Source organism: Streptomyces sp. NPDC091377 (assembly GCF_044757045.1).
In the GTDB taxonomy this organism is placed as follows: domain Bacteria; phylum Actinomycetota; class Actinomycetes; order Streptomycetales; family Streptomycetaceae; genus Streptomyces.
Window position 1 is genome coordinate 115,343 of record NZ_JBIVUE010000018.1, and the last position, 56,493, is coordinate 171,835.

Here is a 56,493-nt window from a genome sequence, read left to right on the forward strand (position 1 = left end):
CGAGGACATCCTGGAGGAGATCGTCGGCGAGATCACCGACGAGTACGACCGTGAGCTGCCGCCCGTCGAGCCCCTCGGCGAGGGCCGGCACCGGGTCACCGCCCGGCTCGACATCGGCGACCTCGGCGAGCTGTACGGCCTTGAGTCGTACGACGACGAGGACGTGGAGACCGTCGGCGGCCTCCTCGCCAAGGCCCTCGGCCGGGTCCCCATCGCCGGGGCCAAGGCGAGGGTGGAACTCCCCGACGGCCGCTCACTGCGCCTGACGGCGGAGGCCGCGGCGGGCCGCCGCAACAAGATCGTGACCGTACTGGTCGAGCCGACGCCCACGACCGCCGCACCGCCCACCCAGAACGAATGACACCGCCCCCCACGAGCCGCCGACCGTCACGGGGCCTGCGCCGGGCGCATCACCGCGTGGTGCGCGGGGCGGACGGCCCCGTAGGACGGACGAGTCGGAGGACGGACGAGTCGGAGGATGGATGACCCCGCACCAGCTGCGTGCCTTCTGTCTGTCGTTCAACGCGGCCCGGGAGGACTTTCCGTTCGGGCCGGAGACCTCGGTCTTCCGGGTTCTCGGCAAGCTCTTCGCGCTGACCGCGCTGGACGGACGGCCGCTGACGGTCAACCTCAAGTGCGACCCCGAGGACGCCGTCCGGCTCCGTGCCGACCATCCCGGGCTGATCGTCCCCGGCTGGCACATGAACAAGCGGCACTGGAACACCGTGACCGTGGACGCCGACCTCCCGGACCGGCTGGTGCGTGAGCTGGTGGAGGACTCGTACGACCTGGTGGTGGCCGGTCTGCCGCGCGCGGAGCGGCTGCGCCTGGACCGTCCCTGACCGCGCGGACCTCCCGCGCCCGGGGCTTCGTATGCTTCGGGGCATGACCGACAGCAACGCGCTCGACGCCGAGGACCGCAAGATCGTCACCCTGGCCCGTTCCGCCCGCGCCCGCAACGGGGTGCCCGAGGGGGCCGCCGTACGGGACGAGACCGGCCGGACGTATGTCGCCGGGACGGTGACGCTGGAATCGCTGAGGCTCAGCGCGCTGCAGACCGCCGTGGCCATGGCGGTGGCCTCCGGCGCGCGGTCGCTGGAGGCGGCGGCCGTGGTGGGCGAGGGCGCGCACCCGGCCGAGGAGGACCTCGCCGCCGTACGGGATCTCGGCGGGGCGGGCACGCCGGTGTTCCTGGCGGGGCCGGACGGCGAGCTGCGGGGGTCGTTCGCGGCCGAGTAGGCGAGCCGGCCGGGCGAGCCTTCGGCGGGGCTTTATTTACCGCCGGTAACCTGGCCGGTTTTGCTCCTCGTCGCGGGTCCGCGGCTCCGGTATCAAGGAGACACCACGTTCCGACGGACCGTCAGATCCCACCCGTGAGGCGTGCCCGCACCCCCGCCCGCGACTGCGGTCCCCGAAGACGTCCTCGTACGTCTCCCGTCCATCCCCACATGGCATCTCCCCACGGGAAGGGAACCGGATTCTCATGCAGCGCACGCGGATATGCACAGGTGCGGCCCTCGCGGCAGGAGCCCTCGCGGTCACCGGCCTCGCCTACGCACCGACGGCCCTCGCCGTCACGCCCACCTCGGCCACCATCACCGCCAACTGCGGCAGCTTCGGCGGGGGCGCGGCCACCCTCACCGCGACCCAGAACGGCACCGCCGCCACCCTCACGGTCAACTCCTCCGCCATCACCGTCCCGATCGCCATCGGCGCGAACTCCATCACCTCCACCCTCACCATGGTGAAGGCGGGCGGCGGCACGGTCACCTTCACCGGCACCAGGAACCCGGCGATGAGCGCCGGTTCCCCGGTCACCGTGGGCCCGCTCAACGGCACCGTGGTCGCGGGCAACCGGCTGGAGGCGTTCGGCGGCTCGCTGAAGATGGTCGTCCTCGGCATCACCATCACCTGTACGGCGACCGGACCGCAGTCACCGGGCCCGTTCGTGTTCTGATCCCCCCGCCCGTCCTCCGATCCCTCCGGGCGCGGGCCGGAAGTCCGGTCCGCGCCCCTCACCGCCGCCGCCGTACGGCGGAGGCTTCTGGATCAGGGACAATGGGCCCCATGAGCGTTCGAACCCCGTCCTCCGAGCCGTCCGCGGCACCCCACCGCTCCGGTTTCGCCTGTTTCGTGGGCCGCCCCAACGCGGGCAAGTCCACCCTCACGAACGCTCTGGTCGGGCGGAAGGTGGCCATCACCGCGAACCAGCCCCAGACCACCCGGCACACCGTCCGCGGCATCGTGCACCGGCCCGAGGCCCAGCTGATCCTGGTGGACACCCCCGGCCTCCACAAGCCGCGCACCCTGCTCGGCGAGCGGCTCAACGACGTCGTACGGGCCACCTGGGCCGAGGTCGACGTCATCGGCTTCTGCCTGCCGGCCAACGAGAAGATCGGCCCCGGTGACCGGTTCATCGCCAAGGAGCTGGCCGGGATCCGCAGGACCCCCAAGGTCGCCGTGGTCACCAAGACCGACCTCGTGGACTCCAAGACCCTCGCCGAGCAGCTCATCGCCATCGACCAGCTCGGCAAGGAGCTGGGCTTCGAGTGGGCCGAGATCGTGCCGGTGTCGGCCGTCTCCGGCAAGCAGGTCTCCCTCCTGGCCGACCTGCTCGTCCCGCTGCTCCCCGAAGGGCCCCCGCTCTACCCGGACGGCGAGCTGACCGACGAGCCCGAGCAGGTGATGATCGCCGAGCTGATCCGCGAGGCCGCGCTGGAAGGGGTCCGCGACGAACTGCCGCACTCCATCGCCGTGGTCGTCGAGGAGATGCTCCCGCGCCCCGACCGCCCCGCCGACAAGCCGCTGCTCGACATCCACGCCAATGTCTACATCGAGCGGCCGAGCCAGAAGGGCATCATCATCGGCCCCAAGGGCAAGCGGCTGAAGGACGTCGGCATCAAGTCGCGCAAGCAGATCGAGGCGCTGCTCGGCACCCCCGTCTTCCTCGACCTGCATGTAAAGGTGGCGAAGGACTGGCAGCGCGACCCCAAGCAGCTCCGCAGGCTCGGCTTCTGACCCCGGTACGCGCCTCCGCACCCCCGTCGCCCCCCTCCGCCCCCTCCATCCTCCCCGTACGGTCCGCGTCCCCTCAGGCCGTCCGGGCCGGACCCGCTGACAGGTTCTGCGAACCCACCACCCGCAGAAGCCGCAGCTTCTCGTGCATCGGTGTGCCCGGCCGCGCCGAGTGGACGATGAGGAGCTGACGGTGCCGATGGCTCAGCATCACCTCGCACTCCAGCTCCAGCACCCCCACCACGGGATGCAGGAAGCGCTTGGTCGCCCGGTCGCGCAGAGCCACCTCGTGCTCGGCCCACAGTGAGGCGAACTCCTCGCTGGAGGCACGCAGTTCGGCCACCAGGGCGGCCGGCTCCGGATCGCCGGGGTGGGCGGCGGTGACCGCGCGCAGACTCGCCACATGGCCGCGGGCGTGGTCCGCCAGATCCTCCTCGGGGAAGAGCGCGCGGGCCGCCGGGTCCAGGAAGAAGAGCCGGGCCAGATTGCGCTCGCGCGGGGGCCGCGCCAGCACATCCCCGACCATCGCCTTGGCCAGGTCGTTCTGGGCCAGTACCCCGCCGTGGTCGTTGAGGATCTGCGCGGGCGCGTCGTCCAGCCGGTCCAGGATCATCAGCAGACCGGGACGGACGTGCGAGGACGCCGTCTCCCGGCGGCTGGGCTCCTCACCGGCCAGATGGAAGAGATGGTCGTGCTCCACCTCCGTCAGCCGCAGCGCCCGCGCCAGGGCGGTGAGGGTCTGGCGGGACGGGCGCGGGCCGCGCGACTGCTCAAGGCGCGTGTAGTAGTCCACCGACATCCCCGCCAGCGCCGCCACCTCCTCGCGCCGCAGGCCCGGCGTACGGCGCCGGGGGCCCGCGGTCAGGCCCACGGCGGCCGGGGTGATGCGGGCGCGGCCCCGGCGCAGGAAGTCCGCGAGTTCGTTTCGGTTCACCCCTCAAGAGTGCGGCACCGCCCCCGGCGTATCCAGGGACTCCCGGTCCCCCGATCGGCAGGTCTCTCCCGGCCCGCGCCCCCGGGTCCCAGGCTGGCGGTACGGCCGGGGAGATCCACCGGGGAACCCCCACCGGGGGCGCCCCGGCCCCGGGGAGAGAAGAGGGCGAATCATGCTGACGCTGATGACGGGTGTGACGGGAGAGGTCGGACGGCGGCTGCTGCCGAGGCTGCTGGCCTGGCGGGGGCCGGAGGACGAGGTGCGGATCCTGGTGCGGGACCCCGCCCGCGCCGCCGGCCTCACGGACCTCGGTGCCCAGGTCGCCGTGGGGGATCTGCTGGACGCGGACGCCCGGGGCAAGGCGGTGGCCGGGGCGGACGCGGTGGTGAATGTCGCCGCCGCCTTCCGCGGGGTGCCCGACGAGGAGGCGTGGGCGGTCAACCGGGACGCCGCCGTGGCGCTCGGCGAGGCCGCCCGGGACGCGGGCGTGGGACGGTTCGTCCAGGTCAGCACCGCGATCGTGTACGGGACCGGGCGGGGGCGTCCGCTGACCGAGCGGGACGAGAGCGTGCCCGGCGGCCAGCTGTGGGGCGCGTACGCCGAGTCCAAGCTCGACGCCGAGCGGCGCCTGCTCGCCCTGGACGGCATCCAGGTACGCGTCGGCCGGCTCCCCTTCGTCTACGGCGACGGCGACCCGCACCTCGCCCAGTCCCTGCGGTGGGCCGCGCACTGGGCGGGCACCCAGCGGCTCCAGATGGCCCACCATCTGGACGTCGCCCAGGGGATCGCCCGGCTGCTCTGGGCGCCCGGCGCCACCGGCGTCTACAACATCGCCGACGACACCCCCGTGACCGCCGTCGAACTGCACCAGCTCAACGGGGTCGAGCCCCCGGCGGACAGCCACACCCGCACCGACCCCGACCCCTGGTCCGGGATCATGTCGACGCAGCGGATCCGCCGTGAGCTGGGCTACCGGCCGTACTTCCCCAGCGTGTGGACCGCCCGCGACGCGGCGGCCCTGTAGAGACGGCCCTGTAGAGACGGCCGCGTAGAGCCACGCCCGTAGAGCCGCGCCCGGTCAGTCGCGCTGGGCCCGCAGCAGCTCCCGGAACCAGGTGTACGACGCCTTCGGCGTACGGGCCTGGGTCGAGTGGTCCACGTGCACCAGGCCGAAACGGCGGGCGTATCCCTCGGCCCACTCGAAGTTGTCGAGCAGGGTCCACACGAAGTAGCCGCGTACGTCGACGCCCGCCTCGACGGCCCGGTGCAGGGCGCGGACATGGCCGTCGAGGTAGGCGATCCGGTCCTGGTCGTCGATGCCCTCGTACGAGCAGCCGTTCTCGGTGATCAGCACCGGCGGGAGGCGGTCGCCGTAGCGGTCGCGCAGGGTCGTCAGCAGTTCGGTCAGCCCGTCGGGGAGCACCGGCCAGCCGAAGTCGGTGTGCGGGACGCCCGTGATCTCCCGTACGGAGAAGGGGAGTTCGGCGGGCATCCGGACCCCGCCGAAGTCGATCTCCGTGCCCTGTGGGGCGCCGACGCGGGTGGGGGCGTAGTAGTTGACGCCGTAGAAGTCGATCGGCTCGGAGACGGTCCTGAGGTCGGCGGACACGTCCCCGGGCATCGACTCGCCGAGCCCGGCCGGGTAGGCGCCGAGCAGTACGGGGTCGGCGAAGAGGCGGTTCAGGAGGACGTCGTAGAGGTCCGCCGCCTCCCGGTCCGCGGCGGAGCCGGACGCCGGGTGGACCGGGGTGTGGGAGTTGGTGACGCCGATGGCGCAGGGGCCGGACGCCCGCAGGGCCTGGACGGCCGCGCCGTGGGCGAGGAGCTGGTGGTGGGCGACGGGGAGGGCGTCGAAGAGGAGCCGGCGGCCGGGCGCGTGGACGCCCAGGGCGTGTCCGAGGAGAGTGTGCTCGGCGGGCTCGTTGAGGGTGATCCACCGTTTCACCCGGTCGCCGAGGCGGGCGGCGACCGTGGCGGCGTGGTCGGCGAACCGGGCCGCCGTGTCGCGCTCCAGCCAGTCCAGTCCGGCCGGCAGATCCCAGTGGAACAGGGTCGGCACGGGGTGGATGCCCGCCGCGCACACCTCGTCCACCAGCCGGTCGTAGAAGTCCAGGCCGCCGGGGGAGCCGACCCGCGGCCAGGAGATCGAGAAGCGGTAGGCGTCCACGCCGAGACCGGCGAGCAGGGCGACGTCCTCGCGGTAGCGGTGGTAGTGGTCGCAGGCCACGGCCGCGGTCGAGCCGTCCTTGATCCGGCCCGGCTCGGCGGTGAAGACGTCCCACACCGACGGCCCCCGCAGATCGGCGGCGCCCTCGATCTGCGCGGCGGAGGTGGCCACGCCCCACAGGAAGCCGTCGGGGAAGCGGGGGACGGGGCCCGCGTCGGCGGCCGGGACCGCGCCGGTCGCAGCCGCCACTGTCGCTGCCGCCGCTGCCGCTTCTGTCGTCGCTGCCGCTTCTGTCGCCGCTGTCGCCGTGCGTCGGTCGCTCGCCATGCGCGGATCATCCGTACCGGGGACGGCGGAAGTCAACGGCCGGGCACGGACGGGCCGTTACGCGCCTTCCTTCAGCACCCGGGACACCAGTGTGCGCTGGTCCTCCGTGAGCCGGGGGTCGGCGGCATGGACCGTTCTGCCGTCCACCGTGATCTCGTAGCTGAAGCCGTCCGGCACTCCCGCCGCGGGCGTGCCCCGGCCGGCGGCTACGGCCCGCTCGGCCAGGGCATGCCACTGCGCGGCATCGGGCCGCCCCGAGGTGTCCACCTCGGCGTGCCGCTCGATGCCCGCGAAACCACCCGTGCGTGTCACCTGAATCCGCATGGGGTCCTGTCTAGTACGGAACCGGCTCTCACGCAGCGACCTTGACCGTTTCCCACGCCTTCTGCACGGCCTGGAGTTCGGCGCCGTCGCCGAACCGGGCCCGCGCCGCCGCCACGGTCAGCCCGGCGAACTCCTTGAAGTCGGCGTCCTCGGCCAGTTCGCCGCCGGTGAGGACGTCGTACCAGATCCGGCCCGCGCGCTCCCAGGCGTGGCCGCCGAGGGTGGTGGCGGCGATGTAGAAGGCGTGGTTCGGGATGCCGGAGTTGATGTGCACGCCGCCGTTGTCCCGGCCGGTGCGCACATAGTCGTCCATCGTCGCCGGCTGCGGGTCCTTGCCGAGCACATCGTCGTCGTAGGCGGTGCCCGGGGCCTTCATCGAGCGCAGGGCCACACCGGTGACGCGCGGGGCGAGCAGCCCGGCGCCGATCAGCCAGTCCGCCTGGTCGGCGGTCTGACCGAGGGTGTACTGCTTGATGAGGGAGCCGAAGACATCCGAGAGCGACTCGTTGAGCGCGCCGGACTGGCTGAAGTACGCGAGGTTGGCCGTGTACTGGGTGACGCCGTGGGCGAGTTCGTGGCCGATGACGTCGATCGGGAGGGTGAAGTCGAGGAAGATCTCGCCGTCGCCGTCGCCGAACACCATCTGCTCGCCGTTCCAGAAGGCGTTGTTGTACTCCCGGTCGTAGTGGACCGTCGCGTCCAGCGGCAGTCCGTTGCCGTCGATCGAGTCCCGCCCGAACGCGGTGAGGAACAGCTCGAAGGTGGCGCCGAGGCCCGCGTACGCGCGGTTGACGGTGGCGTCCTGGCCCGGGTCCTGGCCCTCGGAGCGGACCTTCTTCCCGGGCAGGGTGGTCTTCTGCTGGGCGTCGTAGATCGTGCGGTGGGGTGCGCCGGCCTCGGCGGTGGCCGGGGTGGCGATGGAGGGGGCGCCGATGACGGTGGTCAGGCGGCGCTGGGTGCGTTCGAAGGCGTCGCGCTGGAGGGTCCGGCGGGCCGGGTCGGCGACCGCGGGCTCCGGTGCCTGGGCCAGCTGGTCCAGGACGTGCGGCGGGATGATCGTGCAGAAGATTGGCTCATGGGGCCTGGTGGTCTTCATGTGCGGCACCTTTGCAGTCCGTTGCGTGAGTGTCACTAGGCGTGATCAGGATGGGGGAAAATGTGGGTTCTGTTCGCCATCGGTGGTTGCGCTGTGTTAGGGGTGGAGGGTGGTCCGTGGCGGGTCGCGCGGTTCCCCGTGTCGCCCGCGCCCCGATGAGGGGAGTCGCGGTCCCGTATGTTGATACAGCTCCGCGTATGTCGGCCTTCCTCGGTTAGCATGCTGCGCATCATGCGTTTCGGGCTGCTTCTTCTTAGCTGCCGCGGCGAGGGCCTGTAAGCCAGGTCGACTCCCTCCCCGCGGAGCTCGGTGGTGCCGTCGGCCGGACTGTTCCGGACCTCTCAAGGAGCCCACGCATCATGGCCAATCGCCAGCAGCCCAGTTCGATGCCCGTCCACAAGTACGGCCGCTACGAGCAGGTCGACCTCGCCGACCGCAGCTGGCCCGACCGGCGGGTCACCACCGCCCCCCGCTGGCTCTCCACCGACCTGCGTGACGGCAACCAGGCCCTGATCGACCCGATGTCCCCGGTACGCAAGCGGGCGATGTTCGATCTGCTGGTCAAGATGGGCTACAAGGAGATCGAGGTCGGGTTCCCGGCCTCCGGTCAGACGGACTTCGAGTTCGTGCGCTCGATCATCGAGGACGAGTCCGCGATCCCCGAGGACGTCACCATCTCCGTACTGACCCAGGCCCGCGAGGACCTGATCGAGCGGACCGTCGAGTCCCTGAAGGGCGCCCACCGGGCCACCGTCCACCTGTACAACGCCACCGCCCCTGTCTTCCGCCGGGTCGTCTTCCGGGGCTCCCGGGACGACATCCGGCAGATCGCCGTGGACGGCACCCGGCTGGTGATGGAGTACGCCGAGAAGCTGCTGGGCCCGGAGACCGCGTTCGGCTACCAGTACTCGCCGGAGATCTTCACGGACACCGAGCTGGACTTCGCGCTGGAGGTCTGCGAGGGCGTCATGGACGTCTGGCAGCCCGGACCGGACCGCGAGATCATCCTGAACCTGCCGGCGACCGTCGAGCGCTCCACGCCGTCCACGCACGCGGACCGGTTCGAGTGGATGGGCCGGCACCTGAGCCGCCGCGCGCACGTCTGCCTCTCCGTCCACCCCCACAACGACCGGGGTACGGCCGTCGCGGCGGCCGAGCTGGCGCTGATGGCCGGCGCCGACCGGGTCGAGGGCTGTCTGTTCGGACAGGGCGAGCGCACCGGCAACGTCGACCTGGTCACCCTGGGCATGAACCTGTTCTCGCAGGGCGTCGACCCGCAGATCGACTTCTCCGACATCGACGAGATCCGTCGGACGTGGGAGTACTGCAACCAGATGGAGGTCCACCCCCGCCACCCCTACGTGGGCGACCTGGTCTACACGTCCTTCTCCGGCTCCCACCAGGACGCCATCAAGAAGGGCTTCGACGCCATGGAGGCCGACGCGGCGGCCCAGGGCAGGACGGTGGACGAGATCGAGTGGGCGGTGCCGTACCTGCCCATCGACCCCAAGGACGTCGGCCGCTCCTACGAGGCCGTGATCCGGGTGAACTCGCAGTCCGGCAAGGGCGGCCTCGCCTATGTGCTGAAGAACGAGCACAAGCTGGAGCTGCCGCGCCGGATGCAGATCGAGTTCTCGAAGATCATCCAGGCCAAGACGGACGCCGAGGGCGGCGAGGTCACACCCAAGGACATCTGGGCCGTCTTCCGGGACGAGTACCTGCCCAATCCGGACAACGCGTGGGGCCGTATCCAGGTCAGGACCGGCCAGACCACCACCGACAAGGACGGTGTCGACACCCTCACCGTGGAGGCCACCGTCGACGGCGCCGACACCGAGCTGACCGGTACCGGCAACGGACCGATCTCGGCCTTCTTCGACGCCCTCCAGTCCATCGGCGTGGACGTACGGCTGCTGGACTACCAGGAGCACACCATGAGCGAGGGCGCCTCCGCGCAGGCCGCCTCGTACATCGAGTGCGCGGTCGGCGACAAGGTGCTCTGGGGCATCGGCATCGACGCCAACACCACCCGGGCCTCCCTGAAGGCGGTCGCCTCGGCCGTCAACCGGGCGGCGCGCTGACCGCTCCGACCGGGGGTTTGAGGATCCCGTCCGCCATCACCGGCGGACGGGATCCCGTCGTTTACCGGCCATCTCACCCCCAGGTCACGGAAAGGTCTCGTCCTAGGTACTGACTCCGGCTCGCTGATGTGGCTAACATCACGCAGGCGCGGTGATGTTGCCGTGGCGTTACGGAGGTGCGACGTGCTGCCAGAACGGGGACGAGACGGTCGTGCCGCCATGCATGCGCGCATCCTCGGCACCCGCACGGCCTGGACCGCCGTCGGCGACGGGCAGTTCTTCTGCCCCGGCTGCGGCGGCGACCGCAACTACCAGCGGCTCACCGGACGCCGGCGCTTCACCCTGCTCGGGATGCCGGTGCTGCCGCGCGGCGAGACCGGGCCGACCATCGAATGCGCGGCGTGCCGACGGCACTTCGGCACGGAGGTGCTCGACCATCCCACCACCAACCGGTTCTCGGCGATGCTGCGGGACGCCGTGCACACCGTCGCCCTCGCCGTGCTCGCCGCCGGCGGGACCCGGGCGCGGACCTCGCTGTCCACCGCCGCCGGGACCGTACGGGCGGCCGGCTTCGAGGACTGCACGGAGGACCAGCTCAACGCGCTGGTCGAGGCGCTCGCCGCGGACACCGGGCGGGTGTACGGGCGGCCCTGCGGGCCCGGGCTGGCCATAGAGCTGCACGAGGCGCTCGATCCGCTGGCACCGCACCTCGCGCCGGCCGGGCGGGAGGCGATCCTGTTGCAGGGTGCGCGGATCGCCCTCGCGGACGGGCCGTACACCTCTGCCGAGCGGGAGGTTCTCGCGACGGTGGGCTCGGCGTTGACGCTTCGCTCGGATGATGTGGCTCGGGTGTTGGCTGCGGCGGGGGCGTGCTCCTGAGGGCTGTGCCGGGGGTTCCCGTGGGGTGCGGGTTTGGGTGCGGGTCGGGGGTTGGGTGCGGGTCGGTGGGGGCTTGTCGCGCAGTTCCCCGCGCCCCTGGGTGGGTGGGGGGTCCCGGTGGGGGGCGGGTGCGGGTAGTGGTCGCTTTTTTTGCGCAGTTCCCCGCGCCCCTGAAGGGGTGGGTGGGGGGTCTTGTTGGGGGTTGGGGGCGGGTCGTGGTCGCTTTTTGCGCGGTTCCTCGCGCCCCTGAGGGGGTGGGGTGTGGCCTACTCCTGGGGGAGTATTGGGGTGGGCGGGTCGCCCGGGGTAGTAGGGGGTAAGTCGGTCTTCTGCTGGATGAATCTGAGGGGTCCTCCCGGGAGTCTGGGGCGTGTTCAGACGTCCTACGTGGAGGGAGGCCCGTCGTCATGGGGGCCGTCAAGACAACGACACGGTGGCGGGCCGTGCCCTGGCTGGTGCTGGGGCTGTGGGTCGCCGTCATGGTGCTCGTCTCGCCGTTCGCCGCGAAACTCGGGGACGTGCAGCGCGACCGGGCCGTGGACTACCTGCCCAACAGCGCGGACTCGACCCAGGTCGCCAAGATCCAGGAGCGGCTGCCGGGCGGGGAGACCACCGAGATGGTCGTGGTCTACCACCGGGACGGCGGGCTGACCGGGGCCGACCAGGAGACCGCGGCCCGGCAGATCCAGCAGATCGCCGGGGAGCACACCCTCGTCGCCGAACCCGTCGGGGTGCCGTCGCGGGACGGCACCACACTGATGTACCCGGTCGCCAGCAATGAGCCGGGACTGGACGAGGACGCCCGCGACAAGCTCGTCAACGACGTGCGGTCCGTCGCGACCGGCGGCGACGGGCTCCGCGTGGAGGTCGGCGGCGAGGCCGGTCTCGCCACCGACGCCGGGGAGGTCTACAACTCGCTCGACGGGCCCCTTCTCTACACGACCGTCGCCGTGGTCGCCATCCTGCTGATCATCATCTACCGCAGCCCGTTCCTGTGGCTGGTGCCGCTCGCCGTGGCCGGTATCGCCGACTTCCTGTCGATGGGGGTCGCCTACGGGCTCAACCAGTGGTTCGGCACCTCCGTGACCGGCCAGAGCTCCGGGATCATGACCATCCTGGTGTTCGGCGCGGGCACTGACTACGCGCTGCTCCTCGTCTCCCGCTACCGCGAGGAGCTACGGCGGGTGGAGCGGCCGTACGACGCCATGGTGCGGGCGCTGCGCGGCTGCGGGCCCGCCGTGCTCGCGTCCTCCGGGACCGTCGCCGCCGGACTGCTGTGCCTGCTCGCCGCCGATCTCAACTCCAGCCGCGGCATGGGCCCGCTCGGCACGGTCGGCGTGCTGTGCGCGCTGATCGCCATGCTGACGCTGCTGCCCGCCCTGCTGGTGCTGCTCGGCCGGCGGGTGTTCTGGCCGCTGGTGCCCCGCCACGGCGTCGAACCCAAGGCCCGCAGGTCGCTCTTCGCGGCGATGGGCAGCTCCGCCGGCCGCCGGCCGCTCACCGTCCTCGCGAGCGGCGCCGTCCTGCTCGGCGCGCTGGCGCTGGGCACCCTGAACCTGCCCGGCGACCTCAAGCAGGAGGACTCCTTCACCGACAAGCCCGACGCGGTCGCCGCCCTGCAGACCCTCGGCGCCGCCTTCCCCGAGCAGGGCACCCGCCCCATCACCGTCATCACCCCCACCGACGGGGCCGACGCGGCCCTGGCCGAGGTACGCGGGACCGACGGGGTGGAGAACGCCGAGCGGGGCCGCAGCGGCGACGGCTGGACCGAACTCACCGTGCTGGCCGCGGCGCCGCCCCAGTCCGACGGCGAGACCCGCACCATCGAGGACCTGCGCGACCGCCTCGACGGCTCCTACGTCGGCGGGCCCAGCGCCGAGCAGATCGACCTCAAGGACACCAACGCCCGGGACCAGACGGTCGTCGTGCCGCTCGTGCTGATCTCCGTCCTGCTGATCCTGGTGGCGCTGCTGCGCAGCCTGGTCGCGCCGCTGCTGCTGGTCGCCGCCGTGGTCGCGGTGTGGGGGGCCTCGCTCGGCATCGGCGGACTGGTCTTCGGACCGCTGTTCGGCTTCGACGGCACGGATCCGGGGCTCGGACTGCTCTCCTTCGTCTTCCTCGTCGCACTCGGCGTGGACTACGGCATCTTCCTGATGCACCGGATGCGCCAGGAGTCGTTGAACGGCGCCGAACCCGAGGCCGCGGCCCTGATCGCGCTGCGCACCACCGGCGGGGTCATCGCGTCGGCCGGGCTGGTGCTCGCGGCGACCTTCGCGGTGCTCACCAGCATGCCGATGGTGCAACTCGTCGAACTCGGCTTCGTCATCGCGGTCGGGGTGCTGCTGGACACCTTCCTGGTGCGGACGTACCTGGTGACCAGCGCGAGCGTGGCCCTGCGCCGCGCGGTGTGGTGGCCGGGACCGCTCTCCCGCGCCCCCGAGGCCGCCCCGCCGACCGAGGAGGAGCCGGAGCCGGTGGCAGCCGCCACCCGCTGAACCACCCGGCACCCCCTCCCTGCCGGAGGGGGTGCCCCCTATCGGAGGATGAGCCCGTGCAGCCCACCACTCCAGCGGCCCGGCCCCGTGTCGGCGAGCGGGTCATGGCCGCGATCAACCGCGACCCCCTCGCCGCCCCGCACGCCCTGCGCAACGACGCCCTGCTCGCCGCCGGGACGGCCCTGCTGGCCTGCCTCCTCGCCCTCGTCAGCGACAACGGGCAACGGCCCGACGCCCTGGGCTGGACGCTGCTGCTGGCCGGACATGTGCCGGTGGTGTGGCGACGGCGGCGCCCGATCCTCGTCCTGCTCGTGGTCCTGGTCTGCATCACCCCGTACCACGCGGCCGACAACAGCCACATGGCGGCGGTCCCGCTGACCGTCGTCGTCCTGTACTCGGTCGCCACCACCGGCACCGTGCGGCGCACCCTGATCACCGGCACCACCGTCCTCGGCTTCGCGCTGATCCTCAACGCCCTCACCAACCCCGACGGGCTGCGGGAACTGGCGCGGATCTCCGGCTGGGTCATCGCCGTGCTGTTCGGCGGCATCGACGTGCGCTACTACCGCCAGTACTTCGCCGCGGTCGTCGAACGCGCCGAGCGCGCCGAACGCACCCGCGAGGAGGAGGCCCGCCGCCGGGTCGCTGAGGAACGGCTGCGTATCGCGCGCGACCTGCACGACCTGCTCGCCCACAGCATCACCCTGATCGGGGTGCAGACCTCCGTCGCCGCGCACGTCCTGAACGCCGACCCCGACCGGCTGGACCGGGCCGCCGTCGCCGCCGCCCTGGACGACATCGCCGAGACCTGCCGGTCCGCGCGCGGCGAACTGCGCACCACCCTGGAGGTGCTGCGCGCCCAGGACACCACCGAGCCGCGCGGCCCGCTGCCCGACCTGCGGGGCCTCGGGGACCTCGCGGACAGCGCGCGGCTGGCCGGGGCCGAGGTCGACCTGGCGGTCACCGCCGACGGGGTGCCGCCCGCCGTGGGCGCCGCCACCTACCGGATCGTGCAGGAGGCGCTCACCAACGCGGTCCGGCACGGCGGGCGCGACGGCCTCGCCGTGCGGATACGGGTCCACGGCGACGCCGGAGTGCTGCGGATCGCCGTCACCGACGACGGCGCGGGCAGCGGCACCGGGACCCCCGGCCACGGACTGGTCGGCATGCGGGAGCGGGCCCGCAGTGTGGGCGGTGCCCTGGAGGCCGGGCCGCTGCCCGGCGGGGGCTTCGGGGTGAGCGCCGTACTGCCGCTGGCCGCCGGTGAGCGGGACACCGTAGAGAGGACCGGGCAACCCCGGCGGGCCGAGAAGGCCGACCGGGCCGAGAAAGCCGACCGGGCCGAGCGGGAGGGGGCGCGATGACCGCGATCCGGGTGCTGCTCGCCGACGACCAGACCCTCGTACGGTCGGCGTTCGCGATGCTGGTGGAGTCCGCCCGGGACATGGAGGTGGTCGGACAGGCCGGCACCGGCCGCGAGGCGGTCGAACAGGCCCGCAGCGCCCGCGCCGACCTGGTCGTGATGGACATCCACATGCCCGACCTGGACGGGATCGAGGCCACCCGGCTGATCGCCGCGGACGACGACCTCGCCGGGGTGAAGGTGCTGGTGCTCACCACGTACGACACGGACGAGAACATCCTCGCCGCGCTGCGCGCCGGGGCGGCCGGGTTCCTCGTCAAGGACACCCGTCCCGCCGAACTCCTCGACGCCATCCGCACGGTCGCCGCCGGGGACGCGCTGCTGTCGCCCGGCCCGACCGCCCGCCTCATCGAACGCGTCCTGCGCACCCCCGACGTGCCCACGACGGGTGGCCCCGGGTGTCTGTCCGACCGTGAGCGCGAGGTCCTCACCCTGGTCGCCCGCGGCCTCAACAACACCGAGATCGGCGAGACCCTCGGGCTGAGCCCGCTCACCGCGAAGACCCACGTCAGCCGGATCATGGGCAAGCTCGCGGCCCGTGACCGGGCCCAACTGGTGATCGTGGCGTACGAGTCGGGGCTGGTACGGCCGGGGGACGGGTGAGGGCTCCCCCCGGCGGGGACGAATACGTGTTTGCGTTCGGGAGGGGCGTCCACGGGCCGGGTCCGACACATCCGGCGCACCGCCGGGACACGATGGTGGCGACGACATCCGACATCCCGTCAGGGAGAGTGATGAGACCACTGATCCGCAGTCTGCTCGCCACCGCCGCCCTCCTCACCCCCGCCGCCCTCCTCACCGTCCCGTCCGCGGGCGCCGTGACCGGCTGCGCCTCCTCCGTGCCCTACGTCTCCGGACAGGGCGGCTACGCCACCTACCGCATCCCCGCGACCGTCACGACCCGGGCCGGCACCGTGCTCGCCTTCGCCGAGGGGCGGCACGACGGGGCCGGGGACACCGGGAACATCGACGTCGTGGCCCGCCGCTCCGGCGACGGCGGCTGCACCTGGGGGCCGGTCACCGTGGTGGCCGCGGGCCGGGGCGACACCCGCGGCAACCCGGCCCCCGTGGTCGACCCGCGCACCGGGGCGGTCGTCCTGCTGACCTCGTACAACAGCGGCCGGGTCACCGAGGACCAGATCATGCGCGGGGAGGTCACGCCCGAGCAGAGCCGCCGGGTGTTCGTGCAGCGCAGCACCGACGACGGGCGCACCTTCGACGCCCCGCGCGACCTGACCGCCACCACCAAGCGGGCCGACTGGCGCTGGTACGCCACCGGCCCCGGGCACGCCGTCGCCCTCACCCACGGCCGGTACGCGGGCCGCCTCGTCGTCCCCGCCAACCACTCCGCCGCCCCGCCCCCCGGTTCCCCCGACACCGGCCGGGAAGCCCGCTGGTACGGCGCCCACGCCCTCTACAGCGACGACGGCGGCCGGACCTGGCGGATCGGGTTCGTGGACGACTCCTACGACGGTGTCGGCAACGCCAACGAGTCCAGTGCCGCCCAGCTCCCCGACGGCAGCCTCTACTTCGCCGCCCGCGACCAGCACGGCAGCGGCCCCGGCAACCGGCTCGACGCCCGCTCCCTGGACGGCGGGGCGAGCCTGGAACGCCCCTACGCGGTCCAGCCGACCCTGGACGAGGTGCCCGTGGTGCAGGCGAGCGTCCTCCAGCCGCCGGGCCGGGGCGCCTCGCTGCTGTTCTCCGGGCCGTCCGTGCCCACCGCCCGCCAGTCCATGGCCGTCTGGCGCAGCACGGACGGCGGACGCGCCTTCACCAAGGCGCTGACCCTGTCCACCCGCAAGGCCGCCTACTCCGACCTCGTGGCCCTCGGCAAGGACACGGTGGGGCTCCTCTACGAGACCGGGGGGGCGGGGGCGTACGAGACGATCGAGTTCCGCCGGATCGCGCTGAGCGACCTCGAAGGACCGTAGGACCGGATCCCGGGCCCTGGAGGAGAGGGCTCTAGAGCAGTCCGGCCGCCGCCAGGTACTTGCCGACCTGCTGGACCTCGTCCGCGGACAGCGGGATCTGGGGTGCGGCGGTGGCCGGGCAGTCGATGACGCCCCGCAGGTGCAGGGCGGCCTTGAAGGCGCCCAGGGCCGACGAGCTGTCGCCCATCCGGGCCGGGTCGCCGACGCCGGTCATGCCGAACAGGGCGCACAGCCGCTCCTGCTCGGCGCGGGCGCGCTCGGGGTCGTCGGCGCGGCACAGCCGGTAGAGGCGGACGTACCCGTGCGGGTCGACGTTGGCGAGGCCGGGCACCGCCCCGTCGGCGCCCAGCGCGAGCGCCGCGTCCATGACCACCTCGGAGCCGGTCAGCACGCTGAAGCCGGGCACCGCACGGGCGCCGAGGACCACCTCGCGGAAGCCGCCGAGGTCACCGCTGGAGTCCTTGAGACCGGCCAGGGTGCCGTCGGCGGCCAGGTCCAGGACCAGCCGGGGGGAGAGCTTGCTGTGCACCGAGCGGGGCAGGTCGTAGGCGACGACCGGGACCGGGCTGCGCTCGGCGAGCAGCCGGTAGTGGCGGGCGGTCTCGGCCGGATGGGTGCGGGTGTAGAAGGGGGCGGTCGCCACGACCGCGTCCGCGCCCGCCTCCGCCGCCGTGACGGCGTGGTCCAGCACGCGGGGCGTGGTCATGTCGATCACACCGGCCAGCACGGGCAGCGAGCCGCCGGCCCGGCCCGCCACCGTCTCCACCACCAGCCGCCGCTGCCGGTCCGTCAGATAGGCGGCCTCCGAGGTGGAGCCCAGCACGAACAGTCCGTGCACCCCGCCCTCCACCAGATGGTCGACCAGCCGCAGCAGCGAGGCCACATCCACCTCGCCGGCGGGCGTCAGGGGCGTGCAGACGGGCGGGACGACACCGGTGAGCGGGGCGGGCAGGGGCATCAGTTCTCCCGTGGGTGGGTCCGGCGGGCGAGGTCGCGGGTCGACTCGTCCTCGTCCACAGGATGGTGGCAGCGGAAGCGGTGACCGGGCGCCGACGCGGCCGAGAAACCCGGCATTTCGTCCGCGCACCGATCGTCGGCCTTCCAGCACCGGGTGCGGAACGGGCAACCGCTCGGCGGCCTCGTCGCCGACGGCACCGGGCCCACCAGCGGGATCGGATCGATCGGGTGGAGCAGTCCCGGCGTCGCCGAGAACAGGGCGCGGGTGTACGGGTGACGGGCGTGGTCGGTGACCCGGGCGGCCGGGGTCTCCTCCACGATCCGGCCCAGATACATGCTGATCACCCGGTCGCTCATCCGCCGGACCGTCTGGATGTCGTGCGAGACGAACACCAGCGCGAGCCCGAGGCGTTCCTTGAGGTCGAGCAGGAGATTGAGGATCTGGGCGCGTACGGAGACGTCCAGCGCGCTCGTCGGCTCGTCCGCCACGACCAGCGCGGGATCGAGGGCGAGGGCGCGGGCGATCGCCACCCGCTGGCGCTGCCCGCCGGAGAGCTGTCCCGGCAGGGCGTCGGCCAGCGCGGGCGGCAGCCCGACCAGCGCCATCAGCTCCCGCACCCGCTCCTCGCGCCCCATCCGGTCGCCCCGGCCGTGCACGTCCAGCGGGTCGCGCAGGATCTGACGGACGGCCAGCCGGCGGTTCAGAGCGGTCGACGGGTCCTGGAAGATCATGCCGACGTTCCCCCCGACGGCGGCCCGGCGGGCGCCCGGCGCCATCGTCCACAGATCGCCGCCGCGCACCTCCACCAGGCCCGAGGTCGGCCGTTCCACCCCCACCAGCACCTTCGCCAGCGTGGACTTGCCGCAGCCCGACTCGCCGACGACCCCCACCGTCTCCCCGGCGGCGACGGTCAGATCGGCCCCGGTGAGGGCGTACACCCGGTCCCGGGTGAAGACCCCGCCGCTGCGCGCCTTGTGCACCACATGGGCGTCCACGACCCGGACGAGCGGGGGCCGCGGCCCGGCCTCGTCGAGTCCGTCGGGCTTGAGCAGCGCGTTCACCCACCCACCCCGCTTCCCGGGCCGTCGGCCTGCTCCGGCTGGACGAGCGCGTTCACGCCGTCACCCCGCTTTCCGGATCGTGGGTGTCGAGAGGTCGTCGATCGTGAGTGTCGAGGAGTCGTCGATCGGGGGTGTCGAGGGGGCGTCGATCGTGAGTGTCGAGGGGGCGTCGATCGGGGGTATCGAGGGGGCGTCGGCCTTCCCGTACCGCACGGGGCCGTCATCCGACCGCCTCGCTCGGGGTGGTCACCGCATCGGTCGCCGGATGGTGACAGGCCGTCCGGTGGGTGTCCGGGCCGCTCAGGACCGGGGCCGTGGTGTGGCACAGGTCGGTGGCGAGGGGGCAGCGGTCGGCGAAGCGGCAGCCCGCGGGGAAGTCGGCGGGGGAGGGGACGACGCCCTTGATCTGCGTCATCCGCTCGGCCGCGCTCTCCAGGGACAGGACGCTGCCGAGCAGACCGCGCGTGTAGTGGTGGGCGGGGGCCTCCACGAGGTCGGCGGTGACCCCGCTCTCCACGATCTGACCGCCGTACATCACCACCACCCGGTCGGTGATGTCGGCGATCAGCGCCAGGTCGTGCGAGACCAGGATCAGCGCGAAGCCCAGCTCGGCCCGGAGCCGCAGCAGCAACTGCATCACCTGGGCCTGCACGGTGACGTCCAGCGCGGTGGTCGGCTCGTCGGCGATGATCAGCTTCGGGTCGCGGGAGAGCGCCATGGCGATCAGCACCCGCTGGCGCTGGCCGCCGGACAGCTCGTGCGGATAGCTGCGCAGGGTCCGCTCGGGGTCGAGGCCGACCAGGGTGAGCAGTTCGGCGGGAGGGCGGTGCCCACCCCGTCGTACGACCTGTTTGAGCTGGGCGCGGATGGTCATCGCCGGGTTCAGGGAGGACAGGGCGTCCTGGTAGACCATCGCCATCTCATGCCCGAGCAGCCGGCGCCGCACCCGCATCGGCCGGGCGAGCAGGTCGAGATGGTCGAAGCGGACCTGTCCGCGCACCCGGGCGTCCCGGGGCTGGAGCCCCATCACCGTCAGCGCGGTCAGCGACTTCCCGCACCCCGATTCGCCGACCAGCCCCAGCACCTCACCGGGCCGCACCTCGAAGCTGATGCCGTCCACGATGTCCACGCCCCGGTGCCGGCCCTCGAACCCGATGGCCAGGTTCTCCACCTCCAGCACCGGCCGGCCCCCGGGCAGCGGCCGGGCCCGGGAGCGCAGCCGCCGCGCCGCGTCCGTGAGGCCGGGCAGCGGCAGCACCTCCCCGGTGCCGGGCTCGGCGGCCTCCAGCCGGTCGTGGTGCTCCTCGTGGGGGCGGCCGTCGGCGCCCTTGCGGACCGGTACCTCGCGGGGCGCGGGCGCCGCCCACGCGTCGGAGACGCCCTCGGAGAGGATGTTCAGCGACAGCACGGTCACCAGCATCAGCAGCCCGGGGAAGACGGTCGCCCACCAGCCGCTGGTCAGCACCATGTTCTTGCCGTCCGCGATCACACTGCCCCACGACGGGTCCGGCGGTCTGACCCCCGCCCCGATGAAGGACAGCGACGCCTCGAACACGATCGCCTCGGCCACCTGCACCGTGCAGAACACCAGCACCGGCGCGGCGCAGTTGATCGCCACGTGCCGCCACACGATGTGCGGGGTGCGCGCCCCGATCACCCGCTCGGCCGTCACATAGTCCTCGCCGTACTGGTCGAGGATGTTGGCCCGGACGACCCGGGCCACCGGCGGGGTGAACAGGAACGCGATGGCGCAGATCAGTACGGTGATGCTGCCGCCGAACACGGCGATGAGGACCGCCGCGAGCGCGATCCCCGGGAACGCCATCACCACGTCCAGACAGCGCATCAGCGTCTCGTCCACCGCCTTGCGCGAGGTCGCCGCGACCGCCCCGGTCAACGCCCCCGCGAGCAGCGCCAGCAGGGTCGCCCCGAGCCCGATCGCCAGCGACCAGCGGGCCCCGTACATCAGCCGGCTCATGATGTCCCGGCCGAGGCTGTCCTGGCCCATCCAGTGGGCGGCGGAGGGCTGCCCGGTGCCGTCGACCGGCGGGAACTGCGCCAGCGGGTCGTACGGCGCCAGCAGCGGCGCGAACACCGCGACCAGCACCACCAGCGTCAGGAAGCAGACGGCCACCTTCGACAGCAGCGGCAGCCGCCGCCAGCCGCGCAGCCGGACACCGGGGCGGGAGAGCGCCTCCGTCAGCGCCCTACGGGTCATGATCATGAGGCCGAGTCCCTCAGTCGCGGGTTGACCAGCAGGTACAGGATGTCGATGACGAGATTGACGACGACGAACCCGATCGCCGTGGTGAGCACGACCCCCTGGACCACCGCCGGGTCGCCGTTCTTCACCGCGTCGATCATCAGCTTGCCCATGCCGGGCAGCGAGAAGATCGTCTCGATGACCACCGCCCCGCCCAGCAGATAACCCACCCGCAGCCCCAGCACCGTCAGCGGGTTCATCAGCGCGTTCCTGAGCACATTGCGCCCGACCACCACCCGGGGCGGCAGCCCGCTGCCGATCGCCGTACGGACGTAGTCCTTGTCCAGTTCCTCCACCACCGACGTCCGGACGATCCGGGTGAGCTGGGCGGCGACCGGCAGCGACAGCGCCAGCGCGGGCAGGGTCATCGTCCGCAGCCAGCCCGTCACCGAGTCCGCCGGGTTGATGTAGCCCCCGGCCGGGAACCAGCCCAGGCCCACCGCGAAGTACTGGATCATCAGCAGCGCCAGCCAGAAGCCCGGCGCGGCGACACCGGTGAGCGAGAGGATCCGGATGACCTGGTCCGGCAGCCGGTCCCGGTAGATCGCCGCGGTCACCCCGCCGACCAGCGACAGCACCACCGCGATGCCCAGCCCCAGAAAGGTGAGCTGGATGGTCAGCGGCAGCGCCGTCAGCACCTGGTCGGCGACCTCGCCGCGGGTCAGCGCGCTGGTGCCCAGGTCGCCGTGGAGCAGATCGCCCACGAAGTGCAGGTAGCGCATCGGCAGCGGATCGAGCAGCCCGTGCTCCTCGCGGAAGTCGTGCAACTGCTGGGGCGTCGGATTGGCGCCCTGGAAGAACGCGGACGCCGGATCGACGTCCGAGAAGCCCATCACCACGAACACGAACAGCACGATGCCGAGCATCAGCGGCACCAGCAGGGCGATCCGGCGGATCAGGATCCTGACGACGGCGACCACGCGCGACTCCCCTTCGTCAGACCCACTCGGCCTGGAGCAGATTGATCCCCGGATACGGCTGGGCCCTGACCCCGGTGAGCCGGCGCGGGTCCCAGGCGGTCATCAGCGCGTTGTGCACGACGGGATAGAGCACCGCCTGCTCGGCGACGATGTCGATGCAGTCCTGGACCATCGCCCTCTTGCGGGCCGGATCCGGCTCCCGGGTCGCCCGGTCCATGTCCCGGAACAGCCGCTGGGCCACCGGGTCGTCCGCCCACCGGGTGTAGCCCATCCAGAGGTTCTCGGGACCGTAGTTGTAATGCATGATCAGATCGGCGTCGAGACCGAACTGGTTGGGGTTCGAGGCGGCCACCACCACCTGGTAGTCCTGCTTCTGGTCCAGCTTGGTGAAGACGGCCGTGGTCTCCTGCGGGGCCAGGGTGGTCTCCACCCCGATCGCGTCCCACGAGGACTTGATGGTCGGCAGACAGTCCATGATCCAGCTCACGTTCACCGCCGTGATCTCGACCTTCAGCCCGCTCACCCCGGCCGCCTTCAGCAGCGCCCGCGCCTTGTCCGGGTCGTGGTCGTAGACGGTCCCGGCCCGCCGGTACGCCGGGTTCTCCTCGTTGAGGAACGAGGTCGCCGCCCGGCCGTGGCCCTTGAGCGCCACCTCCACGATGGTGCCGGTGTCGATGGCGTGGTGCAGCGCCTGCCGCACCCGTACGTCCCCGAACGGCTTGTGCCGGGTGTTGAACATCAGGAACAGGTTGTTCATCCCGGCCCCGCTGCCCACCGCCATCCCCCCGCTCTCCAGCCGGGGGACATTGGCGTACGGGATGTTGTCCGCGATCTGCACCCCCGCCCCGGCGCCGGAGATCATGGCGACCCGCGGGGCGGCGTCCAGGATGGTCAGCCAGTTCATCTTCCGGAACGCGGGCGGGCGCGGTCCGTTGTAGTCGGCGAACGCCTCGAAGGTGGTGTTGGACTTCGGATGGTGCGCCGACTGCCGGTACGGTCCCGAGCCGATCGCCACGCCCTTGATCGCGTCGTCCCAGCCGCCGGGCCGGGCGTACACGTGCCGCGGCATGACCTTCGCCAGCGTCAGCCGGGAAAGCCCGTCCGGGAACGGGAACTTCAGCACCAGTTCCACGGTCCGCGCGTCGAGCCGGCGGACCCGCTCCAGCCAGGACGCGAAGAACCCCTTGGCGAGGGTCGGGGTCCGCGGATCGAGGATCCGGTCGAAGACGAACACCACGTCGTCCGCGGTGACCGGCCGCCCGTCGTGGAACCGCGCCCCCGGCCGCAGGGTGAACCGCCACACGGTGGCGGCGGGGTCCGCGGGCACCCGGGTGGCGAGCGCCGGGTAGGGCCTGCGGGTGATCGGGTCGGTGTCGAGGAGCCCCTCGTAGATGTGGTTGTTCGCCGCCATGGAGAACGCCGACGCGGTCTGCGTCGGATCCCAGCTCCCGTCGTTGCCGTACCCGATCACCGCCGTCATGGTGCGGTCCGCGCCCGTGCCGCCGCCGGTGTAGATGGTCGACTCCGGCCCGCACGCCCCGAGCGACGCCGTCCCGGCCGCGGCGCCCAGCGCACCGGCGTACTTCAGGAACGACCTGCGGGGCGGGGCCGGAACGTCAGGGGTCACGTCGCGCACGGGTCCTCCGGAGGTGGGGGAGAGGGAGGCGTGAGAGGTGGGGGAGGGGTGAGATGGAGGAGATGGAGGAGATATGGGTGGATTCGGGAGCTTCGGGTATGAAAAAGCGGAGATATTACGTTCTACCTTGTGGACAGCGTGACCATAGGAAAGGGCGTGGGGGTGGTCAAGCGATCGCACACGAATGGCGTAGATGCCACAGGTCGTGCCCGTGATGGAGCGATTCCGGGTGCGAATGGTGGTGCGAAATGACGGGAGTTGACCCGGGGCGGGTCGGGACGGTGCGGGGAGGGGCAGGGCGGGCCAGGGAGGGGTGTGGCGGGGCGGGATGGTGGGTGGCGGAGGACCGGCTCTACGCCGACCCGCTCGATGTCACCGGGGACGGCGTGGAACCCCTGAACGCCACCGTCGGTGAGGCCGCCGGGCGGGGGCTGCGCATCCGGCTCCGGCCGACGCTGGGGGACCGGCCGCCCGTGGACATCGTGGAGCATCCCGCGGCTGCGGCGGGAGGGCGCCGGCGTGGAGGTGAGCGTCGGCTGCGAGTTCCGGCTGCTGTTCGTGCCGGGGATCGTGCCCGGTGACATCGCGGCCGAGGTGACATCGCGGTCGAGGTGACATGGCGGTCGAGGTGACAACGCGGTCGAGCGGATCCGGAACCTCATGAACGGCACCGTCGACCTCATCGCCCGCCGATATGCGGCGGCTCGTCGCAACGCCTTGCCCTCCTGGACGAACGCCGGTTCTTCACGGTTCCTCGAATTACCCCTCAACTGCTCGAAAACACCGCCGATTTGCTGATTCGCGCACGGGGGCGACTATCGGCCGTGAGTTTTCCGGCCGAGGTTTTCCCGGGGGTGTGGCGCGGGAACGGTCCCGACATCACCCCAGGAGCCCGCAGGGGCTCGTGGCCATGACCAACACCCCTGAATGGCGAGGCACTTGTACCCCGGCGGAACAAAACAGCCGGTGAGTCTACGGGTTGCCACGGGTCCGCGAGGCCAAAAGCTTCAGATACGGAAAAGCCGGGGAGTCACGGGGCAGCACAGTGTTCGGCGCGAGACGCCGAAGAGGTGGAGGGAACCTTGAAGGAATTGCGGGCCGCAGGCGAATACGCCGGGATTTCGCCGGTGACCGGGCGCCCCGGGGCGGTTCTGCGATGAGCACGCCGAAGCCGCCGATCGGCTCGTACGTCATCGACACCCGGACCGGCCGCCCCGGCGTGGTCATGGGACACGAGGGCCCGTACGTCCAACTGCGCCCCGTCGGCGGGGGCCGCGAGTGGGACTGCGTCCCGGAGTCACTCCACCACCTGGCCCCTACCGGGGAACCGGGTGCGGCGGGCTGTGCGGTGGCGTCGGCCGACGGGGCGGATCGTCCAGGGGAGCCGGTCGTACCGATGGGCGCCACGGTCGTACCGACGAGCCCCGCCGAGGAGGCGGTGGGTTCGGGGAGCCGGGTCGAGGGGCCGGTCGGTTCTGCACGGGGTGCGGAGGACCCGGTCGGTTCGGTGCGGGTCGCTGCCGCCGAGCGCTCGGGGCCTGTGGTGGGTGCCGTGGAGCCTGCGGTGGGTGCCGTGGAGCGTCCGGTGGGTACGGCGGGTGCCGCTGAGTGCCTGGCCCGTCCGGCGACCGTCCCCGAACGGACGGCCCGCCCGGCCCACCCGCTGGTCCCCCCGGCCGAACGCCCCGCTCACCCGTTGATCTCCCCGGCCGAACGCCCCACCCACTCGATAGTCCCCCCGGCCGTCGCCGAGCGGACCGTCCGGCCGGTCGGTCCCGGCGAGCGGCCGGGCTGTGCGGCGGGGACCCCGGAGCGGGTGGTGCGGGCGGCGGGCGTCCCCGAGGGGCCGCCCCGGGCGGCGGTCACCCCCGAGGCGGCGCGGGAGAACCCGCACGACCCGGTCCGTGACCGTCTGCGCGGGCGCGGGGATGTTCCTTGACGGGGCGGGTACGGACGCCGGGCGGGTGGGCGAGAATGGGGGCATGAGCCTCTTCCGCGACGACGGCGTCGTCCTGCGCACCCAGAAGCTCGGGGAAGCCGACCGGATCATCACCCTGCTCACGCGGGGGCACGGGCGGGTGCGGGCGGTGGCGCGCGGGGTGCGGCGCACCAAGTCGAAGTTCGGGGCCAGACTGGAGCCGTTCTCCCACGTCGACGTGCAGTTCTTCGCCCGGGGCAGTGAGCTGATCGGGCGCGGGCTGCCGCTGTGCACCCAGAGCGAGACCATCGCGGCGTACGGCGGCGGCATCGTCACCGACTACGCCCGCTACACCGCCGGCACCGCCATGCTGGAGACCGCCGAGCGGTTCACCGACCACGAGGGCGAGCCGGCCGTGCAGCAGTATCTGCTGCTGGTCGGCGCCCTGCGCACCCTCGCCCGCGGCGAGCACGCCCCGCACCTCGTCCTGGACGCCTTCCTGCTGCGCTCCCTCGCCGTCAACGGCTACGCTCCGAGCTTCGGCGACTGCGCGAAATGCGGGATGCCGGGTCCCAACCGGTTCTTCTCGGTCTCCTCCGGGGGCTCGGTCTGCGTGGACTGCCGGGTGCCGGGCAGCGTCGTACCCTCTCCCCAGAGCCTGACCCTGCTCGGGGCGCTGCTCACGGGGGACTGGGACACGGCGGACACCTGTGAGCCGCGGTACGTACGAGAAGGCAGCGGTCTGGTCTCCGCCTATCTGCACTGGCATCTGGAGCGCGGTCTACGGTCCCTGCGCTACGTCGAGAAGTTCGCCGCACAGACGGAGACCTGAACCCTCATCCCCGACCCTTCATCCCCGACCCTTCATCCCCGACCCTTCATCCACAGCCCCTGATCCCCCGATCCCAGATCCCTGATCCCCGATCCCTGATCCCTGATTCTGACCCTGAACACAGCACGGCAAGAGGAGCGAGACGCACATGGTGGTACGCGGAATCCTGGGACGCCAGCGCCGCGAGTACAGCACGCCGGAGCCGCACCCCTCGGGTGCCCGCCCCCCGAAGCTGCCCGGTGAGCTGATCCCGCGCCACGTGGCGATCGTCATGGACGGCAACGGCCGCTGGGCCAAGCAGCGCGGCCTGCCCCGCACCGAGGGCCACAAGGTCGGCGCCGAGGGGGTCCTCGATGTCGTTCAGGGCGCGATCGAGATGGGCGTCGGCAGCATCTCCCTGTACGCCTTCTCCACCGAGAACTGGAAGCGTTCACCGGAGGAGGTGCGCTTCCTGATGAACTTCAACCGCACCTTCATCCGCGCGAACCGCGAGCGCCTCGTCGAGCTGGGTGTCCGCGTGCACTGGGTGGGCCGTATGCCCAAGCTGTGGAAGTCGGTGGTCAAGGAGCTCCAGGTCGCCGAGGAGCGGACCAAGGACAACGACCGCCTCACCCTGTACTTCTGCATGAACTACGGCGGCCGGGCCGAGATCGCCGACGCCGCCCGGTCCCTCGCCGAGGACGTCAAGGCCGGCCGGCTCGATCCGGCCAAGGTCAACGAGAAGACCTTCGCGCGGTACCTCTACTACCCCGACATGCCGGACGTCGACCTGTTCCTGCGCCCCAGCGGGGAGCAGCGCACGTCCAACTACCTGCTCTGGCAGAGCGCCTACGCCGAGATGGTCTTCCAGGATGTCCTGTGGCCCGACTTCGACCGCCGGCACCTCTGGCGGGCCTGTCTGGAATTCGCCTCCCGGGACCGCCGCTTCGGCGGGGCCATCCCGAACGAGGAACTGCTGGCCATGGAGGGCAAGCAGAGCTAGCCGGGTTCTGGGGGGCGGCTGCCCCCCAGAAAGGGGCGGGCGGCAGCCCCAGAAAGGGGCGCGGGGAACCGTGCGATCAGCCGACGACGGCGGGTCGGCCGAACGACGGCACCGCCTCACACACCCTTCGTCTCAGACGCCCTTCGTCTCAGACGCTCGTCGTCTCACACACCCTTGGCCGCGCACTCCGCACAGGTACCGAAGATCTCCACGGTATGGGCCACATTCACATACCCGTGCTGCGCGGCGACCGTCTCGGCCCATGACTCGACCGCCGGCCCCGCCACCTCCACGGCCTTCCCGCAGGCCCGGCACACCAGATGGTGGTGGTGCTCACCGGTGGAACAGCGCCGGTACACCGACTCGCCGTCCGACGTCCGCAGCACATCGACCTCACCGGCCTCGGCGAGCGACTGCAACGTCCGGTACACCGTGGTCAGGCCGACGGCGTCGCCCTTGTGCTTGAGCATGTCGTGCAGCTCCTGGGCGCTGCGGAACTCGTCGACCTCGTCCAGTGCAGCCGCCACGGCGGCACGCTGCCGAGTGGCGCGGCCCTTCACGGGCGGTCCAGCGGTGGTCACTGGTTGCCTCCTTGCGTCTGCTTCCTGCCGGGCGCCATTGTGCCAGCCCGGCAGGTCCGCAGTTGTTCCAGCCGTCAGACGCCGGCCCCCTTCTCCATCCCGCGCGCGGCCGGAATGGCGCATTCCATCGGGTCTCCGGTGGCCGCCGCCGCCTCCGCCGCGCGCCGGGCGCGGCGCCGGGTCAGCGGTACGGCCAGCGCCGTCAGCAGTACGAACACGCCGATGGTCAGCAATACGATCGTCGCACCCGGCGGTACGTCCTGGTAGTACGAGGTGGCGGTGCCGCCCAGCGTCACGGCCACCCCGATCGCCACGGAGATCGCGAAGGTCGCCGCGAAGCTCCGGCTGAGCTGCTGCGCCGCCGCCACCGGCACCACCATCAGCGCCGACACCAGCAGCAGCCCGACCACCCGCATCGCCACGGTGACCGTGACCGCCGCGGTGATCGCCGTCAGCAGATTCAGCGCCCGCACCGGCAGCCCGGTGACCCGGGCGAACTCCTCGTCCTGGCTCACCGCGAACAACTGGCGGCGCAGTCCGAGCGTGACCAGCATCACGAACGCCGCGAGCAGGCAGATCGCCATGACGTCCGACTCCGAGACGGTGGACAGCGACCCGAAGAGATACGAGGTGAGGCCGGCGTTGGAGCCGGACGGCGCCAGGTTGATGAACATCACGCCGCCGGCCATACCGCCGTAGAAGAGCATCGCGAGGGCGATGTCCCCGCGGGTGCGGCCGTACCAGCGGATCAGTTCCATGAGGACCGCGCCGACCACCGCGACCAGGGTCGCCATCCACACCGGTGACCAGGACAGCAGGAAGCCGAGGCCGACACCGGTCATGGCGACATGGCCGATGCCGTCGCCCATGAGGGCCTGGCGGCGCTGGACCAGATAGATGCCGACGGCGGGCGCGGTGATGCCGACCAGGACGGCGGCGAGCAGCGCCCGCTGCATGAAGGCGTAGTCGAGGATCTCCATCAGTCGACGATCTCCCGTGGCTTGGCCATTAGCTGAGCAGTCCCGTGCGCAGGGGCGCGGTACCCTCGGGGGCGTGCGGGTGGACATGGTCGTGGCCCGGCAGGGCGTGCTGGCCGACGGCCTCGGGCGGTGGGCCGTCGTGCAGCACACAGCCGTCGCGCAGCACCACCGCCCGGTCGATCAGTGGCTCCAGCGGTCCCAGCTCATGCAGGACCAGCAGGACCGTCGTACCGGCCGCGACCTGCTCGCGCAGGGTTCCGGCGAGCACCTCCTGGCTGGCCAGGTCGACTCCCGCCATCGGCTCGTCCATGATCAGCAGCTCGGGCGCGGAGGACAGCGCGCGGGCGATCAGTACCCGCTGGTGCTGTCCGCCGGAGAGCGCGTCGACCGGGTCCTTCGCCCGGTCGGCCATGCCGACCAGCTCCAGCGCGCGGTGCACGGCGGTGTGGTCGGCCTTGCGGAAGACGCCGAAGCGGGTGCGGGAGAGCCGGCCCGAGGAGACCACCTCGGCGACCGTGGCGGGGACCCCGCCCGCGGCCGTGGTGCGCTGCGGGACGTACCCGATGCGCGACCAGTCGCGGAACCGGCGCCGCTCGGTGCCGAACAGCTCGATCCGCCCGGCGCTCACCGGCACCTGTCCGATGAGGCTGCGCACGGCGGTCGACTTGCCGGAGCCGTTCGCGCCGAGCAGTGCGACGACCTCGCCGCGGCCCACGGCGAAGTCGATCCCGCGCAGCACCGGGCGCCCGCCCAGTTCGGCGGTGACCCCGCGCACCGACACGACCGCCTCGGCCCGGGCCCCGGTCCCGTCGCTCACGCCCATGGCGTCCTCCGTCGCTGTCATGCGCTTCCCAGTGCCTTCTGGAGGGCCGCCAGGTTGGCGTCCATGACCTGGAAGTAGTCGTCGCCGCGGGACTTGTCGGTGATGCCCTCCAGCGGGTCGAGGACGTCGGTCCTCAGCCCTGTGTCGCGGGCGAGGGTCTTCGCGGTCCTGTCGGAGACGAGGGTCTCGTAGAACACGGTCGTCACGCCGTCCGCCTCGGCCTCCTCCTGGAGTTCCTTGATCCGGGCCGGGCTGGGCTCGCTCTCCGGGTCCAGACCGGCGATGGCCTCCTGGGTCAGCCCGTAGCGCTCGGCGAGGTAGCTGAAGGCGGCGTGGTGGGTGAAGAAGACCTTGGTGTCGGTGTTCCGCAGCCCGTCCTTGAAGCGGGTGTTCAGCGCGTCCAGCTTCTTGACCAGGGCGTCGGTGTTCTTGCGGTAGTCCGCGGCGTTGTCCAGGTCGGCCTTCTCGAAGGCGGCGCCGACCCCCTTGGCGACCTCGGCGTACTTCACCGGGTCCAGCCAGAGGTGGGGGTCGCGGGCGTCCTCGCCCTCATGGGAATGAGCGTCCCCGGCGTCGTCGGCGGCGTGGGCGTCCTCGCCCTCGTGGCTGTGGCCGCCGTGGTCCTCCAGCGTGGTCAGCGCGGCGGCGTCGATCCTGGTGTCCACTCCGGACTGGCCGACGGCCTCGTCCACGGCGGGCTGGAGGCTCTTGAGGTAGAGCACCGCGTCGGCCTCGCCGAGCTGGGCGGTCTGCCGGGTGCTCAGCTCCAGGTCGTGCGGCTCCTGACCGGGCTCGGTCAGCGTGGTGACGTTCACATGGTCCCCGCCGATCTGCTCGGCGAGGAACTGCATCGGGTAGAACGAGGCGACGACATCGAACTTGCCGGTGTTGCCCGCGGTGTCGTCGGTGGAACAGGCGGTGAGGGCGGCGAGACCCAGAGCGGTCACGGCCGCCGTGGGTATGAGTCGTCGGGCGTTCATGACAGTCATTTTCAACAAATATGGAAACCGTTGTCAACAAACAATCCGGGCACTGTGTCCCAGATCATGATCAAGACGATGATCGAGGTGGCGGTTGAGGCAATGACACGGTGAGGGGCGAGTCGATGAACAAGGTGACGGTCGCGGCGACGGTCGAGGTGATGATCAAGGCGATGATCGAGGCGATGGTCGAGGCGATGATCGAGACCGGCTGCGGCGGCGGGTGCGGGTGCGGGGGTGCGGGGGTGCGGGGGTGCTGGAGGGGCGGGACGGGCCGGATCCGGGGCCGGATCGCGGGCCTGATCGGGCCTGATCGGGCCTGATCGGGGCTGGTTCCGGCCTGGTTCCGGGCCGATTCCGGGCTGGTTCCGGGGCCGTCGTGGGACGGAGACCGGTATCGATTTGGCCGAGGGGGAGCCTGCGCCGGTAACCTGAAGCATTCGCTCTGAAGCGTCTCGCTTCGTCGCCCGTCGTCGTAATGAAGAGAGCACCGTGGCCGCCGACAAGATCGACACCATCGTCAGCCTGAGCAAGCGCCGTGGCTTTGTATTCCCCTGCAGTGAGATCTACGGCGGACAGCGCGCCGCCTGGGACTACGGGCCGCTGGGTGTCGAGCTCAAGGAGAACCTCAAGCGCCAGTGGTGGCGCTACATGGTGACGTCGCGCGAGGACGTCGTCGGTATCGACTCGTCCGTGATCCTGGCCCCCGAGGTGTGGGTCGCCTCCGGCCACGTCGCCACGTTCACCGACCCGCTCACCGAGTGCACCTCCTGCCACAAGCGGTTCCGCGCGGACCACCTGGAGGAGGCGTACGAGGAGAAGAAGGGCCGCGCCCCCGAGAACGGCCTCGCGGACATCAACTGCCCCAACTGCGGCACCAAGGGCCAGTTCACCGAGCCCAAGCAGTTCTCCGGCCTGCTCTCCACCCACCTCGGCCCCACCCAGGACTCCGGCTCCGTCGCCTACCTGCGCCCCGAGACCGCGCAGGGCATCTTCACCAACTTCGCCCAGGTGCAGACCACCTCCCGGCGCAAGCCGCCGTTCGGTATCGCGCAGATGGGCAAGTCCTTCCGCAACGAGATCACGCCCGGCAACTTCATCTTCCGCACCCGCGAGTTCGAGCAGATGGAGATGGAGTTCTTCGTCAAGCCGGGCGAGGACGAGAAGTGGCAGGAGTACTGGATGGAGCAGCGCTGGAACTGGTACACCGGCCTGGGCATGCGCGAGGAGAACATGCGGTGGTTCGAGCACCCGAAGGAGAAGCTCTCCCACTACTCCAAGCGCACCGCCGACATCGAGTACCGCTTCCGGTTCGGCGGCAGCGAGTGGGGTGAGCTGGAAGGCGTCGCCAACCGCACCGACTACGACCTCGGCTCCCACTCCAAGGCATCCGGCCAGGACCTCTCCTACTTCGACCAGGAGGCCGGGGAGCGCTGGACGCCGTACGTCATCGAGCCCGCGGCCGGTGTCGGCCGCGCGATGCTCGCCTTCCTCCTCGACGCCTACATCGAGGACGAGGCGCCCAACGCCAAGGGCAAGATGGAGAAGCGCACGGTGCTCCGCCTGGACCACCGCCTCGCCCCGGTCAAGGTCGCGGTGCTGCCGCTCTCCCGCAACCCCGAGCTGTCCCCCAAGGCCAAGGGGCTCGCCCAGGCGCTGCGCCAGAACTGGAACATCGAGTTCGACGACGCCGGCGCGATCGGCCGCCGCTACCGCCGCCAGGACGAGATCGGTACGCCGTACTGCGTCACCGTCGACTTCGACACCCTGGACGACAACGCGGTCACCGTGCGCGAGCGGGACTCCATGAAGCAGGAGCGGGTGTCTCTCGACCAGATCGAGGGGTACCTGGCGAGCCGGCTCGTCGGAGCGTGACACCTGCGACGCCGGGGGTTCTTCCCCGCTGGCGTCCGAGGGAGCTGCCTCTTCCCCGGCTGACGGCCGAGGGAGCTGCCTCTTCCCCGGCTGACGGCCGAGGGAGCTGCCTCTTCCCCGGCTGACGGCCGAGGGGCCCGCCCCTTCTCCGGCTGACAGCCGAGGGGCCTGCCCCTGCTCCGGCTGACGTCTGCTGAGCCGGACCCGGAACTCCGGGGCTTCGCCCACCCACCTCCCGTGCAGCGCGGGGGCGGGTGGGCGTTGTCGTGGGCGGGAGGCGTCAGGACGGCGGGGGCTGTCGTCGTAGGCCGTGGCCGTGGCCGTGGCCATGGGTGATTGGTCCCCGATACGGGTTCCGAAGTGGTCCTGTATCGGGGTCCTGCCCCTCGCCAGGGTGGGACGTATGAGCATCGCGTTTCTGCTGACCACCCTCGTGGTGGTCGCCACGCCCGGCACCGGTGTCGTCTACACCCTCGCGGCCGGGCTCTCCCAGGGTCGGCGGGCCAGTGTCGTCGCGGCCTTCGGCTGCGCCCTCGGCATCGTCCCGCACATGCTGGCCACCATCACCGGTCTCGCCGCCGTGCTGCACACCAGCGCCACCGCGTTCCAGATCCTCAAGTACGCCGGTGTCGCCTACCTGTTGTACATGGCGTGGGCCACGCTCAGGGACCGGGACGCCCTCACCGTCGACGAGGGCGGCGCTCCCGCCTCGGCGGGCCGGATGATCGTACGGGGTGTGCTCATCAATATCCTGAACCCGAAGCTGACGATCTTCTTCTTCGCGTTCCTGCCGCAGTTCGTGACGCCCGGCGAACCGCACGCCCTGCTGCGCATGCTGGCCCTGAGCGGGGTGTTCATGCTGGTGACGTTTCTGGTCTTCGCGGTGTACGGGGTCCTCGCCGCGTCCGTCCGCCATCACGTCGTCTCCCGCCCCAAGGTGATGAACTGGCTGCGGCGCGGCTTCGCGGGCTCCTTCGTGGCCCTGGGCGCGAAGCTGGCGTTCACTCCTCAGTGACGGGGGAAGGGCCCCGCACGCGCACCGGCCGGGGGAGGGCGGTGATGCGCGCTACGGGGCCGATTCCTGGGACCGGGCCGTGGCCGGACGGAGGGGGACCCACGGCCCGGGGCGGGTGGACGGGCTGTCAGCGTCCCTGGAGGGCCTTGACGTTGTCGCCGAAGGTCCAGTTGCGGGAGCCGTCCCAGTTGATGGACCAGGTCATCAGGCCCTTGAGGCTCGTTCCGTAGTTCCGCCACGCCTGGGAGACCAGGGACGGGGACATGTAGCCGCCGCCCGCGCCGGCCTGGGCGGGCAGCCCCGGCACCTGCTTGTCGTACGGCACCCGGATCGTCGTGCCCTGGATCACCAGGCCACGGTTGAGGCAGTCGGTCTGGGCGATGAAGCCCTGGACGGTGCCCGCGGAGTAGGAGTCACCGGAGCAGCCGTAGAAACTGCCGTTGTAGTACTGCATGTTCAGCCACCACAGCCGGCCGTTGTCGGCGTACTTCTTGATGATCGGCAGGTAGGCGCCCCAGATCGAGCCGTAGACCACGCTGCCGCCGGTGACGTACGCCGTCTCCGGGGCCATGGTGAGGCCGAAGTTGGCGGGCATCTGGGCGAGGATGCCGTCGATGATCCGGATCAGGTTGGCCTGGGACGCGGACGGCTGGTTGATGTTGCCGCTGCCGACCAGTCCGGTCTCGATGTCGATGTCGATGCCGTCGAAGTTGTACTGCTTCAGGATCGGGACGATCGTCGCGACGAAGCGGTCGGCGACGGTGGCCGAGCTGAGGTCGATACCGGCGGCGGCCCCGCCGATCGAGAGCAGGATCGTCTGCCCGGCGGCCTTCGCCGCGCACATCTCGGCGGGGGTGGACACCTTCACGTTGTTGTCCATCCCGTTCTCCCACAGCGCCGTGCCGTCGGAGCGGATGACGGGGAAGGCCGCGTTGATCACGTTGTAGCCGTGGGCGCCGATCCGGGGGTCGTTGATCGGGGTCCAGCCGAAGGGCGGGTGGACGCCGTTGGCGGAGCCGTCCCAGTTCTCCCAGTAGCCCTGGAGCACCTTGCCGGTGGGCTTGGACTTGACCGCGCAGGTGTCGGCGGCGGCAGCGGCGGGGGCCGTCCCGAGGGCTGTCGCGGTGCCGGGGGCCGCGGAGGTGGGGGCGGCGGCGACCGCGAGCGGGACGAGGACGGCCGCGGTCAACGCGGCGGCGAGCAGCCGGAATCGGCGACGGACACGGCGGATCATGCGTGGCCTCCCGGTGGGGGTGGGGTCATGAGGTGGGGCATGTGCGCTCTGTCGTAGGCATGACAGTGCGCTTGGTCCAGACCTTTAGTCAAGAGGTCTGGACCAAATGAGAGGTCGAGGGTGGGTGACGGATGGCGGCTGACGGTTGGTGAATGGTGAATGACGGCTGGTGGATGACTGCTGGCGGATGACAGGTGACGGCTGGCGGCTGGCGGCTGGTGGATGGGAGCTGGTGGATGGGAGCTGGTGGATGAGGGGGGGCTGACAAATGACAGCTGACAGATATTGAAATCTGTCAGCTGTCGTGCGATCGTGGAGTCATGAGCACACAGACGCGCACTCTCGGTACGACCGGCCCCCGGGTCTCCGCCCTCGGCCTCGGCTGCATGGGCATGTCCGCGCTGTACGGCGACGCGGACCGGGCGGAGTCCATCGCGACGATCCACGCGGCCCTGGAGGCCGGTGTGACCCTGCTCGACACGGGCGACTTCTACGGCATGGGCCACAATGAGCTGCTGATCGGCGAGGCCCTGCGCACCGCCCCGGCGGCCCTGCGCGAACAGGCCCTGACCAGCGTGAAGTTCGGCGCCCTGCGCGACCCGGACGGCGGCTGGAGCGGCTACGACGGCCGCCCGGCGGCGGTCAGGAACTTCGTGTCCTACTCCCTCCAGCGCCTCGGCACCGACCACATCGACATCTACCGCATCGCCCGCCTCGACCCCGACGTCCCGGTCGAGGAGACGGTCGGCGCGATCGCGGAACTGGTGGAGAAGGGGCACGTCCGGCACATCGGCCTCAGCGAGGTCGGCGCCGAGACCCTTCGCCGGGCCGCCGCTACGGCCCCGATCTCGGATCTCCAGATCGAGTACTCCCTGATCTCGCGCGGCATCGAGGGCGAGATCCTGCCGACCGCCAGAGAGCTGGGCATCGGCGTCACGGCCTACGGCGTGCTCTCGCGCGGGCTGATCTCCGGCCACTTCACGGCCGACCGCCCCCTCGCGGCCAACGACTTCCGGGCCCAGTCCCCGCGCTTCCAGGGCGAGAACCTCCAGCACAATCTGGGCTTGGTGGACGCCCTGCGGAAGATCGCCGAGCAGAAGGGTGTGAGCGTCGCCCAGACCGCCATCGCCTGGGTGCTCTCCAGAGGCGAGGACATCGTGCCGCTGGTCGGCGCCCGCCGCCGGGACCGGCTGACCGAGGCGCTGGGCGCGCTGGACGTCACGCTCGACGAGTCGGACCTCGCGGCGATCGAGCGGGCGGTGCCGGTCGGCGCGGCGGCGGGTGACCGCTATCCGCAGGGACAGATGGACCACCTCGACAGCGAGCGCTGATCCGGCCGCCAGGTACCGTCAGTGTCATGCCACCGACCAGCCAGACCCTCACCGCCGAGCGCATCCTTGAGGCGACCGAGGAGGTGCTGCGCCGCCATGGACCGGCCAAGGCCACCGTGGTCGACGTGGCCCGCGCGCTCGGGGTCAGCCACGGCAGCGTCTACCGCCACTTCCGCACCAAGGCGGCGCTGCGCGAGGCGGTCACCAAGCGCTGGCTGGACCGTACGTCGGAGGCGCTGTCCGTGATCGCCGGCCGGGAGGGCGACCCGGAGGAGCGGTTGCGTATCTGGCTGCGGACCCTGTTCGACGCCAAGCGCAGCAAGGCGGGCGACGACCCCGAGCTGTTCGCCACCTACATGGTGCTGGTCGATGAATCGGTCCAGGCGGTGGAGGACCACATCACGGACCTCACGGCCCAACTGACCAGGATCGTCCACGACGGCGTGGACGCGGGCACGTTCACGGCCGACGACGAGCAGATCACGGCCCGTGCGGTCTTCCAGGCCAGTGGCCGCTTCCACGACCCGTGCTACGCGACGGAGTGGGTCCGTCCCGAGGTGGAGTCGGAGCTGGAGGCGATGCTGGAACTGCTGCTGAGGGGCCTGCGCAGCAGGTAGCGCAGCAGATAGCCGGGACACACATCGACCACCGGCACGCTCCGCCCTCCCTCCGCTCTTGACCTCAACTTTCCTTGAGGTTCTACGTTGGAGGGAGGTCGGTCGACTCATATGTCCCCGATGGCTAATACCTGATGGCCGATGGCCGATGCCTGATGTCGGATGGGTGATGCCCGATGGCTGATGTCGGATGGCTGATGTCGGATGGCTGATGCCTGATGGCCGATGGCCCAGATGGTGAGGAGCGGTGGTCCCGATGCGTGCGATCCAGGTGCGGGAGTTCGGCGGACCGGAAGTGCTGGTGGTGAGGGAGACCGCGGATCCGGTGGCGGGTCCGGGGCAGGTCGTGGTGGCGATGGTCGCGGCCGATGTGATCTACCTGGACACCTTGCTGAGAGCGGGTTGGGGCGGGGAGTACTTTCCGCTGGAGCTGCCGTACATCCCCGGCGGCGGGGGTGCCGGACGGGTGCTGTCGGTCGGGGCGGGGGTGGACACCGGTCTGGTGGGGCGTCATGTCCTGGCCCGGGGCGTGGGCGGTTATGCCGAGCGGATGGTGGCCGAGGCCGAGGAGTTGGTGGAGGTTCCCGAGGGGGTGGCGTCCCCGGAGGCGGCGGCGCTGCTCCATGACGGGGTGACCGCCCAGATGCTGCTGGCCGAGGGGGAGCCCCAGAGAGGCGAGTGGGTTCTGGTCGCGGCGGCGGCCGGGGGTGCCGGCTCCCTGCTGGTGCAGTTGGCCAAGGAGGCGGGCGCCCGGGTGATCGGGGCGGCGCGGGGCGAGCGAAAGCTCAGCCTGGCAAGGGAGTTGGGCGCGGAGGTCACGGTCGACTACGCGGAGCCCGGCTGGCGGGAGCGGGTCGTGGAGGCGACGGGGGGAGCGGGGGTGGACCTGGCCTACGACGGAGCGGGCGGCGCACTGGGCCGCGAGGTCTTCGACACGGTGCGGAAGGGCGGCCGATTCATCACCTACGGCAGCGGAGGCGGGGCCTTGGCCGATATCGACCCCGACCAGGCACGGCAGCGGGACGTCACGGCGGTCAACGCCCTGGAGGCGGGCTCCCCCGACGACGAGACCGTGCGGGGCCTGCTGGCCGAGGCCCTTCGGCGCGTGGCCGAGGGCACCCTCCGCCCGACCATCGGCACCACCTACCCCCTGGCCGGAGCGGCCCGGGCCCACGAAGCCCTGGCCGACCGCACGACGGTGGGCAAGTCCCTGCTGCTGATCTGAGAGACGGCTCCAGCCGAGGCGGGAACGCCCGTCGTGTCACCGGCGCTCGGTGTCGAGTCCCTCGATGAACACCCTTGCCGTGATCTCGAACTGGCTCTCCCAGTCACCGAGAACACCCTCCAGATGGGCGGCGAGGGTGGGGTAGCGGTCCTGGCGCTCGCTGATCAGTGACCTCAGCGCGTCCCGGCTGTCGGACTCGGGGCGGGAAGCCCAGGCGGCCTGCGTGGCGGCCGTGGCGATGACCAGGTTCGACACCCCGGCCGCCGCCGCGGCGAGCGTGGCCCCGCTGAACCCGGCGCGGGCCAGCGCCGCGTACACCGCTTCGGAGCGCTCCAGGGCATGGGGTCCGGCGAGGGGCCGGGTGCCGGCGAGCGAGGCGGCCCAGGGGTGCCGCAGCAGCATGGCGCGGAGCTGGTGCATATAGGCCAGGACGACCTCCTTCCAGTCCATCGCCGGATGGCCGTCGGGGAGGGCGATCTCGCCGAACACCTCGTCGACGGCGAGGTCGAGGACGTCGCCCTTGGTGGGGACGTGCCAGTACAGGCTGGTCGCGTGGGCGTCGAGATCGGCGGCGATCTTACGCAGGCTCAGCCCGTCGATCCCCTCGCGGTCGAGACGTTCGACGGCGGCGGCGACGATCCGGTCCCGGCTCAGTGCGGGCGTCCTGCGGCGGCGCTGGGGCGTGCGGAACCACACCGCGCCCGGCGTCTCGTTCTCCCCTTTGGCAACCACACCCGGCAGTCTATCGGCGCTGAATTAATCCAACACTGTATGGTTCAGTCCATGACTGTAGGAGAAGAGGGGAAGAACGCTGCCCGGCGCGATCCGGCGCCCGCTTCCGGGCGGGCCGTCGGCCGCGATCCTCGGCGGTGGGTGATTCTGGCGGCGGTGTGTGTGGCGCTCATGGTGATCGTGGTGGACAACACCGTGCTCCATGTGGCGCTGCCGACCATCGAGGACGATCTCGGGGCGGGCCCGGCCGAGTTGCAGGCCACGGTCAACTCGTACGTCGTGGTCTTCGCGGGGCTGCTGGTGGCCGCCGGGCTGATCACCGACCGCTACGGACGCAGGCGGGCCGTGGTGATCGGGCTCGGGATCCTGGTGCTGACGTCGGTCGTGGCGGCGTGCGCGCCCTCCGCGCCCTGGCTGATCGGGGCGCGGACGGTGATGGGCGTGGGTGCGGCGCTGGTGATGCCGGGCACGTTGGCGATCCTGGTGCACACCTTCGACGCCGAGGAGCGGGTGAAGGCGTTCGCGGTCTGGTCGGCGGTCGGTTCGGCGGCGATGGCGGCGGGCCCGCTGGTCGGGGGAGCGCTGGTGGACCGCTGGGGCTGGCCCGGGATCTTCGTCATCAACGCGGTGCTCGCGGCGTTGGCGATCGTGCTGATCGTCCGCCTGGTCCCGGAGTCGAGGGACCGGCAGCACCGGGCCGTCGACGGTGCGGGGGCGGCGGCGATGACGCTGGCGATGGGCTCGTTCGTGGCGGCGATCATCCTCGCCCCGGACCACGGCCCGCTGTCACCGCAGGTGCTCGGGGCACTGTGCCTGACCCTGCTGGGCGCGGCGGTGTTCGGGATACGGCAGCGCGGCGCGGCGTCACCGATGATCGACACGGGGCTGTACCGGGACCGGACGTTCGTGGGGGCGAGCGCGGCGGTCGCGGTGCTGGCGATCGGCACCGGCAGTGTGCTGTTCGTGCTGACCCAGCATCTCCAGCATGTGAAGGGCTACTCGCCGGTGGAGGCGGGGCTGGCGATCGTGCCGCTGGCGGCCGGGGTGGTCCTCGGCTCGCCCGTCGGCGCCCGGCTGCCGGCCCGGATCGGGGCGCGGTGGGCGATCGTCACCGGGTTCCTGGTCACGGCGGCCGGTTTCGTCGTGCTGGCGCTGCTGACGCCCACCAGTGGGTACGCGCTGGTCGCGACGGGGCTGTTCCTCGCCGGAGCGGGATCGGGCCTCGCGTCACCGGCCGTCCACTCCACGGTGCTGGGCGCCGTGCCCCCGGACCGCGCGGGCATGGGCTCGGCCCTCAACGACACCCATCAGCAACTGGGCATCGCCCTGGGCGTGGCCGTCCTCGGCAGTGTGGTGACCACCGCGTACCACCGTTTCGCCGACCCGGAGTTGGGTGTCCGCCCGGGAACGTCCCTCGGCAACACCCTCAGCGGCCTCTCACCCGACCACGGCCGTCTGATCGACGCCGCCCATACCGCCTTCACCCGCTCCCAGTCCCTGGCCATGCTGATCTGCGCGGCCTTCGCCCTGCTGGGCGCGGCGATCGCCTGGCGCACCCTCACCCGGGACCACCGGGCCGCCCCGAGGGAGTGACCGGCCCCGTCCGCAGAGACCGGCTCAGCGGGGCGATCAGCGGCGCTCACCGGCCTCAGCGCCCGCCCCGGCTCTCGCTCCGCGCCCCCACCACACCCCGTACCTCCGGGGCCTCCAGCCGGGTGGCGCACCGGTCGGCCGTGGCGCGGGCCCAGCGCCCGCTGGTCAGCAGGCCCACCACCAGGACGACCACACCGCACCCCACCAGCACCCACCATCCGGGCCGTGCGGCGCCGACGAACGCCGTGGCGTACGACGCGCCTCCCAGCCCGGTCGCCAGTACCGCGCCGACCACGGCGACGCCGAGCGTGGTGCCGAGCTGGCGGCTGGTGGAGGCGACGGCGGAGGCGACCCCGGCCTGGGCGACCGGCATCCCGGACACCGCCGTGTTGGTGATGGGGGCGTTCACGAAGCCGAATCCGATGCCGAACAAGACGTATCCCAGGAGCAGGGTGAGATCGGAGGTCTCCGCCTGGAACGCGGCGAACATCAGCGCCCCCGCCGTCATCGCCACCCCGGCGATCAGCAGCGGCACCCGTGGCCCCCGGTTGCCGACCAGCCGCCCGGAGAGCGGGGCGCACACGAAGGTGGGCACGGCCATCGGCAGCATCCACAGTCCGGCGTGGAGCGCGTCGAGCCCCCGGACGTTCTGGAGGTACAGCGTCGACAGGAACAGGAAACCGCCGAGCGCGGCGAACGCGCTGATCGCGATGACCGTCGCCCCGCTGAACGGCGCCGAGCGGAAGAACCGCAGATCGATCAGTGGCTCGGCCCGCCGTGGCTCGTAGTGCAGCAGCGCCAGCAGGGCGAACAGGGCGACGGCCGCGAAGGGAAGGACGTACCCGAGGCCGGCGGCGGGCGCCTCGATGATGGCGTAGGTCAGGGAGCCGAAGAGCAGGATGACCAGCACCTGTCCGACCGGGTCGGGGCGGCGCGGCTTCGCGGCCCGCGACTCGGGGACGTAGCGCAGCGTCAGCAGCAGCGCCGCGAGCCCCACCGGCAGGTTGATCCAGAAGATCGCCCGCCAGCTCACGGCCTCCACCAGCACTCCGCCGATCATCGGGCCTGCCGCCATGGAGATACCGACCACCGCGCCCCAGGCACCGATGGCGCGGGCGCGTTCGCGCGGGTCGAGGAAGGTGTTGGTGATGATCGACATGGCGACCGGGTTGAGCATCGAGCCGCCGACCGCCTGGATCATACGGAAGACGACGAGGGTCTCCAGGTCGGGCGCCACCGAGCAGAGGGCCGAGCCCAGGGTGAAGATGATCAGGCCCGCCATGAAGACCCGTTTGCGGCCGATCCGGTCGGCCGTGGAGCCGGCCAGCATCAGCAGCGAGGCGAGGACCAGCGTGTACGCGTCGACCGTCCACTGGAGCCCCGAGGTGCCGGCGTCCAGATCGCGGGCCATGGAGGGGAGCGCGACATTCAGCACGGTGGTGTCCAGGCTCACGATCAGCAGGCTCATACAGCAGATCGCGAGCACCAGCATCCGACGGCGAGAGCTGAGCTCAGGCATAGGCACCATCGTACGCCGCTATCGATAGTGCGGCTAACTAACGAATATGCGGGTTCGGAGTGCCCCACCCACGGCCAGGCCCCACCCGCGGCCCGGCGGCCCCCAGCGCCGAGTCGGACCCCACCCACGTCCAGCCGCCCCCGCACCCGGCCAGCCCCTCCCGGTGCCAGCCCCCCCCGGGGGGCTAGTCGGCCCGACCCGCGCCCGAGCGGCCCCCCTCCCCGCGGCCAGTCGGCCCCCGCCCAAGCCCCCCGCCCCGGCGGCCCCTCCCGGGGGCAGCGGCCTCACCCGCGTCCGAGTGGCCCCCGGTCAGTCGGCCCCGCGCCCGGACGCCCCCCGCGCCCCGGCGGCCCCCGCGCTCCAGCGGCCCCCGGGGCCCCCGGGCCTAAACCGCCCCCCACCCAAGCCCCCCACCCAAGCCCCCCACCGAAGCCGCCCCCACCCATGTGCCCCCCACCCCCCCCACCCGGCACAATGGAGGAATGTCCACGCCCGTCACCCCCGCGCAGCCGCCGGTGCGGATCGGTCCGCACACTGTCCTGCCGCCCGTCGTCCTGGCCCCCATGGCCGGGATCACCAACGCGCCCTTCCGTACCCTGTGCCGGGAGTTCAGCGGGGGCAAGGGCCTCTTCGTGAGCGAGATGATCACCACCCGGGCGCTGGTCGAGCGCAACGACAAGACCATGCAGCTGATCCACTTCGACGCGACCGAGACACCGCGTTCGATCCAGCTCTACGGGGTCGACCCGGCCACCGTCGGCAAGGCCGTCCGCATGATCGCGGAGGAGGGTCTGGCCGACCACATCGACCTCAACTTCGGCTGCCCGGTCCCCAAGGTGACCCGCAAGGGCGGCGGCTCCGCCCTGCCCTACAAGCGCAACCTGCTGCGCGCCATCCTCCGCGAGGCCGTCACCGGCGCCGGGGACCTGCCCGTCACCATGAAGATGCGCAAGGGCATCGACGACGGCCACCTCACCTACCTCGACGCCGGCCGTATCGCCGTCGAGGAGGGCGTCACCGCCATCGCCCTGCACGGCCGTACCGCCGCCCAGCACTACGGCGGCACCGCCGACTGGGACGCCATCGCCCGGCTCAAGGAACACGTCCCGGAGATCCCCGTCCTCGGCAACGGCGACATCTGGTCGGCCCAGGACGCCCTGCGCATGGTCCGTACGACGGGCTGCGACGGGGTCGTGGTCGGGCGCGGCTGCCTCGGGCGCCCCTGGCTCTTCGCCGACCTGGTCGCCGCGTTCGAGGGACGGACCGAGGCCGTCGCGCGTCCCGCGCTGCGGGAGGTCGCCGACGTCATGCTCCGCCACGCCACCCTGCTCGGGGAGTGGATCGGGGACGAGTCGCGCGGTGTCATCGACTTCCGCAAGCACGTCGCCTGGTACCTGAAGGGGTTCGCGGTCGGCTCGGAGATGCGCAAGCGGCTCGCGATCACCTCGTCGCTCGCCGAACTGCGCGCCGGGCTCGACGAACTGGACCTGGACCAGCCCTGGCCCACCGGCGCGGACGGCCCGCGCGGGCGGACCTCGGGCAACAACCGGGTCGTGCTGCCGGACGGCTGGCTGAAGGACCCGTACGACTGCGCGGGCGTCGGCGAGGACGCGGAACTGGACACCTCCGGAGGCTGACGGACCACCTCCCCCCGGCCGACGGACCGCCTCCCCCAGGCCGACGGCTCAGCTGCCACCGGGCCGCGGCGTGGACCCGTAGGCCGTCAGGAAGCGGTCCCGGAACGCGCTCATCCGCCACACCGGCGCCCCCTCCCCGGGCCGCAGTCCCTCCGTCCAGCGCCACCCCTCGACGCGCTCCAGCACCTTCGGGTCCTTGGCGACGATCGACACCGGCACATCCCGGCTCGGCTGCGGGCCCGTGACCTTCGCGAGCGGCTGGTGGTCGCCGAGGAAGACGAGGACGGTGTCGTCGGTGCCGTACCGCTCCAGCCACTCGGTCAGACTGGTCACCGAGTAGGAGATGGACCGCCCGTACTCCTCCTTGGAGCGGCCGGCGTCCGCGGCGATCTCGGAGGACCGGTGCCCCGCCCGCTCGATGCTCTCGAAGCGGGAACCGTCCCCCAGATCGTCCCAGTCGACCATCTCCGGCACCGGCGCCCACGGTTGATGGCTGGAGGTCAGGATGATCTCCGACATCAGCGGCCGGTCCCGCTCCCGCCCGTGCTCCAGCCGCTCGAACGCCTCCAGCGCGTACTGGTCCGGCATGGTCGACCAGCCGAACTTGGGCCCCTCGTAACCGAGTCCGAAGGCGTTGTACACCGTGTTCAGACCGAAGAACCGCTGCTCCGGCCAGGCTTTCTGCACCCCCGGCATCACCCCGACCGTGTCCCACGCGCCGGTCTTCCGGAACGCCCCGGTGAGCGTGAGCCGGTCCCCGGCGGTCACCGTCCGGTAGCGGGCCTGGTTGTCGACCCACAGCCCGGACAGAAAGGTGGAGTGCCCGAGCCAACTGCTGCCGCCGAAGGTCGCCGAGGTCAGCCAGCCGCTCCGGGCCCGGTAGCCCGACGCCTCCAGGGCCCGCTCACGGCGGTCCAGGGTCGCGGTGACACCGGGCGCGATCGCCGGGTCCTCGACGGCGGTACGGCCGTAGCTCTCGATGAAGGCGAACACGACGTCCTTGCCCCGCAGCGCGGGCAGCAGTTCGCCGCCCGGTGTCGCCCCGAACGGGTCGGTCTGCGCCTCCCGCGCGAACGCCGCCTCGTCGCGCAGCGTCCACCGCACCGTCCGCGCCTTCGACTCCAGCGTCTCCCTGGCCCGGTCGGCGGCCACCGGCGCCCCGCCGAGCTGGACACCGAGACCGGCACAGGTGATCCAGGCGGTGGCGGCGAGCAGCGTGCTCCGGTTGGCGACGGCCGGATGACACCCGAGCAGCCGGCTCAGCCGTACGGCGGCCAGCGCCGTCCCGACGACCAGCGCCACCGGCAGCAGCACGGCCCCCGCGGTGGCCAGCCAGGTCGTCCCGGGCCCCGTCGTGTCCCTCAGGTAGGACCGCGCGTCGTCCAGCAGCCCCCAGTCCAGCACCGGGTTGAAGCCGCGCCCCAGGTACTCCCCGAACCCGATGTCCAGCAGATTCACCACGGCCAGCGCCCCGAGCACCGCCCCGAACACCCCGGCCGCCCACCCCCGCGCCCGGCGCGGCAGCATCAGCAGGACGGCGGCCCCCACCACCGCCTCCCCCGGAATCCGCGCCCACAGCCCCGGCGTCACATCCTCCAGCGCGTCCGGCACCAGCAGCACCCCGAACAGCCACAGCCCGGCGGCCCCCGCCCCGACCCCACCGCGAACCGACACCGGCCACCCCCTCCCGTACGGAAACCCGACCGATCTCCGTACGGAAGAGGAACCCGGGATGTTCACCGACGCCCGTCAGCGGCACGGGGAACCGCGCGCTCCATCACACCCCACCCGCACCCGCCCACGCGTCGACACCCCTGCCCCGGGGGGCGCCTACACACCTCCCACCGCGGTCAACAGGGCCAGGGGCGCAGCCGCGGACCGGGACTCCCGCACACACGCGTGCGCGTACGGCACCGGCGCCCCCTCCCCATCCCGCTCCCCGCCCCGCTCGTACCCCGCGAACACCTCCGGCAGCCGGCCGCCCATCGCCCCGGCCGCGGCCACGACGCCCTGTGCCACGGCCCGCGCCTCGTCATGCAGCCCGTACCGCGCGAGCCCGAGCGCGATCAGCGCGTTGTCGTGCGGCCACACCGATCCCCGGTGATACGACAACGGGTGGTACGCCGGCTGCCCGGCGGCCAGCGTGCGGACACCCCACCCGGAGAAGAAGTCGGACTCCAGGAGCCGGCGCCCCACCACCTCCCCGTACTCCTTGTCGAGCAGCCCGGACCACAGCAGATGCCCGGCGTCTGAGGCCAGCGCGTCCACCGGACGCCCCTCGCCGTCCAGCGCCAGCGCGGGGAACGCCCGCTCGGCCATCCAGAAGTCGCGCTGGAACCGGTCCCGCAGATCGGCCGCCGCCTGTTCGAGCAGGGCCGCGTACACCTCGTCGCCCCAGGCGGTGCGGGCCAGCCACGCGGTGCGCCGCAGGGCGTCGTACGCGTAGCCCTGCGCGCCCGCCGCCATCACCGGTCCGGTGGGCCGGGTGCCGTCGGCGGAGCAGATCGCGCCGGGGGAGTCCTTCCAGTTCTGGTTGGCGAGACCGCCCCGGTCGGCGCGGTAGACGAGATAGCCGCGCGAGGTCAGCCCGCCGTGGTCCAGCATCCAGCCGACGGCCGCGCGGGCGTGCCGTTCGAGGCGGCGGGCCAGCGCGCTGTCACCGGTCTGCTCGACATACGCCCCCAGCAGCACCAGGAAGAGCGGGGTCGCGTCCACCGAACCGTAGTAGCGCCCGTACGGCACCTGCCCGAAGTGGGCCAGTTCGCCGTGGCGCACCTCGTGCACGATCTTCCCGGGCTGGGCGACCGCGTCGGTGACGGTCTCCGTCGCCTGGGTGGCGGCGAGCGCCGGGAGCGTGGCGGCGGCGAGCCCCGGACGGTAGGGGAGGGTGAACAGGGAGGTCAGCAGGGCGTCCCGGCCGAGCAGTCCGAGGAACCAGGGGGCCCCGGCCGCCGGGACCCGCAGCTCCTCGCCGTCCGGTCCGGTCGCCGGTACCTGCAGTATGGCCAGGTCCGCCAGGCCGCGCGTACAGGCCGCCGCCAGTTCGGGCCAGCCGGTGGGGAAGGCCACGCCCTCCATGAACGCGGCCTCCCGCGCCCGTACCTGCTCGGTCACCGCGCGCGGCGAACGCGGCACCCGCAGCGCCCGTTTCTCCCCGTGCGGCCGGGCCATCACCCGCAGCAGCAGTTCGGCCGTGCCGTGCGGCGGCAGCTCCAGCGTCCACACCAGGCGCCGGGCCCCGGTGCCGGTCTCCTCCACGGCGTCCGGCGCGGGCTCGGCCGTCACCGTCGTGGACGACCGCCACTCGCGGCGCCGGTACCCGAACTCGACCCCGTCGTCCAGGACGGTCCGGTGCCGTACGGCGCCGACCTTGGCGTACGTACGGTGGTCGGAGCGCAGTTCGAACTGGTCGGTGAAGTCGGCGTCCACGGTGAGCGCCAGCCGGACCGTGACCGGCACCGGGCGGTTGCTCGTCACCCGCAGCGACTCCACGAACGCGCTCTCCGTGACGGCCTGTTCCCGGAACAGCGTGCACGCGGGGGGTTCGGTGCGCCCGCCGCGCGGTACCAGGACGCAGCGGGCGGTGTCCGCGTCGGTGACCGGCGCCAGGGTCTCGGGCACCGCCCCGTCCACCGTGAGCTGCCAGCGGCTCAGATGCCGGGCGTCCCGCACGAACAGGCCCTCGGGGGAGCCGCCGTGCCGTACCCCGCTGATGTCCCCGCTGTCGTCGACGGCCGCGAACGTCCCGCCGTGCACGAGCAGATGCTGTCGGTCCGTCATCCCCGTTCGCCTCCCTTTGCGGTGGTGCTGTTCCTGGCGGTGGTCGTCGCTGCGGTGCTGTTCCCCGCCGTGGGCGTGCCGTCGGCTTCCAGCAGGTCGAGGGTGAGCGCGGCGGTCCAGCCGAAGCCGGCCGCGCCGCACGCCTCACCGGTGTACGGGTCGACGTACTCGGCGAAGCCGGAGGAGAGCGCGGTGGTCACCAGCGCCGCCCGCAGCGCGTCCGCCCGCTCGCCCCGGCCGTGCAGCCGCAGTCCGCGCTCCACCAGCCAGCCGGTGTTGAACCAGGCCGGGCCCCGCCAGTAGCGCTGCGGGTCGAACGCCTCGCCCAGCAGGTCGTAGCTGGGCAGCAGCCGGGTGGTCGAGCCCAGCCCGAAGTGCGGGCCGCCGAGCGTGGCCACCAGCGCGGCGGCGATCTCGCGCGGCAGCGCGGGCAGCAGCAGCGGGATCAGCCCGGTGACGGCCCGCTCCCGGACCAGGGCACCCCCCTCACCGCCCCCCTCACCGCCGCCCCCGGCGCCGGGGCCGTCGCCGTAGAGGTCGCGGCAGAAGAAGATCCCGGCGGCCGGGTCCCACAGCCGCTCGACGAGGGTCTCGGTGAGGCGTCCCGCGCGCGCGTGCCGCGCGGTACCGCTCGCGCCCAGCGCGCCCGCGATCCGCGCGAGGGCGTGTTCGGAGGCGATGAGCAGGGCGTTGAAGGAGGGGTCCTCCACGGCGAAGCCCCCGCCGCCGGCGGTGTGGGCGCCCCCGTGGCCGTGGCCGGCACCCCGCCCGTCGTGGCGGACGACGTGCCGGTCCGCGTAGCCCCCGTCCCGGTACTCCGCCGCGAGCCGTACGTACCGCCCGTAGTCCAGGTCCGTCGGCCGGTCCTCGGGGGCGCCGTGGTCGAGGTCGGCGCGGCGGAAGGAGCGGGCCGGGGCCGGGGTGACCCGGGCGAGGGGGGCGTCCCAGCAGGGGCTGTTGTCCATCCCCTGTTCCCAGGGGTGGACGATGGAGGCGAGGCCCGCGCCGCCGAGGTTGCGATGGCGCAGCAGATAGCGGTGCCAGGCGGCCAGCCTGGGGTACATCCCGGCCAGGAAGCCGCGCGCCCGGGAGAGTCCGGGGTCGGCGAGGTGGACCAGCCAGACCGCGAGGGCGTGCACCGGTGGCTGCACGATCCCGGACGTCTGTACGGTGCGCGGGGCGCCCGCGGCGCGGCCGACGGTCGAGGAGCGCCAGAAGTCGGGGCTCGGGAAGTAGACGTCGTCGGGGACGGAGGGGTTGAAGACGATGTGCGGGATCCGGCCGTCGCCCCACTGGGCGGCGAACAAGGTCTCCAGCTCGGTCTGCGCCCGTAACGGCGACAGATGGCGCAGGCCGATCGCGATGAACGCGGAGTCCCAGGACCACTGGTGCGGATACAACCCGTGCGAGGGAACGGTGGACGTACCCGTCCAGTTGACCGCCAGCACCCGGGCGGCCTCGGCCTGCGCGGAGCCGGGCGGCGGCGGATCGTATGCGATCTCCCGCGGCGCTGGTCGGGCGGTGAGTTGGGCGGTGCGATCCACTCGGGGCTCCCCGAAGACGTCACGGCCGGGGCGGTTCGGCCCCGGCTACCGTAGAGTTACGTCTATTTAACACGCAAAACTCACTATGTAATGCAGAGTTGGGAAACACAAGGGGGTGCGCATGACCGGGCGGAGCGGGACTCGGCGGACCGGCACGGAGCGGAGCGGGGCCCAGCGGAGCGGGGGCGGGCAGGGCGCGGCCGGGCAGGGCGCGACTGCGCAGGGCGCGGCCGGGCAGGGCGCGGCTGGGCAGGGCGCGGCACCGCGGAGCGGGGCGCAGCGGGCCGGTGCTCAGGCGAGCGCCGGTGACCTGCTGGAGCTGGTCCGCAGTGGACGGGCGACCACGCGCGGCGCGCTCCAGCAGGTCACCGGACTCTCCCGGGCCACGGTCGGCCAGCGGCTCGACCGGCTCTTCCGTGCGGGCTGGCTGCGCGAGGGCGCCGGCGGTCCGGTCGACTCCCCGCTCGGCGGACGGCCCTCGATCACCCTGGAGTTCGACGGCGGGCACGCGGTGGTGCTGGCCGCCGACCTCGACACCCGGCACGCGCGCGTGGCCCTGCTCTCGCTGACCGGTGAACTCCTCGCGGAGACCGGTGGCACGCTGGTGGTGGAGGACGGCCCGGAGGCGGTCCTCGGTGAACTCGGCGGCTGGTTCGCCGAGTTGCTGCGCAAGGCGGACCGGCGGGCCGAGGAGGTGTGCGGGATCGGGCTGGCGGTGCCCGGCCCGGTCGACAGCCGGACCGGCCGGGTGGTCCAGCCCCCGATCATGCCGGGCTGGGACGGCTACGACATAAGGGGCCGCCTCGCCCGTTCCTTCGCCGACCACACCGGCTCCACCCTCCCGGTGCCGGTCCTGGTCGACAACGACGCCAATCTGATGGCGTACGGCGAACAGCGCGCCGGGCACCTCGGCTGCGCGGCCTTCGTGCTGGTCAAGGTCTCCACCGGGATAGGCGCCGGGGTGGTGGTCGACGGGGCGCTGTTCCGGGGCGTCGACGGCGGCGCGGGCGACATCGGCCACATCCGGGTGCCCGAGGGCGCGGGCGTCCTGTGCCGCTGCGGTTCGTACGGCTGTCTGGCCGCGGTCGCCAGTGGGGGCGCGGTGGCCCGGCGGCTGGCCGAGTCCGGGGTGCCCGCGGCCTCCGGCTCGGACGTGCGGGAACTGCTCGCGGCCGGGCATCCCCAGGCGGCGGCGCTGGCCCGCGACGCGGGGCGCAGTGTGGGGGAGGTGCTGGCGACGGTGGTGACGCTGCTCAACCCGGGCGTGCTGATGATCGCCGGGGACCTGGCCGGCATACCGTTTCTGACCGGGGTGCGCGAGCTGCTGTACCAGCGGGCGCTGCCGCGCTCCACCGCCCATCTGGAGGTGGTGACCTCGCGGCTGGGGGAGCGGGCGGCGCTGACGGGGGCCGGGGCGCTGGTGGTGGAGCACCTGTACGCGCCCGAGCGGGCCGAGGAGCGGTTGCGGGCGCTCGGGGTCTGAGCGCACGATCAGGGGTGTAAGGCACCGATCGTCAGGTAAGCGGCAGGTTTCTTCCCCTTTGCGCCGTCCGGTCGCCGGTCCGCATGGTGAACTTCCGGCACCCGGAAGGGCGTGATTCTCGCCACCCTTGATAGGGGTGATGCTCAGATGAGCAGGTTATGAGTGGGTGCACTTCTCCAAAGAGTGGCACTGAGTGCCACCCTTTGATCGTTCATCGATCGAAATCAGACGTGAGGATACCCGCTCATGTGAGCGTTTTCCTGGGTGTCCGATGTCGAGCGGCTTCAAGAAGTGAACACATGATTCCGCGATTTCTTGCCCAGCCTTGACTTTCGATCCTGTGGCAGATGCCCGGTTACGAACACATGACACGTAAGCAGACCTCCCCAGACGCCTTGGATCTGGGTATGTTCCTCGCCGTCAGGGCAGCTACCGCGTCCTCTAGGAGTTGGGACCGTGTCGGAAAATCAGAAGCTCGTCTACGACTTCACCGAGGGCAACAAGGACCTGAAGGACCTTCTCGGCGGTAAAGGCGCGAACCTCGCGGAGATGACCAATCTCGGCCTTCCGGTTCCGCCCGGCTTCACCATCACCACCGAGGCGTGCAAGGTCTACCTCGACAGCGGCAAGGAACCCGCGGCACTGCGTGACGAGGTGACGGCCCACCTGGATGCGCTGGAACAGCGCATGGGCAAGAAGCTGGGCCAGGCCGACGACCCCCTCCTCGTCTCCGTACGCTCCGGCGCCAAGTTCTCCATGCCCGGCATGATGGACACCGTCCTCAACATCGGACTCTCCGACCGGTCCGTGCGGGGCCTCGCCCAGCAGGCCGGTGACGAGCGGTTCGCCTGGGACTCCTACCGCCGGCTCATCCAGATGTTCGGCAAGACCGTCCTCGGCGTCGACGGCGACCTCTTCGAGGAGGCGCTGGAGAAGGCGAAGGCGGCCAAGAAGGTCACGGTCGACACCGAGCTGGGGGCCGCCGACCTGAAGAACCTGGTCACCACCTTCAAGAAGATCGTCAAGGCCGAGGCCGACCGGGACTTCCCGCAGGACGCCCGGGAGCAGATGGACCTGGCCATCAAGGCGGTCTTCGACTCCTGGAACGGCGACCGCGCCAAGCTCTACCGCCGCCAGGAGCGCATCCCGCACGACCTCGGCACCGCGGTCAACGTCTGCTCGATGGTCTTCGGCAACCTGGGCCCCGACTCCGGTACCGGGGTCGCCTTCACCCGCGACCCCGCCTCCGGCTACCAGGGCGTCTACGGCGACTACCTCCAGAACGCCCAGGGCGAGGACGTCGTCGCGGGAATCCGCAACACCGTCCCGCTCGCCGAGCTGGAGTCGATCGACAAGAAATCGTACGACCAGCTGATGCAGATCATGGAGACCCTGGAGAACCACTACAAGGATCTCTGCGACATCGAGTTCACCATCGAGCGCGGACAGCTGTGGATGCTCCAGACCCGGGTCGGCAAGCGCACCGCCGGTGCCGCCTTCCGGATCGCGACCCAGCTCGTGGACCAGGGCCTCATCGACGAGGCGGAGGCCCTCCAACGGGTCAACGGCGCCCAGCTCGCCCAGCTGATGTTCCCCCGCTTCGACGACGAGGCGAAGGTCCAGCAGGTCGGCCGGGGCATCGCGGCCTCGCCGGGCGCGGCCGTCGGCAAGGCGGTCTTCGACTCGTACACCGCCGTGAAGTGGTCGCGTTCGGGCGAGAAGGTCATCCTGGTCCGCCGCGAGACCAACCCCGACGACCTGGACGGCATGATCGCGGCCGAGGGCATCCTCACCTCGCGCGGCGGCAAGACCTCCCACGCGGCCGTGGTCGCGCGCGGCATGGGCAAGACCTGTGTCTGCGGGGCGGAGGAACTGGAGGTCGACACCAAACGGCGGCGGATGACGGTCCCCGGCGGCCATGTGGTGGAGGAGGGCGACGTCCTCTCCATCGACGGTTCGTCCGGCAAGGTCTACCTGGGCGAGGTCCCGGTGGTGCCGTCCCCGGTGGTCGAGTACTTCGAGGGCCGGATGCACGCGGGCGCGGACGACGCCGACGAACTGGTGGAGGCGGTGCACCGCATCATGGCCTTCGCCGACCGCAAGCGCCGGCTGCGGGTGCGCGCCAACGCGGACAACGCCGAGGACGCGCTGCGGGCCCGCCGCTTCGGCGCGCAGGGCATCGGGCTGTGCCGTACGGAGCACATGTTCCTGGGCGACCGGCGGGAACTGGTGGAGCGGCTGATCCTGGCGGACCACGACGAGGAGCGCGAGGAGTCCCTGAAGGGGCTGCTGCCGCTCCAGAAGCAGGACTTCGTGGAACTCTTCGAGGCGATGGACGGCCTCCCGGTCACCGTCCGCCTCCTGGACCCGCCGCTGCACGAGTTCCTGCCCGACATCACCGAGCTGTCCGTCCGGGTGGCCCTGGCCGAGTCCCGCCAGGAGCCGCACGAGAACGAACTCCGGCTGCTCCAGGCGGTCCACCGGCTGCACGAGCAGAACCCGATGCTGGGACTGCGCGGCGTCCGCCTCGGCCTGGTCATCCCCGGCCTCTTCACGATGCAGGTCCGGGCCATCGCCGAGGCGGCGGCGGCCCGCAAGGCGGCGAAGGGCGACCCGCGCGCCGAGATCATGATCCCGCTGGTGGGCACGGTCCAGGAGCTGGAGATCGTACGGGAGGAGGCGGACCAGGTGATCGCGGAGGTGGAGGCCGCGACCGGCACCGATCTGAAGCTGTCGATCGGCACGATGATCGAGCTGCCGCGCGCGGCCCTGACCGCCGGTCAGATCGCGGAGGCGGCCGAGTTCTTCTCCTTCGGCACCAACGACCTCACCCAGACGGTGTGGGGCTTCAGCCGCGACGACGTGGAGGCGTCCTTCTTCACGGCCTACCTGGAGAAGGGCATCTTCGGGGTGTCCCCGTTCGAGACCATCGACAAGGACGGCGTGGGCTCGCTGGTGGAACTGGCGGCGAAGGCCGGCCGCGCGACCCGCCCCGACCTCAAGCTCGGCGTCTGCGGCGAGCACGGCGGCGACCCGGAGTCCGTCCACTTCTTCCACGAGGTGGGCCTGGACTACGTCTCCTGCTCCCCGTTCCGCATCCCGGTGGCCCGCCTGGAAGCCGGCCGGGCGGCGTCCGACTCCAAGGGAAGCGACCACCGCTGAGCCCCCGCCGGGGCGAGAACGCGCGGCGCCGCGGATCAGGGCGCCTCCGCGCACATCACAGCCGTACCGCCACCCCGTTGAACGTCGTGTCCGGGAGTTGGGGGCTCGTGAAGCGGGCGTTGACGAGGTAGAGGCGGCCGGCGTGGTGGGCGGCGGTGGTGGGGACGTCGAAGCGGGGGTCGGTGAGGGTGCGGTGGAGGGTGGCGCGGGCCCGGGGGAGGTCCAGGGTCCAGGCGGTGATCCGGTTGAGGCGGTTCTGGACCACGTAGAGAGTGCCGCCCCTGCGGACCAGGCCGTCGCCGTTGACCACCGAGTCCGCGCCGACGAGGGTGAGTCGGGTGGCGGACCCGGTCCTCAGGGACACGTGGTAGAGGGCGCCCGGGGTGCTCTGCACGACGATCAGGCCCTTGCCGTCGGGCGTCGTCACGACACCGTTGGCGTTGTTGACGTCCGGGAGTTGGGTCCAGTCGCCGGTCAGCGGGAGCGTGCGGGTCGTGCCGGGCCTTCCGGCGCGGGGGACGCCGTGCAGGACCGGGTTGCGGGAGTCCGTGAACCAGGCCCGGTCGGGGGTCAGGATCACGTCGTTGATGAAGGTGGGGGTGGCCGTGGTGAGGGTGTGGGTGGTCCGCGCTTCGCCCGTGCGGGCGTCCACCACCCGTGCCGTGCCGGACGCGCCGCCCGCCACGTACAGCAGGCCGTCCGAGGAGAGCTTCAGGCCGATGGCGGCCGTGCCCTGGGCGCCCGCGTGGAGGATGCCGCCCTCGCCGGTGCGCAGGTCGGTGCGGTAGATCGCGCCGTTGGCGCGGGAGCCCATGTACGCGTACGGGCGGCTGCCGATGGTGATGCCCTCGGGGAGGAAGCCGTTGGGAAGGGGGAACTCCGTCGGCCAGGCCGGGCCACCGGTGGCGGTCCGGGGCGTGGCGCGGGGAGCGGCAGCCGCCGGGCCCGCCGCTGTCAGTGCCGTGACGGCCGCCAGGGTCGTGCCGGTCAGCAAGGTGCGTCGGGAGAGGTGGTTCCGGGTCATGGTTCCTGCCTCCGGGTGGGGGAGAGGGTGCGGAACGGATGGGACCGGTCAAACGGGTGGGACCAGTGAACGGCCCCGCCCCGGGCAGAGTTCCCGACCGTGTCACCGTCCCCGGGGCCCTAGGTGCGGAACGGGCCCCGTACCTCGTAGGTGATTCCGCCCGATGAGCTGCCGCTCGTGCCCCGTTGGCTGGAGAAGTACAGCCGGCTGCCGTCGGGGGAGAACGCCGGGCCGGTGATCTCGGAGGCGGACTGGCCGTCGACGCGGAGGAAGGGGGCGATGACATCGTCCGGGGTGATCACACAGATCTCCATGGTGCCGCCGTCCTCGGCCACGAACAGGTCGCCGGAGGACGAGCCGGTGATGTTGTCGACGCCGGTGAGGGGGGCCGTGCCGGAGGTGACGAGGGAGTCGTCGTAGGCCAGTTCGTAGGTGCTGTCGGTCAGGTTCAGCTGCCAGACGCGGTTGTCGCCCTTGGTCGTGAACCACACCGTGTCGTCGGTGTAGTGGCAGCCCTCGCCGCCGTTGAAGGACTTCGACCCCGGGACCTGGGTGCGGGTGGTGGTCGGGGAACCGTCCGGGTCGGGGACGTCCGCCCAGGTGAAGGAGCCGGACGTGGCGCTGCCCGCGACCATCACCTGGAGGGTCCCGGCGGAGAGGTCGCCCCAGGTCGCCGGCACGAAGCGGTAGAAGCGGCCGTTGGACTCGTCCTCGGTGAGGTACACCGCCCGGCGGACCGGGTCGGCCGCCGCCGCCTCGTGCTTGAAGCGGCCCATGGCATCCCGGCGCACCGCCGCCTTCGCACCCCAGGGGTCGGTCTCGTAGACGTATCCGAGGGACACCTCCTCGCAGGACAGCCAGGTGTTCCACGGGGTCGCGCCGCCCGCGCAGTTGGTGCGGGTGCCGGACAGGATGCGGTACGCCGATGTGACCGTGCCCGCCGCCGAGAACCTCACCGCGCTCACCCCGCCGGACGGGTTGATCTCCGAGTTGGAGACATAGATCCAGCCGCCCCCGGCGTCCGCGTAACAGGCGCCGCCGTCAGGCGCGTTGTGCCAGGTGTAGGAGGTGCCGGGGACCGCCTGGCCGGAACGGGCGATCACCCTGCCGGTGAACCCGGCCGGAAGTCTGATGCCGTGGGCGTCCGGGGCGCCGAGGGGTCCGTAGGGGCCGGTGCCGGGCTGGGCGGGGGCCGCGTGGGCCGCGCCGCGCCACAGGCTGCCGCCGAAGGCCGCCGCCGAGCCGCCGAGGACGGCCGCGCGCAGGAGGTTGCGACGTTCCACTCTCACTCCAGAAGGTGCCGTGACCGCCCCGCCGCCGGTCGGCGACGGGGTCGTGCGCTCCGGGACATTAGAGGAGCGGCGTGGACAGGTCATGTACATGCCGTGACGGAAGGGAGGCGGGTTCCCCCTCGCGTCGCCGGCCCGGAGCCGCCGGCGCCCTCGTAAGCTGATCATCCATCAGCTCGCCCCGCACACCGCGAAGGAGCGTTGTCATGGAGCGCTGGAGCCTGGCCGACCTGCCCGACCAGCGGGGCCGTACGGCCGTCGTCACCGGGGCCAACAGCGGGCTCGGCTTCGTGGCCGCGCGCGAACTCGCCCGCAAAGGGGCCCGGGTCGTACTCGCCTGCCGGAGCGAGGTACGGGGCAGGGCGGCCGTCGAACGCATCGGCGCCGCCGTACCGGAGGCCGACGTGGACCTGCTCCGGCTCGACCTCGGCGACCTCGCGTCCGTCCGGACGTTCGTCGAGCGGTTCCCCTACGACCGGCTGGACCTGCTCCTCAACAACGCCGGCCTCATGGCACTGCCCTACGGCACCACCGCCGACGGGTTCGAGACCCAGTTCGGCGTCAATCACCTCGGGCACTTCGCCCTCACCGGACTGCTGCTGCCCCGGCTGCTCGCCACGCCGGGCGCCCGTGTCGTCACCGTGTCCAGCCCGCTGCACGCCCTCGCCAACGCCGACCCCCGGCAGGCGCGGAGCGGACCGCACTCCTACCGGCGCTGGGTCGCGTACGCCCGCTCCAAGTCGGCCAACCTGCTCTTCACCCACGAACTGGCCCGCCGCCTCGCCGACGCGGGGTCCGACGTCATCGCCGCCGCCGCGCACCCC

48 protein-coding genes and 1 pseudogene (2 of these 49 only partly in view) are annotated in these 56,493 nt (G+C 72.0%); 27 read left to right on the forward strand and 22 right to left on the reverse strand.

Annotation, left to right across the window (positions count from 1 at the left end; translation table 11 throughout):
• The 5 genes from ACIQNG_RS31105 to era form a co-directional block, all read left to right on the forward strand.
• Positions 1-361, forward strand: partial view of a hemolysin family protein gene (locus tag ACIQNG_RS31105; protein WP_401430388.1) — the end only. It extends 941 nt beyond the left edge of the window; only the last 361 of its 1,302 coding nucleotides appear in the window; the start codon falls outside the window, past its left edge; the stop codon is at positions 359-361.
• Between the two features lie 121 nt (positions 362-482).
• The gene (locus ACIQNG_RS31110) at positions 483-842 is read left to right on the forward strand and encodes an MmcQ/YjbR family DNA-binding protein (protein ID WP_401430386.1); all 360 of its coding nucleotides are present in this window, start codon (positions 483-485) and stop codon (positions 840-842) included.
• Positions 843-885: 43 nt separating this feature from the next.
• The gene (locus ACIQNG_RS31115) at positions 886-1,239 is read left to right on the forward strand and encodes a cytidine deaminase (RefSeq protein ID WP_401489602.1); all 354 of its coding nucleotides are present in this window, start codon (positions 886-888) and stop codon (positions 1,237-1,239) included.
• A gap of 244 nt (positions 1,240-1,483) precedes the next feature.
• Complete coding sequence (locus ACIQNG_RS31120) at positions 1,484-1,957, forward strand: hypothetical protein (protein WP_401489604.1); 474 nt, start codon at positions 1,484-1,486, stop codon at positions 1,955-1,957.
• Between the two features lie 101 nt (positions 1,958-2,058).
• Positions 2,059-3,018, forward strand: coding sequence for a GTPase Era (gene era / locus ACIQNG_RS31125; protein ID WP_401430380.1), 960 nt, complete (start codon positions 2,059-2,061; stop codon positions 3,016-3,018).
• 73 nt (positions 3,019-3,091) lie between these two features.
• On the opposite strand, the gene ACIQNG_RS31130 is transcribed toward era, so the two are convergent.
• The gene (locus ACIQNG_RS31130; protein WP_401489606.1) at positions 3,092-3,949 is read right to left on the reverse strand and encodes a helix-turn-helix transcriptional regulator; all 858 of its coding nucleotides are present in this window, start codon (positions 3,947-3,949) and stop codon (positions 3,092-3,094) included.
• A gap of 172 nt (positions 3,950-4,121) precedes the next feature.
• Between ACIQNG_RS31130 and ACIQNG_RS31135 the strand changes: the two genes are divergently transcribed.
• Positions 4,122-4,973, forward strand: a complete 852-nt coding sequence (locus ACIQNG_RS31135) for an NAD-dependent epimerase/dehydratase family protein (protein ID WP_401430376.1) — start codon at positions 4,122-4,124, stop codon at positions 4,971-4,973.
• Between the two features lie 54 nt (positions 4,974-5,027).
• On the opposite strand, the gene ACIQNG_RS31140 is transcribed toward ACIQNG_RS31135, so the two are convergent.
• From ACIQNG_RS31140 to ACIQNG_RS31150, 3 genes are read right to left on the reverse strand one after another with little or no spacing between them, the layout of a single operon-like run.
• Positions 5,028-6,443: a GH1 family beta-glucosidase gene (locus tag ACIQNG_RS31140; protein ID WP_401489608.1), complete on the reverse strand. Its 1,416-nt coding sequence runs from the start codon at positions 6,441-6,443 to the stop codon at positions 5,028-5,030.
• A gap of 57 nt (positions 6,444-6,500) precedes the next feature.
• Entirely contained in the window at positions 6,501-6,767 is a 267-nt protein-coding gene (locus ACIQNG_RS31145; protein WP_401489610.1) for a protealysin inhibitor emfourin, read from the reverse strand.
• Between the two features lie 28 nt (positions 6,768-6,795).
• Positions 6,796-7,863, reverse strand: a complete 1,068-nt coding sequence (locus ACIQNG_RS31150; protein ID WP_401430370.1) for a M4 family metallopeptidase — start codon at positions 7,861-7,863, stop codon at positions 6,796-6,798.
• 359 nt (positions 7,864-8,222) lie between these two features.
• Between ACIQNG_RS31150 and leuA the strand changes: the two genes are divergently transcribed.
• From leuA to ACIQNG_RS31180, 6 genes are all read left to right on the forward strand, one after another.
• Positions 8,223-9,944 (forward strand): 2-isopropylmalate synthase, encoded by a 1,722-nt coding sequence (leuA, locus tag ACIQNG_RS31155; protein WP_401430368.1) that lies wholly within the window; start codon positions 8,223-8,225, stop codon positions 9,942-9,944.
• 183 nt (positions 9,945-10,127) lie between these two features.
• Entirely contained in the window at positions 10,128-10,823 is a 696-nt protein-coding gene (locus ACIQNG_RS31160) for a TerB family tellurite resistance protein (protein ID WP_401430366.1), read from the forward strand.
• A 407-nt stretch (positions 10,824-11,230) separates the two neighbouring features.
• A complete protein-coding gene (locus tag ACIQNG_RS31165) occupies positions 11,231-13,318 on the forward strand; it encodes an MMPL family transporter (protein ID WP_401489613.1) in 2,088 nt (695 codons plus the stop codon).
• Positions 13,319-13,374: 56 nt separating this feature from the next.
• Entirely contained in the window at positions 13,375-14,682 is a 1,308-nt protein-coding gene (locus ACIQNG_RS31170; protein WP_401489615.1) for a sensor histidine kinase, read from the forward strand.
• Positions 14,679-15,344: a response regulator gene (locus tag ACIQNG_RS31175; protein ID WP_401430360.1), complete on the forward strand. Its 666-nt coding sequence runs from the start codon at positions 14,679-14,681 to the stop codon at positions 15,342-15,344. Before ACIQNG_RS31170 ends, ACIQNG_RS31175 begins: the two co-directional genes overlap by 4 nt.
• A gap of 131 nt (positions 15,345-15,475) precedes the next feature.
• Entirely contained in the window at positions 15,476-16,675 is a 1,200-nt protein-coding gene (locus tag ACIQNG_RS31180; protein WP_401489617.1) for an exo-alpha-sialidase, read from the forward strand.
• Positions 16,676-16,706: 31 nt separating this feature from the next.
• Here the strand turns inward: ACIQNG_RS31180 and ACIQNG_RS31185 are convergent, their stop codons facing one another.
• From ACIQNG_RS31185 to ACIQNG_RS31210, 6 genes are all read right to left on the reverse strand, one after another.
• Positions 16,707-17,633: a dihydrodipicolinate synthase family protein gene (locus tag ACIQNG_RS31185; protein ID WP_401430356.1), complete on the reverse strand. Its 927-nt coding sequence runs from the start codon at positions 17,631-17,633 to the stop codon at positions 16,707-16,709.
• The gene (locus ACIQNG_RS31190; RefSeq protein WP_401430701.1) at positions 17,633-18,685 is read right to left on the reverse strand and encodes an oligopeptide/dipeptide ABC transporter ATP-binding protein; all 1,053 of its coding nucleotides are present in this window, start codon (positions 18,683-18,685) and stop codon (positions 17,633-17,635) included. The genes ACIQNG_RS31185 and ACIQNG_RS31190 overlap by 1 nt, the downstream gene beginning before the upstream one ends.
• A gap of 69 nt (positions 18,686-18,754) precedes the next feature.
• Entirely contained in the window at positions 18,755-18,907 is a 153-nt protein-coding gene (locus ACIQNG_RS31195; RefSeq protein ID WP_401489619.1) for a hypothetical protein, read from the reverse strand.
• Positions 18,908-18,914: 7 nt separating this feature from the next.
• Positions 18,915-20,918, reverse strand: coding sequence for a dipeptide/oligopeptide/nickel ABC transporter permease/ATP-binding protein (locus ACIQNG_RS31200; RefSeq protein WP_401489621.1), 2,004 nt, complete (start codon positions 20,916-20,918; stop codon positions 18,915-18,917).
• Positions 20,915-21,877, reverse strand: a complete 963-nt coding sequence (locus ACIQNG_RS31205) for an ABC transporter permease (RefSeq protein ID WP_401430352.1) — start codon at positions 21,875-21,877, stop codon at positions 20,915-20,917. Before ACIQNG_RS31205 ends, ACIQNG_RS31200 begins: the two co-directional genes overlap by 4 nt.
• 16 nt (positions 21,878-21,893) lie before the next feature.
• Complete coding sequence (locus ACIQNG_RS31210) at positions 21,894-23,513, reverse strand: ABC transporter substrate-binding protein (RefSeq protein ID WP_401430350.1); 1,620 nt, start codon at positions 23,511-23,513, stop codon at positions 21,894-21,896.
• 344 nt (positions 23,514-23,857) lie between these two features.
• On the opposite strand from ACIQNG_RS31210, the pseudogene ACIQNG_RS31215 reads away from it, so the two are divergent.
• From ACIQNG_RS31215 to ACIQNG_RS31230, 4 genes and pseudogenes are all read left to right on the forward strand, one after another.
• Positions 23,858-24,107, forward strand: a pseudogene (locus ACIQNG_RS31215) (abortive phage infection protein); the annotation flags it as partial.
• 562 nt (positions 24,108-24,669) lie between these two features.
• Positions 24,670-25,452, forward strand: coding sequence for a hypothetical protein (locus ACIQNG_RS31220; RefSeq protein ID WP_401489674.1), 783 nt, complete (start codon positions 24,670-24,672; stop codon positions 25,450-25,452).
• A 43-nt stretch (positions 25,453-25,495) separates the two neighbouring features.
• Entirely contained in the window at positions 25,496-26,263 is a 768-nt protein-coding gene (gene recO / locus ACIQNG_RS31225) for a DNA repair protein RecO (protein ID WP_401430348.1), read from the forward strand.
• A gap of 148 nt (positions 26,264-26,411) precedes the next feature.
• Entirely contained in the window at positions 26,412-27,245 is an 834-nt protein-coding gene (locus tag ACIQNG_RS31230) for an isoprenyl transferase (RefSeq protein WP_401430346.1), read from the forward strand.
• A gap of 164 nt (positions 27,246-27,409) precedes the next feature.
• Here the strand turns inward: ACIQNG_RS31230 and ACIQNG_RS31235 are convergent, their stop codons facing one another.
• From ACIQNG_RS31235 to ACIQNG_RS31250, 4 genes are all read right to left on the reverse strand, one after another.
• Complete coding sequence (locus ACIQNG_RS31235; protein WP_401489625.1) at positions 27,410-27,826, reverse strand: Fur family transcriptional regulator; 417 nt, start codon at positions 27,824-27,826, stop codon at positions 27,410-27,412.
• Positions 27,827-27,900: 74 nt separating this feature from the next.
• Positions 27,901-28,806: a metal ABC transporter permease gene (locus ACIQNG_RS31240; protein WP_401430342.1), complete on the reverse strand. Its 906-nt coding sequence runs from the start codon at positions 28,804-28,806 to the stop codon at positions 27,901-27,903.
• Positions 28,807-28,834: 28 nt separating this feature from the next.
• Entirely contained in the window at positions 28,835-29,650 is an 816-nt protein-coding gene (locus ACIQNG_RS31245) for a metal ABC transporter ATP-binding protein (RefSeq protein ID WP_401489627.1), read from the reverse strand.
• Positions 29,647-30,609: a zinc ABC transporter substrate-binding protein gene (locus ACIQNG_RS31250; RefSeq protein WP_401489630.1), complete on the reverse strand. Its 963-nt coding sequence runs from the start codon at positions 30,607-30,609 to the stop codon at positions 29,647-29,649. The genes ACIQNG_RS31245 and ACIQNG_RS31250 overlap by 4 nt, the downstream gene beginning before the upstream one ends.
• Positions 30,610-30,734: 125 nt before the next feature.
• Between ACIQNG_RS31250 and ACIQNG_RS31255 the strand changes: the two genes are divergently transcribed.
• The 3 genes from ACIQNG_RS31255 (at position 30,735) to ACIQNG_RS31265 (ending at position 33,499) form a co-directional block, all read left to right on the forward strand.
• Complete coding sequence (locus tag ACIQNG_RS31255) at positions 30,735-30,932, forward strand: hypothetical protein (RefSeq protein WP_401489632.1); 198 nt, start codon at positions 30,735-30,737, stop codon at positions 30,930-30,932.
• A 169-nt stretch (positions 30,933-31,101) separates the two neighbouring features.
• A complete protein-coding gene (locus tag ACIQNG_RS31260; RefSeq protein WP_401430334.1) occupies positions 31,102-32,484 on the forward strand; it encodes a glycine--tRNA ligase in 1,383 nt (460 codons plus the stop codon).
• A 403-nt stretch (positions 32,485-32,887) separates the two neighbouring features.
• Positions 32,888-33,499 (forward strand): LysE family translocator, encoded by a 612-nt coding sequence (locus ACIQNG_RS31265; RefSeq protein ID WP_401430332.1) that lies wholly within the window; start codon positions 32,888-32,890, stop codon positions 33,497-33,499.
• Between the two features lie 127 nt (positions 33,500-33,626).
• On the opposite strand, the gene ACIQNG_RS31270 is transcribed toward ACIQNG_RS31265, so the two are convergent.
• Entirely contained in the window at positions 33,627-34,733 is a 1,107-nt protein-coding gene (locus ACIQNG_RS31270) for a chitinase (protein WP_401489635.1), read from the reverse strand.
• A 320-nt stretch (positions 34,734-35,053) separates the two neighbouring features.
• Here ACIQNG_RS31270 and ACIQNG_RS31275 point away from each other — a divergent pair, with 320 nt between their 5' ends.
• From ACIQNG_RS31275 to ACIQNG_RS31285, 3 genes are all read left to right on the forward strand, one after another.
• Positions 35,054-36,064, forward strand: coding sequence for an aldo/keto reductase (locus tag ACIQNG_RS31275; RefSeq protein WP_401489637.1), 1,011 nt, complete (start codon positions 35,054-35,056; stop codon positions 36,062-36,064).
• Between the two features lie 26 nt (positions 36,065-36,090).
• The gene (locus ACIQNG_RS31280; protein WP_401489639.1) at positions 36,091-36,681 is read left to right on the forward strand and encodes a TetR family transcriptional regulator; all 591 of its coding nucleotides are present in this window, start codon (positions 36,091-36,093) and stop codon (positions 36,679-36,681) included.
• A gap of 256 nt (positions 36,682-36,937) precedes the next feature.
• Positions 36,938-37,906: a zinc-binding dehydrogenase gene (locus ACIQNG_RS31285; RefSeq protein ID WP_401489641.1), complete on the forward strand. Its 969-nt coding sequence runs from the start codon at positions 36,938-36,940 to the stop codon at positions 37,904-37,906.
• A gap of 36 nt (positions 37,907-37,942) precedes the next feature.
• Here ACIQNG_RS31285 and ACIQNG_RS31290 read toward each other — a convergent pair whose 3' ends face one another.
• Positions 37,943-38,638, reverse strand: a complete 696-nt coding sequence (locus ACIQNG_RS31290; protein WP_401489643.1) for a TetR/AcrR family transcriptional regulator — start codon at positions 38,636-38,638, stop codon at positions 37,943-37,945.
• 51 nt (positions 38,639-38,689) lie between these two features.
• Here ACIQNG_RS31290 and ACIQNG_RS31295 point away from each other — a divergent pair, with 51 nt between their 5' ends.
• Positions 38,690-40,231, forward strand: a complete 1,542-nt coding sequence (locus ACIQNG_RS31295) for an MFS transporter (protein WP_401489646.1) — start codon at positions 38,690-38,692, stop codon at positions 40,229-40,231.
• A gap of 55 nt (positions 40,232-40,286) precedes the next feature.
• On the opposite strand, the gene ACIQNG_RS31300 is transcribed toward ACIQNG_RS31295, so the two are convergent.
• Complete coding sequence (locus ACIQNG_RS31300) at positions 40,287-41,750, reverse strand: MFS transporter (RefSeq protein ID WP_401489648.1); 1,464 nt, start codon at positions 41,748-41,750, stop codon at positions 40,287-40,289.
• Positions 41,751-42,232: 482 nt separating this feature from the next.
• Between ACIQNG_RS31300 and dusB the strand changes: the two genes are divergently transcribed.
• Positions 42,233-43,387, forward strand: a complete 1,155-nt coding sequence (dusB, locus tag ACIQNG_RS31305; protein WP_401430316.1) for a tRNA dihydrouridine synthase DusB — start codon at positions 42,233-42,235, stop codon at positions 43,385-43,387.
• A gap of 48 nt (positions 43,388-43,435) precedes the next feature.
• Here dusB and ACIQNG_RS31310 read toward each other — a convergent pair whose 3' ends face one another.
• The 3 genes from ACIQNG_RS31310 to ACIQNG_RS31320 form a co-directional block, all read right to left on the reverse strand.
• The gene (locus ACIQNG_RS31310) at positions 43,436-45,061 is read right to left on the reverse strand and encodes a CDP-alcohol phosphatidyltransferase (RefSeq protein ID WP_401489650.1); all 1,626 of its coding nucleotides are present in this window, start codon (positions 45,059-45,061) and stop codon (positions 43,436-43,438) included.
• Positions 45,062-45,217: 156 nt separating this feature from the next.
• Positions 45,218-47,167 carry a glycogen debranching N-terminal domain-containing protein gene (locus ACIQNG_RS31315; RefSeq protein ID WP_401489652.1) on the reverse strand — a complete coding sequence of 650 codons (1,950 nt, stop codon included), beginning with the start codon at positions 47,165-47,167 and terminating at the stop codon, positions 45,218-45,220.
• Entirely contained in the window at positions 47,164-48,711 is a 1,548-nt protein-coding gene (locus ACIQNG_RS31320) for an MGH1-like glycoside hydrolase domain-containing protein (RefSeq protein WP_401489654.1), read from the reverse strand. Before ACIQNG_RS31320 ends, ACIQNG_RS31315 begins: the two co-directional genes overlap by 4 nt.
• Before the next feature lie 121 nt (positions 48,712-48,832).
• Here ACIQNG_RS31320 and ACIQNG_RS31325 point away from each other — a divergent pair, with 121 nt between their 5' ends.
• Both ACIQNG_RS31325 and ppdK read left to right on the forward strand, forming a co-directional pair.
• Positions 48,833-50,194 (forward strand): ROK family protein, encoded by a 1,362-nt coding sequence (locus ACIQNG_RS31325; RefSeq protein ID WP_401489656.1) that lies wholly within the window; start codon positions 48,833-48,835, stop codon positions 50,192-50,194.
• 456 nt (positions 50,195-50,650) lie between these two features.
• Positions 50,651-53,356 (forward strand): pyruvate, phosphate dikinase, encoded by a 2,706-nt coding sequence (ppdK, locus tag ACIQNG_RS31330; RefSeq protein ID WP_401430306.1) that lies wholly within the window; start codon positions 50,651-50,653, stop codon positions 53,354-53,356.
• Between the two features lie 55 nt (positions 53,357-53,411).
• Here ppdK and ACIQNG_RS31335 read toward each other — a convergent pair whose 3' ends face one another.
• Entirely contained in the window at positions 53,412-54,380 is a 969-nt protein-coding gene (locus tag ACIQNG_RS31335; protein ID WP_401489658.1) for an SMP-30/gluconolactonase/LRE family protein, read from the reverse strand.
• A 119-nt stretch (positions 54,381-54,499) separates the two neighbouring features.
• Positions 54,500-55,663 carry an alkaline phosphatase PhoX gene (locus tag ACIQNG_RS31340; RefSeq protein ID WP_401489660.1) on the reverse strand — a complete coding sequence of 388 codons (1,164 nt, stop codon included), beginning with the start codon at positions 55,661-55,663 and terminating at the stop codon, positions 54,500-54,502.
• 212 nt (positions 55,664-55,875) lie between these two features.
• Here ACIQNG_RS31340 and ACIQNG_RS31345 point away from each other — a divergent pair, with 212 nt between their 5' ends.
• A protein-coding gene (locus ACIQNG_RS31345) for an oxidoreductase (protein ID WP_401489662.1) crosses the window boundary here: on the forward strand, positions 55,876-56,493 show its 5' portion. 306 nt of this gene lie beyond the right edge of the window; the window shows 618 of its 924 coding nt (coding positions 1-618); the start codon lies at positions 55,876-55,878; the stop codon falls past the right edge of the window.

Excerpts from the sequence above, each read along its gene's own strand:
- ACIQNG_RS31110 (WP_401430386.1), top strand. The coding sequence starts at position 483 with ATGACCCCGCACCAGCTGCGTGCCTTCTGTCTGTCGTTCAACGCGGCC.
- ACIQNG_RS31115 (WP_401489602.1), top strand. The coding sequence starts at position 886 with ATGACCGACAGCAACGCGCTCGACGCCGAGGACCGCAAGATCGTCACC.
- ACIQNG_RS31120 (WP_401489604.1), top strand. The coding sequence starts at position 1,484 with ATGCAGCGCACGCGGATATGCACAGGTGCGGCCCTCGCGGCAGGAGCC.
- era (WP_401430380.1), top strand. The coding sequence starts at position 2,059 with ATGGGCCCCATGAGCGTTCGAACCCCGTCCTCCGAGCCGTCCGCGGCA.
- ACIQNG_RS31135 (WP_401430376.1), top strand. The coding sequence starts at position 4,122 with ATGCTGACGCTGATGACGGGTGTGACGGGAGAGGTCGGACGGCGGCTG.
- ACIQNG_RS31140 (WP_401489608.1), bottom strand. The coding sequence starts at position 6,443 with ATGGCGAGCGACCGACGCACGGCGACAGCGGCGACAGAAGCGGCAGCG.
- ACIQNG_RS31145 (WP_401489610.1), bottom strand. The coding sequence starts at position 6,767 with ATGCGGATTCAGGTGACACGCACGGGTGGTTTCGCGGGCATCGAGCGG.
- ACIQNG_RS31150 (WP_401430370.1), bottom strand. The coding sequence starts at position 7,863 with ATGAAGACCACCAGGCCCCATGAGCCAATCTTCTGCACGATCATCCCG.
- leuA (WP_401430368.1), top strand. The coding sequence starts at position 8,223 with ATGGCCAATCGCCAGCAGCCCAGTTCGATGCCCGTCCACAAGTACGGC.
- ACIQNG_RS31165 (WP_401489613.1), top strand. The coding sequence starts at position 11,231 with ATGGGGGCCGTCAAGACAACGACACGGTGGCGGGCCGTGCCCTGGCTG.
- ACIQNG_RS31175 (WP_401430360.1), top strand. The coding sequence starts at position 14,679 with ATGACCGCGATCCGGGTGCTGCTCGCCGACGACCAGACCCTCGTACGG.
- ACIQNG_RS31180 (WP_401489617.1), top strand. The coding sequence starts at position 15,476 with ATGAGACCACTGATCCGCAGTCTGCTCGCCACCGCCGCCCTCCTCACC.
- ACIQNG_RS31185 (WP_401430356.1), bottom strand. The coding sequence starts at position 17,633 with ATGCCCCTGCCCGCCCCGCTCACCGGTGTCGTCCCGCCCGTCTGCACG.
- ACIQNG_RS31200 (WP_401489621.1), bottom strand. The coding sequence starts at position 20,918 with ATGATCATGACCCGTAGGGCGCTGACGGAGGCGCTCTCCCGCCCCGGT.
- ACIQNG_RS31220 (WP_401489674.1), top strand. The coding sequence starts at position 24,670 with ATGAGCACGCCGAAGCCGCCGATCGGCTCGTACGTCATCGACACCCGG.
- recO (WP_401430348.1), top strand. The coding sequence starts at position 25,496 with ATGAGCCTCTTCCGCGACGACGGCGTCGTCCTGCGCACCCAGAAGCTC.
- ACIQNG_RS31230 (WP_401430346.1), top strand. The coding sequence starts at position 26,412 with ATGGTGGTACGCGGAATCCTGGGACGCCAGCGCCGCGAGTACAGCACG.
- ACIQNG_RS31240 (WP_401430342.1), bottom strand. The coding sequence starts at position 28,806 with ATGGAGATCCTCGACTACGCCTTCATGCAGCGGGCGCTGCTCGCCGCC.
- ACIQNG_RS31245 (WP_401489627.1), bottom strand. The coding sequence starts at position 29,650 with ATGACAGCGACGGAGGACGCCATGGGCGTGAGCGACGGGACCGGGGCC.
- ACIQNG_RS31250 (WP_401489630.1), bottom strand. The coding sequence starts at position 30,609 with ATGAACGCCCGACGACTCATACCCACGGCGGCCGTGACCGCTCTGGGT.
- ACIQNG_RS31255 (WP_401489632.1), top strand. The coding sequence starts at position 30,735 with ATGAACAAGGTGACGGTCGCGGCGACGGTCGAGGTGATGATCAAGGCG.
- ACIQNG_RS31265 (WP_401430332.1), top strand. The coding sequence starts at position 32,888 with ATGAGCATCGCGTTTCTGCTGACCACCCTCGTGGTGGTCGCCACGCCC.
- ACIQNG_RS31270 (WP_401489635.1), bottom strand. The coding sequence starts at position 34,733 with ATGATCCGCCGTGTCCGTCGCCGATTCCGGCTGCTCGCCGCCGCGTTG.
- ACIQNG_RS31275 (WP_401489637.1), top strand. The coding sequence starts at position 35,054 with ATGAGCACACAGACGCGCACTCTCGGTACGACCGGCCCCCGGGTCTCC.
- ACIQNG_RS31280 (WP_401489639.1), top strand. The coding sequence starts at position 36,091 with ATGCCACCGACCAGCCAGACCCTCACCGCCGAGCGCATCCTTGAGGCG.
- ACIQNG_RS31285 (WP_401489641.1), top strand. The coding sequence starts at position 36,938 with ATGCGTGCGATCCAGGTGCGGGAGTTCGGCGGACCGGAAGTGCTGGTG.
- ACIQNG_RS31295 (WP_401489646.1), top strand. The coding sequence starts at position 38,690 with ATGACTGTAGGAGAAGAGGGGAAGAACGCTGCCCGGCGCGATCCGGCG.
- ACIQNG_RS31300 (WP_401489648.1), bottom strand. The coding sequence starts at position 41,750 with ATGCCTGAGCTCAGCTCTCGCCGTCGGATGCTGGTGCTCGCGATCTGC.
- dusB (WP_401430316.1), top strand. The coding sequence starts at position 42,233 with ATGTCCACGCCCGTCACCCCCGCGCAGCCGCCGGTGCGGATCGGTCCG.
- ACIQNG_RS31315 (WP_401489652.1), bottom strand. The coding sequence starts at position 47,167 with ATGACGGACCGACAGCATCTGCTCGTGCACGGCGGGACGTTCGCGGCC.
- ACIQNG_RS31325 (WP_401489656.1), top strand. The coding sequence starts at position 48,833 with ATGACCGGGCGGAGCGGGACTCGGCGGACCGGCACGGAGCGGAGCGGG.
- ACIQNG_RS31335 (WP_401489658.1), bottom strand. The coding sequence starts at position 54,380 with ATGACCCGGAACCACCTCTCCCGACGCACCTTGCTGACCGGCACGACC.